This window comes from Sphingobacterium sp. N143 (genome assembly GCF_030325625.1).
In the GTDB taxonomy this organism is placed as follows: domain Bacteria; phylum Bacteroidota; class Bacteroidia; order Sphingobacteriales; family Sphingobacteriaceae; genus Sphingobacterium.
Map to the genome: position 1 here is coordinate 115,343 of NZ_JACAIS010000009.1, position 57,671 is coordinate 173,013.

Genomic DNA, 57,671 nt, shown 5'->3' on the forward strand with positions numbered 1-57,671 from the left:
AGCATCAGTCAGCGTCAGGATCCCCTGATCCTGAATGACCTTATTCGAGATGACAGAAATACTCTGGATCTGATCTGAAGGTTTTAGGGGCATGCGGGTAATCATTTCTAAACCCTTAGGCTTTTTGTTTCGCTCGCCGAACACTTCTACTTCATCAATGGCCCGCTCATTGCTCACCAAGACGATTGGTTTTATAATCACCTCGCGGCTGGCTGAACTAAATTCATAATCGATCGATGTGCTTTGATAACCTAAATAGGAAAACCGGATAACCGCATTCTGATCAACACCATGTAATCTAAAATGACCTTTATGATCGGTCCGTACAGTTCTGTCACCAATAGAGACTGTTACTGAACTTAAAGGGTTATTGTTTGAATCTACAACCTTTCCTTTGACGATGCCTGAAGTCTGACCATATACAGCACTTCCAAGTAAACAGGTAGACGCAAGAGCAAATAAGTGTTTATTCATGTTAATAATATTGGACAATTATTTTTAATTAATCTAAATAGATGCGACAAAGGTATAAAAAATTAGTTATTTAGAATAATTAAAAATAGAAAAGCTCTGAACCAACTAAGATTCAGAGCTTTTCTATTGGACTACCCAGATCGTTCTAATCAAATTTCCATCTTACGAACGCTTCAATTGCTTCATAGTTCGCCAGACCTAATTGATCATATAACCCTGCGGTTTCGCTCGTACGGTCCTCTGCACGTACCCAAAACTCACGTGGGTCATCGCCTGGGAATACAGGCAAATCTTTTTGAGATTGGTGTTTGAAAATAGCCAGACGTTTGCGATATACCTCCTGTGGAGATAAAGGTACCGCCATCTCGATTTCATGGATCGGATATTCGTGCCATGCTCCTCTATATAACCATAACCAACAGTCTTTGGTCCATTCATCTGTTTTGCTCAATCGCTTAAGTGCTTCAAACAAGACATCAAAACATACCTTATGTGTACCATGTGGATCTGCAAAATCACCGGCAGCAAATACTTGATGTGGTTTTACCTGACGTAACAGTTCCATTGTTTGCTGGATATCGTCTTCAAAAGATACGTCCTTCGAAAATTTTTGTCTATCGTAGAACGGTAAGTCCTGAAAATGGATATTTTCATCTGGCAAACCGACCAAACGGGCTCCAGCAATGGCTTCTCCTTTACGGATCAGTGCTTTTATCTTCCGTACAAGTTCTGTATCGATCTGATTTGGTTTTTTGGTCGCAAAGATGGCCCTCTCTTCATCGTAAATCTTGTTGATCTGCGCCACTTCTGTATTGGCACCGATCTGTTTCGCCAAATCTCCTGCAAATTCAAGATAGCGCACCACGTCGTCATCCCATACGGCCGTATTGCCACTCGTTTGATAAGCAACATGGACATTATGCCCCTGGTCGGCCAAACGAATAAAGGTACCCCCCATAGAGATCACATCATCATCCGGGTGCGGAGAGAATACGATCACATTTTTCTTCGCTGGATTGGCACGCTCCGGACGTTGTGAATCATCCACATTGGGCTTTCCTCCGGGCCATCCTGTAATGGTATGTTGAAGTTCGTTAAAAATACGGATATTGATGTTATAGGCAGGCCCTGTTTCTGTTACCAGTTTTGCCATACCATGATTGTTATAGTCTTCGTCCGTCAGTTTTAAAATTGGTTTTTTAATTTCTAAAGCTAACCAAACAACGGCCTTTTTTATCAAGGCTGGCGTCCAGGTAACGTCCTCTGCCAACCAAGGAAGGTTAAAGCGGGTCAACAAAGATGCAGCTCCTTCGTCCAGGATAAATTCAACATTATCTGACAACTGAAGGTAAGTAGCCGGGATCTCGGAGGAAATTTCACCCTCCACAGCTTTCTTGATAATCTCCGCTTTGGTTTCAGTCCACGCCATCAGAATAATTTCTCTGGCCTTGAAGATCGTTCCGACGCCCATCGTAATGGCTTTTGTCGGCACATTTTCTTTTCCTCCAAAAGCTCGGGAAGCATCCCTACGTGTCAAGTCGTCCAGTGTGACAATTCGTGTACCGGAATTTGGCGCAGAACCCGGCTCATTAAAACCGATGTGACCAGTACGACCGATACCCAACAATTGAATATCTAAACCTCCAGCCGCTGAGATCTTTTGCTCATAAGCTTCACAAAATGCATTCACTTGGTCTGGAGCCAACGTTCCATCAGGAATATTTACATTAGCCGGCTCAATATCTACATGATCAAACAAGTTTTTGTTCATAAAGGTCACATAGCTCTGATCGGCATCAGGTTGCATGGGGTAATATTCGTCAAGATTGAAGGTAATCACGTTCTTAAAGCTTAAACCTTCTTCTTTATGCAAGCGAATCAATTCTTGATAGACTTTCACCGGTGTAGCACCAGTTGCAAGACCTAACACAGCATGCTCACCTTTCTCTTGCTTTGCACGAATAATTTCAGCAATACGATTTGCAACGTTTTTCGAAGCTGAATTTTGATCTGGATAGACGCTTACAGGGACTTTTTCGAAGCGTGTTTCTTCCAATAAATTTAATCTAGCCATTTTATGGATATATTGATAAACGTGAATTACAAATTTATAAAATTAGTAAGTTAAGTTGAAGTAAAATTTTAATAAAGTCCCCCATTCTTAACAATAATTTAAATAAAACCTTTTAGCGAGAATCGTGTACCGCAAATACCCTATATATTATTCAAAATCCGGATTGCTTTTAATAGCGTATCGTCCTGTTTTGCAAAACACACCCGTAAAACCTGTTGATCTGTAGGTTCTTTATAGAATGCGGAAAGTGGAATTGTTGCTATTTTGTGCTGTATGGTCAACAGGCAGGCAAACTCAAATTCTTTCTCTTGAGTAATCGCGCTATAATCGAGGTTAAGGAAATAGGTTCCCTCAGAGGGCAGCACCTTGAAGCGTGATTGCTGGAGTCCATCTTTCAGCAGGTTTCTCTTACGCTCGAAAAATGCGGCAAGACCTTTGACATAAGTAATGTCATTCAGATATGCAGCGATGGCAAACTGCATCGGTGTATTGACACTAAACACATTAAACTGATGTACTTTCCTAAATTCCCGCATAAATGCCGCCGGAGCAATACAATAACCGATCTTCCAGCCGGTTGTATGCAGCAGTTTTCCAAATGAAGCGACGACAAAACTCCTTTCCCGAAGCTGGGGTATACGCAATACGGATTGGGGGGATGCCCCGTCAAACACAATATGCTCATATACTTCATCGCTCAGTAATAGTATGTCAGTACCCTCCAACAAGTCTGCAAGGCGGCCCAATTCCTCCTTTCCCAGCACTTTACCAGTTGGATTATTTGGATTATTGATGATCATGAACCGTGTGTTTTCATTGATTAAAGTCGCAACATAGTCCCAATCAATCTGAAAATCAGGGGCCAATAACCGAACAGGGACCACCTTTCCACCAAACAACTCAACCGTCGGACCATAGCAATCATAAGCAGGCTCGAAGATGATCACCTCATCCTGCGGCCTCACGATGGTAGCTATGGCCGTAAAGATGGCTTGTGTACCGCCGGATGTCACGGTAAGTTCCTCCGTAGCATCGATTTCAACAGCATATATTTCCTTATATTGGCGGGCTATCGTTTCCCTTAGAAGCTGTGCGCCGATCATGGGAGCATATTGGTTATGCCCCTTCTCCATAGCTGCACTTACCTGTTGGACCAGTTTGGGATCTGTCTCAAAATCCGGGAAGCCCTGCGATAAATTCAGCGCCTGCTGTTCGTTGGCAAGCATGGTCATCTTGGTAAATATCGTTGTACCGACATGAGGGAGTTTGGATCTTAGGTTGAAGTTCATTTTTTGACATTTTATTAATCTACCAAATTAGTGGATTTTCTTATATTTGTAAATATATATAAGAATAGCAATATGATAAAATACATCACACTACTTTTTTTGGTTCTTCCCTTCCTGGGCCTTGCACAGAAAAAAGAACTTACCAAACAAGATTATATCGCCCGCGTAAAAGCGGCCCCCGATTCAATTTCAACTTTAATTGATTTACGACGGGTAGGCGGCTATGATCCTGTGTATACCGAATTGCAGGCTCTATATAACACATTAAGCGACAATGTCAAAAATGCGAATGAGGGAAAGGAATTCCAGGCTTATTTAAATACATTGGAAACCGTTCAAATCGGCAAAATGGCTCCCGCATTTAGCCAGAACGATACCTCGGGCAACCCCGTGCAGCTTGCGGATTTCAAGGGTAAGTATGTATTGCTCGATTTTTGGGCCTCATGGTGTCCAGACTGTCGTGTAGAAAGTCCGGATCTGGTCAAAACCTATGCTCAATTTAAAGGGGAAAACTTCGAAATTTTGGGAATTTCTTTTGATAAGGACCGTAATTCATGGATTAAAGCCATTCATGCAGACAAGCTTCATTGGAGACATGTCTCGGATCTAAAACGCTGGCAAAACGATGTAGGTACGTTATATGCTGTTAAATCCATTCCTCAAAATGTACTGATTGATCCAAGTGGAAAAATCATTGCCAAAAACTTACATGGTGACGCATTGCGGGCAAAACTGAAAGAAGTGCTGAAGTAGTCTATTGAAAAAGACCATATGTACGATGCATATGGTCTTTTTTTATGAAGGCGAGTCTTGCCAGCTAGGGCTTCTGTGCATCACCACCTGAACCGTGCTAAAGGAAACATTCTTTCAGGGCTTTAAGGACGAGTTTTTAACCAAACAATGCCCTAAAAATATCTTCCAATTTGGCAACTGGCCGAATGGCAATATGATACTTTTTAGCATCCAAGCCCTTGGTATTGAACTTAGAAATAAAAATACCATCAAAGCCCAGCTTTTCGGCCTCTTGAATACGTTGTTCAATACGGTTGACGGCTCGGATCTCTCCCGACAGCCCTACTTCACCGGCGAATGTCAGATTGGTTTTAACCGGAATATCCTGCTGTGAGGAAATAATGGCGACAATAACGGCCAAATCAATGGCTGGATCTTCTACCCGTAGCCCACCAGCGATATTCAAAAAGACATCCTGAGCGCTCAATCTAAAGCCAAAACGCTTCTCCAGTACTGCTAGTAGCATATTTAATCTTTTGGTGTCATAACCTGTCGAGGAACGTTGTGCTGTACCAAAAGCTGAATTGCTGACCAGGGCCTGCACTTCAATCATCATGGGTCGCATCCCTTCAAGCATCGCTGCAATTGAAACACCACTTACCGGTTCCTCCCGTTGAGAAATCATGATCTCTGAAGGGTTGGATACCTCCCGCAAGCCAGAGCCCTGCATTTCATATATGCCCAATTCAGATGCCGATCCAAACCTGTTTTTGACAGCACGTAGAATACGGTATACATGATGCCGATCGCCCTCAAACTGAAGCACCGTATCGACCATATGCTCCAGAACCTTGGGTCCTGCAATGGAACCATCCTTGGTAATATGCCCCACAATAAAGACGGGTGTGCTGGTCTCCTTGGCAAACCGCAACAGTTCGGCAGTACATTCACGAACTTGGGAAACCGATCCTGGTGCAGACTCAATCTGCGCGGAATGCAGGGTCTGTATGGAGTCGATGACAATAACATTGGGCTGCACGGTCTCTATCTGCTTGAAGATATTTTGCGTCGATGTCTCGGTCAGAATATAGCAGTTGGCCCTGGACGATTGAGATAGCCGCTCTGCACGCATCTTAATCTGCTGTTCGCTCTCTTCACCGGAGATATAAAGTGTCTTGACCTGGGGAATGGACAGCGCCAGCTGCAACATCAATGTAGATTTGCCGATGCCCGGCTCGCCACCGATCAGCACCAATGATCCAGGGACAATACCCCCGCCCAGCACGCGGTTGAACTCCTGGTCCGGTGTTAAGATCCGGGACTCGTCCTGGTAGACAATCTCGTGAATAATAGCCGCTTTATTTGCTCTTTTTGCGTTTCCTGATGCTGTTGTGCTTCGCCATTCCGGGACTTTTGAACTTGACTTTTCAACCACCTCTTCAACAAATGTATTCCATTGTTTACAGGAAGGGCATTGCCCCATCCATTTCGGTGATTCATAGCCGCAGCTCTGACAGAAATATGCTGATTTTGATTTTGCCATAGGACGAAATTACAAATTTATCCCTGTTAAAATAAGGAAGAATACCCCGCGCTCTAACTCCTGCTCTTACAAACACTATAATCGTAAGGTATATATACTTTAACAGCGTATCTTCAGTATGCTCAAATAGTACTTCATCAATAATGCATCAATACTATATCAATACTGCAAATATACTGGGCTGTTAAGAAGAAGCTGGGAATTTATTGTTCATTTTCACTCAAGATTCGCAAGAAGTTTAGTCCCATAATCTTTGCAATATCTTCTTTTGCATAGCCTCTTTCCAAAAGTCCCTTGGTCAATAAGGGTAATTTGGAAACATCTTCCAGTCCTTGTGGTGCAGATTCAATACCATCAAAATCAGATCCTACCGCAACATGGTCCATGCCAACTTTTTTGACCAGGTAATCGATGTGGTCAAGTAGTTTGGACAATGGGGCATCCACTTGGTATCTTGATTCTTTTGGCAACTGATCGTACATGTCCCAAGTGCTTAATGTCGGCTCTGCTTTTTTCCCAAACTGCTGTTTATAGACCTTTCGGAGCCTGCTTTCATATTTGGGATCCAGGAATCCGGAATAGAAGTTGACACCTACTACCCCACCATTCTTTTTCAATGCTTCCAATTGTGCATCTTTCAGGTTGCGGAAATGTGGGCACAGGCGATAGGCATTGCTGTGCGAAACCAAGATAGGTTTGCTCGTTGTGGCCATAACATCATAAAAGGTCTTCTCGCCACCATGCGATAGATCCACCAGCATACCGAGCTCGTTCATCTTTCTGATGATTGCCTTTCCATGATCGGTCAACCCTTTGTTTTCCGCACCCATCTTTCCTGATTCCATCGCAGCACAGCTTACCCAAGGTAAATTGTAGTTCCAGGTCAACGTTAAATATTTTGCTCCCCGGTCATGAAGCTTGACGAGGTTATCCATACTGCTTTCGATCATATTGCCACCTTCCACTCCGATCACAGCAACAATTTTTCCGGTCTTTAAGATCGAATCAATTTCAGCTTTCGATTTCGCCAATGCGATATCCTTTGGATTGGATGCAATCATTTTTTCCAGTGCATCGATCTGTTCGTTGGCATGTTTGAATGCTCCTGTCTTCCATTTGGCATCATCAGACCAGACAGCAAATACCTGCACATCTACACCTCCCTCTTTCAGCCTGGGGATATCGGTCGCACCGCTGTTCAGCCGTTGTCCAATGTCTTTTCCTGGCAAAATAGACGCATAAATCACATCATTATGCCCGTCAACAACCAGGAGATCACGATGAATCTGCTTATAATCCTGGCCCAAGGCCGACTGACCTAAAGCGATCAGCCCCATCCCTAGCAATAATAGATTCTTTATCATTTTTTATCGTCATCAATGGATTCATAAATAGCATCTTGAATTCTGCTCCGGATGTTGAGGTCATACAGCTTGGTACTGACCTGCGGATGCACCCGGTTGGACAAAAAGATATAGATCAGCTGATGCTGCGGGTCAATCCAGATACATGTACCGGTGTAACCGGTATGTCCAAAGACCGAGCTACTGGCCAATTTAGAAGGATATTCTTTTTTCAGGTCGGGATCCCAGCGGTCGAACCCCAGTCCCCGACGGCTAGTCGCCGACTGCTTAGATGTAAATAAATCGACGGTTTCGGATTTAAAGTAACGCTCTCCACCGTACTCTCCCCTATTCAATAAAAGCTGCCCATATATGGCCAGGTCATTGGCAGTGGCAAATAGCCCTGCATGTCCGGCAACACCACCTGCCATGGCAGCTCCTTGATCATGCACATAGCCCTCCAGCAAGGTTTTACGGAAGGAGGTATCTTGTTCTGTAGGGACGATCTCATCCTTCACAAATCGTTCTCGCGGCAGGTACCCAGCACGTGTCATCCCTAAGGGTCTATAAAAATTTTCCTGTACATAATCCTGAAGGGGTATTGCTGTTTGATGTTCGGCCACCTCCTTCATCACATACATGCTGATATCACTATAAACATAGTTGCCAACAGGCTTAACCGCAGATTTCAGCATCTCAGGCCACATCACATCCCGGTAATAATGATTGCGGATATAACTATTGTCAGCCAGCTTCACCTGATGTGTATTATCTGGTGAAAAGACAACATCCCCTGGATTCAGATGTCTATAAAAAGGGATAAAAGGGGTGAAACCAGCTTCATGGAGCATGACCGAACGCAACTTGATATCCTTTTTATTGGTATACTTTGCCTGCCAAAGATAATAGCCCATCGTGCTGTCCAGATTAATAATATTGCGTTCTGTAAGCCGCATAATAACGGGTGTGGTACCCGCAATTTTACTGACTGAAGCCAAATCGAAAATATCACTTGTGCGTGTCGGTACATTTTTTGAATAGGTATGATAACCATATGATTTTTCAACAAGCACCTGTCCATCTTTTACGACCATCACCACCAGGCCAGGAGCAGCCTGTTTATCCACGGCCTCCTGCGCGATAGCGTCAATCTTTTTGGTCAGTTTACCCACATGGAGCGTTGAACTTGTCTCTGCATGGTATTGCAATCTGACCTGTGATGTCTTGTTATCGCCTTCCGTAATGGACATACCACCAAAGATAGACATTGCCGCATTTTGCTGCCCGCTCTCAGTGAATGGCGCCAGCAACTCTATTAAATCGGACTGTGGCTGTTCAGACAGCAATTTTTTATTCCGCTCATGCTCATAAAAGTGACAGAGAATGACTTTCTTATTATTTCGCACAGCCTGCTTCAATTGCATGAGGCAATCTGCATCCAGATCATCTTCTTTCCCGGCGACAATGATCGTATTATAGTATTTGATATCTTCATCAAATTTACTAAAGTCAAATACGGCCGTATTTCCATAACGTGCTAATTGATCTGTAAAAGCACTGTATTTTCCAGTATTTGGAACGACAACGGCTATGTGTAGCTGATCCAAGTGGGTCAATGGCAATAGCTGATCGACATTATTGAAGAGGATTGTTTCATTTTTTAATGTGGACTTATACTGAGCGTACGAAGTCCCAATACAGAACAAACCTGCAAGTAATGCGCCAAAAAATCCTTTTTTCATTCTGATTTTATCGTTTTTTAGGTTCTATCAAATAAAAATACGAATAAAATAAAGAAGCCAGCACATCCTTTCAAAAAAAATCAATTTTGTTACCCAGCCCCATCCTACCGGATCGCTTCGATTAGATTAGCGAATATACTGTCATAAATCTTATTTTTTCTGTAAGTTTGATTAATGCCAGAATTGATTCAAGATAAAACAATATTTTCCTTACTGGAGGTCAGCCGCAGCATTCAAAAGACGCTGGCGGAACGGTATAAGAGCTTATACTGGATCAAGGCAGAAATGAATAAGCTCAATCATTACACACATTCAGGCCACTGTTACCCTGAGCTGGTCGAAAAGCAAGATGGCCGGATTGTCGCTGAAATCCGTTCTACGCTATGGAAGGCAGACTTTAATCGCATTAACAATAATTTTCTAAAAATTGCGCAGGAGCCGCTCCGAGAAGGCATTACCATGCTATTTCAGGCGAGCATTTCTTATGACCCCATGTATGGCCTCAGCTTACGCATTGTGGACATAGACCCTACTTTTACGTTAGGAGAACTCGAAAAGGAAAAATTAGAAAGCATTCAAAAGCTAAAAGCAGCCGGCATCTATGCGTCCAATAAATCCGTTCCTTTCCCAATCGTGCCCAAAAGGCTGGCGATTATTTCGGTAGAAACAAGTAAAGGACTGTCTGACTTTTATAAGATCATCAACCAAAACCCCTGGGGATACCGCCTCGAATGCACACTTTTCCCAGCGTTGCTGCAAGGAGACAAATCGATTCCCTCGATCATCAACCAGCTGGCTAATATTGCGGAGAAAATAGAAGAATATGACGTTGTAGCCATTATCCGCGGTGGTGGTGGAGAAGTAGGGCTTTCAAGCTACAACAATTACCTGTTGGCACGCGCAATCGCTACTTTTCCCATCCCCGTATTGACCGGCATTGGGCATTCCACCAATTATACGGTAAGTGAGATGGTGGCGTACAAAAATGCCATTACCCCCAGCGAACTCGCCGACTTCCTGATACAGAAGTTCCATAATTTTGCGATTCCAATAGACAAAGCCATAACGGACATCCAACAGCTTTGCCTGAGCAGGTACAAGGAAGAGCAGCATACCCTATCTCAACTTGCAACACATATCCAATGGATTGGCAAAAGGGAAATTCAAACGGCCAGAACCAGTATACAGCATATTCAAAATGAATTGAATGCCTTAGCCCGGCTACGTTTGTATGAACACAAAACAGCACTGACACATACCGAGCGAATTGTGCAGCTGTCGGACCCTATAAGATTGCTAAAACAGGGTTTTTCAATCACCAGAGTCAATGGCCAGCTATTACGCTCTGTTGAACAGATCGCTCCGGGCGACAGCATTGAAACAAGGCTGGAACATGGTGAAATCAAAAGTACCGTCATCGACAAAAAAAACAATCCTTTGGGAAATAACGACAACAGCTGATGACATAAATACGTAAAGGCTGATATTTTTAAAAACTTAGCAATGGAAAACAATTACACCTATACAGATGCCTTCAATGAATTACAGCTTATTGTAAAAGAGATTGAAAATGGGACAACCAATATCGACGAGCTCGCGGAGAAAATCAGCCGGGCCTCGGACCTCATTGAAGTATGCAAGGCAAAATTGACAGCAACGGAAGAAGAGGTAAACCTGCTATTGCAAAAGATTTCTCCGACACAGGATGCCGATGGCAGCGACTGAGCGAATTAGCCGGATCGTTCCCATCGGCTTTTTATACCGAGATTGATATTGACCGGATACTACGGCATCAAATCGTTTAAAACATTGGAACTTCGATGAGCAATAATTTTGTTGGATACAAGGCCTCGATGGTTATGTTGTCCGTTCCATAGATTCCAATCGCATCTCTCCTGCCCAGAATCTCTTGATCCACACTGATCTTTCCTTCCAGCACAAAGAGATACATCCCGTTATTTTCGGAATGTACAGTATACTTGATGGTTTTTCCTTCATCCAGATCGGTCAGGTTGAAATAGGCATCCTGATGGATATGAACAGCATCACGGTCAGCTGTATCCGGCGACACGATCGTTGCAAACTTATTGTGCCGGTCCAGGTGGAGATATGATTTTTGGTCGTAGCGCGGTTTTAGCCCAGTCTCATTGGGAATGACCCAGATCTGCAGAAACTTCACTGGATCTTTCTGATCGCCATTAAATTCAGCATGTTCTACCCCAGTGCCTGCCGACATGATCTGAACGTCTCCTGTTTCGATCGCCCGGCCATTTCCCATGCTATCCTCATGCGACAATACGCCCGACAAGGGGATACTGACAATTTCCATATTAGCATGACCATGCCTTCCAAAGCCTTGTCCACCTTCCACCTCATCATCATTCAACACCCGTAAGGCGCCAAAATTTACCTTCTCCGGATCAAAATATTGCCCAAAGCTAAATGAATGTGCACTCTTTAACCAACCAAAATCAACATGACCCCGATCGTTTTCCCGATGAATAATTTTTTGCATCTTTTCCTCCTTACTGCATAAATTACTATTAATCAGCGGACAAAACTCATACCAATGGATATTTTAGGCTAAAATCTGACAAATTGTCAAGTTATAAAGCTTTCAGTTTTTCTGGGGCCACCACACGTATAAGTGCCCGGGCGAGAATCCTGTTGGGGTCTACGACAACCATTCCATTATGGTCCCTTTCCGGTATGGCCAACGGTAATTCTGCACATCCCAAGATGATGACCTGGGCCCCTTGTTTTTTCAGGTCATCCATGGCCAATAATAAATCTTCCCGCGCCTTGTTTGCAATGGGCGCCGGCTGGGCTTTAATCCCATAATCCTGATCGAAGATCGCATTGTTTACTTTTTCCTTTTGTGCTCCCTCGGGCTCCACCACCGGAAATCCTTTTCGGATAAAGGGTTCCCGATATAAATTATAAGCCTGCTCTCCTGCGGTCGAAAGGATTCCTACCGTACTTTCAGGGAGCTGCTCATGCACAAAACGTACGGTTTCATGGACAATATGAAGCAATTTCAGGCTGCAGCCCAGCCGGGCCATTTCATCCTGAACAACCGTGAATATAGGTTCAGCATGCGCCGTATTGGATGGAATGGCCGCAATAGTCGCTCCCGCCTGTTCCAGCTGATATAGAATCCCAGCAATCGCTCTTCCAGGGTTGTCATGCGATCTGTCCAACAAATAGGCCGCACGATCAGGAATCAAATTGGGACAAGAAAACAACAGCTGTGGCAAGTGCTCCTGATCAGATCTCGCCACTGTCTCATCAATAATTTTCTTTGCTATATCCAAACCTGCATAAGGACCAAGTCCTCCGACTATACCAATCATAACTTCTATTTTTTTATTCCTTAAATTATAACCAATAGAACTGCGAATGGTTTGTACAAAATTGAATATGGTGCATCATCATATAGCCACAAATAAAACTGGATTGTAATAAATAATTCAAGTATAAAGATGGAATCTGCAAAACTTCCAAAAGAAACATCCCGAACTTTGTTAACATCAAATGCTGGGGACCTCACCTGAACCAGAAATATGCCTGTTCAGGTGCACATTTTCTCCCAGCAGAAAAAGTAAACATATCATCAAAATGGAAAATAAAACGTATATCTTAAAAAATGTATTACTGGAAACGGGATTTGAATATGATGGCAATGATGTCATCAAAACAAAGACAGCATGAAATGGGTGAAAGTGGTCTGCAAACCATCGAATTTTTGATTGACCGAACGCTGGAAAACCCACAACTTCGAGGCAAATCTTTCGTTAGCCATGCTTTTGCATTGAGCCGCCTGACAAAGCCTGAAGTAGAGAAAATTGCTGAACGGCTTGCTCATGCTGGTGTCGGCATCGTATCGTCTGTACCATTCGGGGACATCATCATGCCTATTCCTACCTTACGAAAACATGGCGTCGAAGTTTTGGTGGGGAATGATAATATTCAAGATCATTGGAATACTTTTGGATCTGGCAACATGCTTCAAAAAGCAAATCTGATTGCTGAACTATATGGTTATGCAACGGAGTGGCAGCTTTCAAGAACGCTTGCTTTCGCAACCCGCTACAAGCTTCCACTAGATGACAAAGGCAATCAGCAATGGCCAAAAATTGGTGATGAAGCCAGTATGGTATTTGTTGATGCGAGCTGTTCAGCGGAGGCCGTTTCCAGGATCTCACCTGTTACTTCGCTGACGCATAATGGAAAAATCGTATTTTAATTGGGATAAATACAGGCAATCCAAAGAAAAAAGGGTTTATCAAAATTGATAAACCCTTTTTTTGTAGCCCGTAGGGGAATCGAACCCCTGTTTCAAGAATGAAAATCTTGCGTCCTAACCCCTAGACGAACGGGCCTCATTTTGCAGCTCCAAAAGCTTTCTTGTTTTTGGAGTTGCAAATATAGACCTTAAAATTATTATTACAAATAATAATTTAAAATATTTTTTAGATCAGGTCAAAGCCAATATCCCGTCTGAAGTATTTGCCTTCAAAATATATTCTTCCTGCATCCGCAGTGGCTTGCTGAAGCGCTTCAAAAAGAGAATCCTGTAAGGTAGTGACCGCAATCACCCTTCCTCCAGCAGTAAGGACTTTATCGTCCTGCTGCTTTGTTCCTGCCTGAAAGACAATAGACTCTTTCACATTCTCGATATTGGAAATTTCTTTCCCCGACTCGTAAGGCCCTGGATAACCGCCTGCAACCAGCATCACCGTTACAGCTGTCTTTGCAGAAACCGTATACGAACGTTGATCTAAGTTTCCTTGGGCGACTCCTTCCAAAAGATCCAGCAGATCAGACTCGATACGTGGTAAAACAGATTCGGTTTCGGGATCTCCCATGCGAACATTGTATTCAATAACATAAGGTTCTCCATCGACATTCATCAGGCCAATAAAAATAAATCCTTTATAAGGAATACCATCTTTCTTAAGCCCCTCTACTGTCGGCTTGATGATACGTTCTTCCACCTTGTTGAGGAAAGTCTCATCCGCAAAAGGAACCGGAGAAATGGAGCCCATTCCACCCGTGTTCAATCCTGTATCCCCTTCTCCTATGCGTTTGTAATCTTTGGCCGATGGCAGTACTTTGTAGGAATTTCCATCTGTCAATACAAATACTGAAAGCTCTATTCCTTTTAAAAACTCCTCTACCACCACAACACGGCTTGCATCCCCAAACTTGGAGTCAGCGATCATGGCCTTTAATTCTGTTTTGGCATCTTCAAGTGTTTCACAGATCAATACTCCTTTCCCTGCGGCAAGACCATCTGCCTTAAGGACGATTGGCAGTTTTTGCGTCTCGAGGTATACCAAACCTTCTTCCAATGATGCTGCATCAAAAGATCGCGAGGCAGCAGTAGGCACACCATGACGATCCATAAACTGCTTGGAGAAATCCTTTGATCCTTCCAGTTGCGCTCCCTCTTGCTGTGGTCCGATCACCGGAATATCTTTGAGATCTTCCCGGTTCAAAAAGTAATCATGAATACCTTTTACCAAAGGTTCCTCTGGGCCTACGACGACCATCTGTATGGCATTTTCCAATACAAACGAAGCTATGGCATCAAAATCTGTAACTTTAATATTTACATTTTGACCGTATGCTCCCGTACCAGCGTTTCCTGGTGCAATAAACAATTGGTCTAAACGTGGACTTTTCGACAATTTATAGGCGAAGGCAGATTCACGGCCTCCAGAACCGATTATTAGGATATTCATAACACAAAGATATTTTTTTTATGCTAATTTTCAGACATAACCTGATGCAAAAAGGGATTTTAAATTTATTTTATCCTATAGGAAGAAGCTAACCCCTTCTATTTTAATCCGCCATAACCTAGTAGGCATAATATTTTGATTTATAAGTTGATTAAAGGGAAAAAAATTTCTAATTTTCAAGAAACATTAGTCATATGTACGCTAGAATATTGTTGCTGATCAATTGCCTTGTAATACCATTTTTGGCTCCCGCGCAAATCGAGCAAACCCTACAAAAATTGGAACGCTATCGGCAGCAGCACAGCAATGAGAAGATCTACCTCCATCTAGATAAAAATGACTATTCCGCAGGTGAAAATATTTGGTTCAAGCTGTACTGTACAAATGCTCCTTTCAATTATTTAAGCAACATGAGTAAGATTGCCAACATAGAATTGATTTCTCCTACGAATAAGATCATCAAAAGTATCAAAATACCCCTGACGATCGGGCTGGGTATTGGGGACTTAACTTTATCAGACACCTTGATCGAAGGCTCCTACAGGATTCGCGCATATACCCGTTGGATGCAAAATGATTCCATTACGAACTTTTATGAACGTGTCATCCCAATCACAAACGGAAGGTCCGACCATGTGATAACACAGAGTACCTTCATAAACAAGGGCACTGAAAATCTATTTCAGATCAACCTAAAAACCATTCAAGGCACTCCACTGATCAATAATAATGTCCATTATACCCTGCAACAAGAAGGCCGCAAAGGTAAGTCAGGACGATTAAAGTCCGACGAAAATGGAACCCTATCGCTTGAGCTGAAGGATGATTTCCGTGGGGGACAATTGTCCCTTCAATTTCTTTCACCCGATAAACGCCGGATATTAAAAAGCTTCACCATTCCAGAGCCCGAACGTAAAAATAGCCTACAGATTTTTCCAGAAAGTGGCTCATTCGTCAACAATATATTAAGTAAAACAGGCTTCAAGGTACTCAGTCCTGCTGGGCTGGGCGTAAAATCAAAAATTTCCATCGCCGAGGAAGATAAAAGTCCTATAGTTGAATTTGAGACCAATATGCTGGGTATGGGAAGTATACCCCTCATCTTAAATACCGGAAAAAAATATCGGGCAACGGCAACCTTTGAAAATGGAAGTACCGTCAGTGTTCCGTTGCCGCCGGTAGCTGCTTCCGGATATGTCCTTACAGTCAATTCGGGCTTAAAAGATAAGATCGCCGCTCAGCTTGCCGCAACCAGCGACCTGATCAATGGCAAAGAAGTCTATTTGGTGGCACAATATAACGGACTGGTACTACACGCCACAAAGCAGAAATTAAAGGAGCAGGAACTTTTCTTCAGCATACCCAAGCAGAACCTTCCTTCGGGTGTAATACAATTGTCAATACTCACAGATCAGATGGTTCCACTTGTTGAAAGGCTCGTATTTAATTATAATCCATCCAATACGCTGTTTCCGCTAGCGGTTCAACTGAACAAAAAGGCCTTTACAACACGGGATCGGGTTGTCGCCAACCTTTCTGTCAAAAAGGGGGATCGCGATACGTCGAAAATAGCGGCTCTTTCAGCATCCGTCGTCAACCTTAATAAAACGGATACCACTACAGATCGCTATTATTCCTCCATTATCTCCGAACTCCTCCTGAAATCTGATCTTCGCGGTTTTATCGAGCAACCCCACTACTATTTTAAAAATCTGGATACCGTCAAATTTGCTGAACTGGATAACCTCATGCTGACCCAAGGCTGGCGCAAATTGGATTGGGAAACTTATACGCAGATGCCAACTCATGCATATCTCCCAGAAAAGGGTCTTTCTGTTTCAGGAACGGTCAATAAAACTGGACGCAAGGCCGTTGTCCCAAATGCCAAAGTGGCCCTTGTCCCAACAAGCGACATGATGTCAAGCATCGATACACTGACGGATAGTGAAGGTAGGTTTGTCTTTGATGAGCTATTGTTTGCTGACAGTACTAAATTTATCGTCACTGGAAATGGCCCGAAGGAAAAAAATCGGGTGGACCTACACATTGACCCGCCCACCGTACCTAAGATTGGAAAAAGCAAAGATCAGCCGTTGATCTTCAACGATGTGAACAGGCACATGCTCCTCCAGCTTAAACAAAGTCAGCAGTTTTTATCCTCCCTTGAAGCTGCCGGTATCATTCAAAAAAGCATGCTATTGGAAGAAGTTCAGGTAAACAGGGTAAGAGAAAATAAAGCCGACAAAAATTCAAGAAATTTAAACGGTCCCGGGAAAGCAGACCAGGTGATTACTTCGGAAGACTTATCAGCCTGTGTGACCCTGGAACAATGTCTCGCAGGAAAGCTTGTCGGTGTGATTTTCCAAAATGGGGTTCCTTATAGTACCCGATCTGGTGGACTTAGTGGCAGAAAACCGATGCTGGTCGTTCTGGATGGGACTTACATGGAGTCTGCTCAGATCGATATGATCAATATTCAGGACATCTCCAGTGTTGAGGTACTCAGAAGTGGCGGAAATACCGCAATATATGGTACGTATGGCGGCAATGGAGTTTTGGTGATCACCAGCAAATCCGGAGAAGCACGCTCATCCTCTTATACGCCTACGGGGATTGTGACCATTAGCCCGCAGGGGCTACATGTAAACCGGACCTTCTTCAAACCTCAATATAACAGGACACAAACGCAGGAACTTCAGCAGGATCTGCGCACAACCATAGCCTGGGAACCGAACCTGATTACCTCAAAAAATGGAGAAACCCAATTTGAATTTTTCACTTCCGATGAACCCGGCACCTACAAAATAACCGTGGAAGGAACGGATATGGAGGGCAAAATTGCCCATCAGGAATATTTAATAGAAGTAAAATCACAATAGCAATACAAAGCTTAACGTTATCATTTAAATTAATCTGTTATGGAGCATATAAAAACTAAAATAGAGGATCATGTTTTAACTATTTTTCTGGACAGGGGAAAATCAAATGCTATAGATACACAATTACTCAAAGAGCTCATCGATACACTGGAAGCTGCTCAAGTGAATGATCTTGTACATGCTGCGATTCTGATCGGGAAAGAGAACTTTTTTAGCGCCGGGCTTGATCTCATTACCTTATTTGAGTATGATGAAGTACAGATTCATGAATTTTGGGATCTTTTTTTGGAGACCACTGCGCTGCTGGCTTCCTTTCCCAAACCCATCGTCGCGGCAATATCGGGACATAGCCCCGCAGGAGGATGTGTTTTTGCATTATGCTGCGATTATAGAATTATGGCCGAGGGTAATTTTGTCATTGGATTAAACGAAATTCCGGTTGGACTCATTGTGCCAGAAAGCATATTTGAGCTGTATGCTTTTTGGATAGGTAAACGGAATGCTTATCAAAATCTGCTTGAGGGTAGGCTTCTTTCTCCTACCGACGCAAAATCACAAGGGCTTGTGGATGAGGTAGTACCTGCAAATATGCTTTTTAGTACCGCAACTAAAAAGTTAAAACAGATGGCGTTATTTAATCAAAAGACTTGGCAGACGTCCAAATTGAACTTCCGAAAAGAAATTATCCTTAAATTGCGTGAAAATAGAGCGGAGACCATTCAACGGATTCTTGCGCAGTGGTGGCTGCCCTCCACCCGTTCTATTTTAAAGTCAATCATTGAAAATTTGACATCGAAAAAATAATATCAAATAAATAAATGCATCATGAGAAATCTATCTTTCTTTATTTTGATCTGTTTCATCCTAAGTGCAGTCTCCTGCCGAAACAACCAAAAGGAGAATAAGGCTATAAAAATTGCGCAAGATTCTGTTGCTGTAGATACGGTAGCGAAGCTTGACACGATCGAAAATGAGGTAAAGACGGCAGATACTGAAACACTGGAGGAGGTACTGGAAAAGCTAGCAAAAGCATATTCCGAACAAGATAGTAGGACCATTACCAATTATATACATCCCAAACTTGGGCTATATATCATCTATCGTCCGGGAGCGCTGGATTCTTATGTACATCAGTATAATTTTAATTTTTCAAAACCTGTACCCGAATACCATTCGTATGAAAAATTAATTTATAAAGGGCCTTTAAAATCGGGAAAACTACCAATTTTTGACTGTGGCACCATGAAATGGAATAAATTGGGTTTTTATTACGATAAAAAATCCCGTCCGAATGAACTTTCGCAGACGGCCAAGTTTATGAATGAAATTCTCGACGCAAAAATCAGCAGCACTGAATTGCAGCAACTGCGAAGTATAGAAGCCAAAAGCTACCGTGCTATCATGACTTCCAATGAAACCGAAGAACCATTGGTATTTCATGTCACAAAAGAAGGCTCGAAATGGTATATTACCGTAATAGACCGTGCATATGGTGGCTGTGACGCATAAAGAATTATTTTTTACCTTTAGCCTTATTTAATGATAATGGAAAATTTAGATAAAGACATACAAAAGAAAATCGAAGATTGGTTGACCCCCAGTTATGATGAAGAGACCAGAGCGACCGTCCAAAAATTAATCGATAACAAGGAGGTGACTGAGCTGACTGATTCGTTTTATAAGGACCTCGAGTTTGGCACTGGTGGGTTAAGGGGTATCATGGGTGTAGGTTCGAACCGGATGAATAAATATACCATCGGGAAAGCCACCCAAGGGCTGGCAAACTACTTAAAGAAACAATTCTCAAATCAAGAAATAAAAGTTGCTGTCTCCTATGACAGCCGCAATAATTCGCAGGCTTTCGGACAGCTGGTGGCTCAAGTATTCGCCGCAAACGGGATCAGGGTATACCTCTTCAATGAGATGCGTCCTACGCCGATGCTTTCTTTTGCCATCCGCCATTTTGGATGTCAAAGCGGGGTCATGCTCACCGCCTCCCATAACCCAAAAGAATACAACGGCTACAAAGCCTATTGGAACGATGGCAGTCAATTGACGGCCCCGCATGATAAAAATGTCATTGAGGAGGTCAATGCCATTACCGCAGTCGCGGATATCCAATTTGAAGGCAACCGGCAGAACATCCTTCCTCTTGGGGAGGAAATTGATCAGATCTATATCGAGGCCAACAAAGCACTGAGCATTCACCCGGAGGCTGTAGCGGCTCAGAAAGATTTAAAGATCGTTTTTTCACCTATACATGGTACAGGGATCACCATCGTCCCCAAACTGCTTACCGCCTGGGGATTTGAACAAGTTACAGTGGTAGCAGAACAAGCTACACCAGATGGTAACTTTCCGACGGTGATCTATCCAAACCCTGAAGAGGAAGATGCGATGGCCCTTGCCAAGAAAAAAGGTGAAGAAATTGATGCTGACCTTGTTTTGGCCACAGATCCGGATGCCGACCGAGTGGGCATTGCAGTCAAAAACAGCCAGGGACAGTTTCAGCTGCTCAATGGTAATCAGATCGGAAGTCTCCTGATTTATTATGTATTAAGGTCAAAAAGCGAACTGAATCAGTTGAAAAACAATCCATATATTGTCAAAACTATTGTCACCAGTAACCTACAGTCAGCCATTGCCGACCATTATGGGGTTGCGCACTATGAGACACTCACAGGGTTTAAATATATCGGTGAACTGATCACCCGGCTCGGTGACTCTGCTCAATATCTGGTCGGCGGAGAAGAGAGTTACGGTTACCTGGTCGGTGACTTGGTGCGCGATAAGGATGCACCTAATTCATGTGCTTTCTTGGCTGAAATGACCGCTTATTTTAAATCAAAAGGTAAAACCGTTTATGAAGTTCTTTTAGATATCTATCAAGAATTTGGTTGCTATCAAGAAAAATTGATTTCCTTAACCAAGAAAGGAAAAGCTGGAGCAGAAGAAATCCAGGCTATGATGGCGGGTTTACGTCAAAATCTACCCTCCAGCCTGGGGGGAGTCCAAGTTAAGGAAATCCGAGACTACCAACAGTCAAAAATCACCGACATGCAAACCAGCCGCACCAGTGAAATCGCTCTTCCTAAATCTGATGTACTTCAGTTCATTACCGTTGACGGAGATGTGATTTCGGCAAGACCTTCGGGCACAGAGCCTAAGATCAAATTTTACTGTTCAGTAAAAGAGGAGCTTCCAGACACGGCGGATTACCTGCAGTTACAGCAGGTCCTGGCCGAAAAAGTAGATCGTATGATGAATGATATTGTCAGTTAATGGAAAAGTGGAAATTACTATCTTCAGCATATATAAGTAAAGAGCCCTGGGCAACCTTGCGGAAAGATACCTGCGAGCTCCCTGATGGCCGGATCAACGATCATTACTATGTGTTGGAATATCCGGACTGGGTGAACATGGTCGGGATTACAGAACAGAACGAACTCCTGGTCATCAAGCAGTATCGTCACGGTGCCAATATCATTTCATTGGAAATTCCTGCCGGGACGACAGAACCCGGAGAAGACCCCAAAGATGCAGCCGTCCGTGAGATGCTGGAAGAAACAGGTTATCAGTTTGAGCAGATTGAAGAAATTGCGACCCTCTATGCCAATCCTGCCACAAGCGGAAACGTTACCTATACCTATCTCCTGACCGGAGGGCGGAAAGTACAGGAGCAGGACCTCGATGAACATGAGGAGATTGACGTCTTCCTCATCCCGCTTGAAGAGGCTAAAAAGATGTTATTGGACAACAAATTTAGCCAAGCGCTTCACAGCAGTGCTTTGTTCTATGCTTTTAATAAATTAGGCTTGTTATAAAACAAGCCTAATTTTATTCTGTTTTTTTCATTCATACTTTTAATTTTCACTAGCCTTTTGATTTTTGTACCTTTGTACCATGGCAAGAGAAATTTTTGAAACCAAGCGAAAGGCACTAAAAATAAATCTAAATCCTGAGATTTACGGGACTTTCGCAGAAATCGGTGCAGGACAAGAGGTCGCACGTAACTTTTTCAATGCTGGGGCCGCCTCAGGCACCATAGCGAAGACCATGTCGGCCTATGACATGGCTTTCAGTGATGCGATTTATGGAGAAGAAGCTGACGGCAGGTATGTCAGCAGAACACGGCTTCAGAAAATGCTTTCACATGAATTTGACCTGCTTACCCAGCGCTTACATGGCGATAAATACTGTAACAAAAAATTCTTTGCCTTTGCGGATACAGTAACCACCTTAAACTTTACCAAAACCAATGAACCGCACGGTTGGATTGGCCTTCGTTTTCAGCATGATGCCGGAGCTCCTACAAATGATATCATTGTCCATGTCAGGCTTTTGGACAGTGACAATCAATTGCAACAAAAAGTACTTGGCATTATCGGTGTAAACCTGCTATTTGCAGCTTATTACTATGCGGACAATGTACAGACCATGATTGAATCATTGGTCGATAACCTTTCCATGGGATCGGTTGAGATTGATCTGGTTAAACTCAATGGCCCACTGTTTGAAAATGTCAACCAACGTCTGATCAACTTGTATTTAATCGCCAAAGGATTTGCCAAAGCGGCTATTTTCCAACCAGATGGCAAAGCTGTTCAGATCAAAGATTATTTATATAAAAAGAACATTATCCTGCTGCGCACCAAATATCGTCAGAAATCACTGCCAAACTTTGATCTCTTCAATCTTGCCGTAGAGCAATTTAAGAAAAACACAGGAGCAACAGACAGTGATACCATCGTACTCATCGAAGTATTGATGGGTAATGTATTAGAAGATACACATGAGATCACGGATCAGGATCTTCAGGAGTTTGCTTCAAGAGCAGACGAACTATGTGCCACTGGAAATAATATTATCGTCAGCAATTTCCGTAGAAATAATCATCTTGCTGAGTTTATTAGTAACTTCAAACCCAAAAATATCGGAATTGCGACCAATGTGTACAACTTAAAAAACATTTTCAATTCAGACAATTATAATAAGGATCTTTACACCAATGAGCTTTTATCCTATATCTCTGGTATGTTCAATAAAAATGTGAAGCTCTATGCCTATCCATATTTATTGAAAAAGGAGAATAAAATCATCACTACGCATAATATGCCTGTTTCAGAAGAGGCTAAACCCTTGTTTGAGTTTTTAATCAAAAACGGTTATATCATTGATATTGAAAATTACGACGAGAAATTTGTAAAAACCGTATAAAAAAGATCTTCATTATAATTTAGTTTACTATATAGCCCAATTTAGTTAAATTGGGCTATATTTATTATACGCTATGAAGCAAGACAATGTAATACTGGTAGATCCCAATGATGTGATGATCGGAAGCATGGAAAAATATGAGGCCCATGTGAAGGGATTGCTTCATCGGGCCTTCAGTGTTTTTTTATTCAATGACCAAGATGAGCTGTTGCTGCAACAACGAGCGCTAGACAAATACCATTGTGCTGGACTTTGGACCAATAGCTGCTGTTCGCATCAACGACTCGGGGAGACTAATCTGGACGCGGCTACAAGGCGCTTAATGGAAGAACTTAGGCTTACCGCAACGGATATACATGAGGTTTTTGCTTTTGTTTATCGTGCGCAGTTTGAAAATGGGCTGACCGAACATGAATTTGACCACGTTCTGATCGGAAAATTCAATGGGGAGATCGATTTTAACAAAACGGAAGTCGCCGCGGTCCAATATATGGATTTGGAACAGATTGAAGAGGCCGTTAAACTTTCTCCTGAAAGATTTACACCCTGGTTTAAATTAATCTATCAGCGTGTATTTGACCTTTATCTGGCATCGAAAAAATAGCTTTTACAACGACCGCTTATAAAGACCTATTAAGGAAGATCTAGCATGAATCAACAACCATAACGGCAAAAAAGAGCAATCAATAAATAGATTGCTCTTTTTTATGGATAAAATACCTCTATAAGTACTTTTTATAGATGGAATATAAGATTTTAAGATCGTTTTCACTTAAGAATGCGGTATTGACATCTTGTTGAATATAATGGATCTTAAAGGCTTTGATTGCCGCGTCTGGATTGCTCACATCATATCCAATAATGCGCAGCGCCATCTTCGGGTTAAAATCTACTGGTGGTACTTCTAGAAATTCTTCATACCAAAACCCAAACCCCTGATCAGCCAATTTCTTCCAAGGAAAACGGGATGGATCATTTTTACGTGTGGGGGCCAGATCCATGTGGCCTATGAAATTTGCCTGCGGGATTTTATAGGTATCTTTCAGATAACGCAATAACTGAATCAGGGCATCGACCTGTACATCTGTCCAGGGATCAGTCGTACCATTATTATCAAGCTCAATACCAATTGATGATGAGTTCAAGTCGGTATCATTTCCCCATTTCCCCAGACCTGCATGATGGGCTCTATATAGATCATTGACCATCTGTACAACTTTACCATCTCTACCTACCACATAATGTGAACTCACGCCGGCCTTAGTCGAATGGAACGTTCGGATTGTCTGTCCCAAAGAATCTTGGGCAGTATGATGGATCACCACAAAATTAGGTTTGCGAATACCAAAATTGATCGAAGCAATCCATTGTTGATCCTTGACGTTCACCTTGACCAATTGTCCGGTCACAGGCGACTGTTTATATAACTTTGAGAACTCTTTTGCTTGCTTTTTATAGACCTTTTCTGTTTTGGCATACTTCGCTCCTGCACAGGAGGCTAAAAATGCGACTGAAATAAAAAGACTTCGTGTTAACCTCATGCTCATATCTGAATGTTTCAACACAAACTTAATTATATTGCTTTTTATATGCAATATAATTAAGTTTCATATGAAAATCTACAATTTTCAGAATTATTCTAAGCTAAAAAGCCCCCGTAATATGGGGGCTTTTTAGCTTAGAATATAAACAGACTTATGCTTCTGCGTATTCTTCAATTGAAGGACATGAACAGATCAACGTACGGTCGCCCTGAGAGTCATTTACACGCCCCACTGAAGGCCAAAACTTACGGTCTCTGACATAATCCAATGGATAAGCAGCAACCTGACGGCTATAAGGTCTATCCCACTCATCAGCTGTAACAACTGTTGCTGTGTGTGGTGCATTTTTCAATACATTGTTTATATGGTCAACTTGCCCCGCTTCTACTGCTGCAATTTCTTGACGGATGGCTATCAAAGCATCGCAGAAACGATCCAATTCAGCTTTAGATTCCGACTCAGTCGGCTCTACCATCAATGTTCCAGCAACAGGGAATGAAACTGTCGGCGCATGGAAACCATAATCCATTAAACGTTTTGCAATATCGGCAACCTCAATACCCGCATTTTTGAATCCACGGCAATCTAAGATCATCTCATGGGCACAACGGCCATTGCTACCTGAATACAGTACCGGATATGCATTCTCCAAGCGTGACTTAATATAATTTGCATTCAATATGGCAGTTCTTGTTGCATTGGTCAGTCCTTCTCCACCCATCATTGAGATATAGGCATGAGAGATAACCAAGATTGAGGCTGAACCAAATGGTGCCGCAGAGACTGCTGTAATTCCCTCTTCACCAGAAGTTGAAACCACTTCGTGATTGGGCAAGAAAGGGACGAGATGTTTTGCAACACCAATCGGTCCCATACCAGGGCCACCACCACCGTGAGGGATACAGAATGTTTTGTGTAAGTTTAAGTGACAAACATCTGCTCCGATATGGCCAGGACTTGTCAGACCTACCTGTGCATTCATATTGGCACCATCCATATAAACCTGACCTCCATTAGCATGGATAATTTCACAGACTTCAATAATAGACTCTTCAAATACACCGTGCGTAGAAGGATAGGTAACCATTAAAGAATTCAGATTTGCAGCGTGCTCCTCGGCTTTTGCTTTTAAATCTGGAATATCAATATTTCCTTGCTCATCACATTTCACCACTACGACTTTTAATCCGGCCATCGATGCGGAAGCAGGGTTGGTACCGTGTGCTGAAGCAGGAATCAGACAGATGTTACGACCATGGTCGCCACGGCTTTCATGATAAGCACGGATAACCATTAGTCCTGTATATTCTCCTTGTGCTCCTGAATTTGGCTGGAAACTCATTTTGGCAAAACCTGTGATCTCAGCTAACCAATCATTTAATTCGCCAATCATTTGCATATAACCCGAAGTTTGATCCGCTGGAGCAAATGGGTGCAAACCGCCAAATCTGGACCAAGTAACCGGAACCATTTCTGCTGTTGCATTCAACTTCATTGTACATGATCCCAAAGGAATCATGGAGTGGCAAAGCGATAAATCTTTTGCTTCCAATGATTTGATATAACGTAGCATTTCATGCTCAGAATGGTAGCTATTAAAGATTGGATGTGTCAAGTATGCTGAAGTACGAGCCAGTTCTGCTGGAATAGAAGTGCTTACATTTTCCTCTAATGCATCAAAATCCACATCATTCAAGGTTTTTCCCTGAATTTTTGCAAATACTTTTACAATGGTTTTGATGTCTTCATACGTTGTTGTCTCATCTATGGCAACAGAAACTTCTGTCCCTTTATAATAGAAATTCAACTCATTATTCAAGGCTTCAGATTTCAATGCACCTGCATGTGCCCCCAAATCTACACGTAGTGTATCAAAGTAGGCCTTATTCAATTGTGTATATCCCAACGATTGTAATGCTTGATCCAGTAGGTTGGCCAGGGCATGAATACGAGAGGCAATGTTTTTAATTCCTTCAGGGCCGTGGTAAACAGCATAGAAAGAAGCCATAATAGCCAATAAGGCTTGTGCAGTACAGATATTCGACGATGCTTTATCCCGACGGATATGTTGCTCACGTGTCTGTAAGGCCATCCGTAGTGCATATTTACCGTTTGAATCAGATGTCACACCGATGATCCGGCCCGGGATATTACGTTTAAAGCTATCACGGGTTGCAAAAAATGCGGCATGAGGGCCTCCAAAGCCCATTGGTACTCCAAAACGCTGTGAATTACCCACAACAACATCTGCACCCCATTCTCCTGGAGGCGTTAACAGTGCCAAGCTCATTAAGTCTGCAGCTGCACATACCGTAATGTTTTTACGATGCGCAGCATCAGTAAATGCTTTATAGTCGAAGATAGCACCATCCGCAGCCGGATATTGTACAAATGCAGCAAAGACGTTATCCGTCAATTCAGATTCAGCGATGGTCGCTATTTTCAATTCTATGCCGAAAGACAGCGCACGGGTCTTTAATACATCTATTGTTTGTGCATAGGCGTTATCTGAAACCAGAAATACATTCGCCTCTTTATTCTTTCTAGCAGAATATAACATAAACATCGCTTCAGCAGCGGCTGTAGCCTCATCCAATAGTGATGCATTGGCAATTTCCAACCCTGTAAAATCAGCGATAACTGTTTGAAAGTTTAATAAAGCCTGTAAACGTCCTTGCGCAATTTCAGCTTGGTAAGGGGTATATTGCGTATACCATCCTGGATTTTCAAACACATTCCGTTGAATTACACCTGGAAGGATGACATCATAATAACCTTGACCGATAAAAGATTTAAACACTTTGTTTTTCTCGGCGATCTCCGCAATTCTCTTTAAATAAGCAACCTCAGACAGGGCTTTTGGAAGATTTAAAGGTTTTGGAGCGCGAATTTGAGATGGGACCGTTTGGTCAATAAGTTGGTCAATTGACGAAACGCCTAATTTGGCCAACATTTCACTCGCTTCAACTGGACTTGGGCCATTGTGGCGATTTTCGAATTTTTCTTGGAAGTGTATATTGCTCATGTGTGCAAAAAGTTAACGCTTATAGACAGTTAGCGACATAATAATTAGGCGATTAACTCTCTTATAAACAGTCGTTTTTTGGATGAGCAAAGATAGCAAAATAAATGGCTGAAAAAGAAGCAAAAAAGTGGATAAAAAGTCAGTTTTACCAATAAATGAATGTGCAATCGATTGTCCTCCCGACCTTAAAATTCAAATTAAAACAATCTACTTCGTATAGTTTTATGAAACTAACAAACAATACACCGATCATTTGACACAATGATAAAAAAAACAGGAATTGAACCATTCTTTTTTAACGCTTTTTTTTCCTTTAAAAGAGATTCTTTTTGCAATGGCGATGATTTTTCAATAAATTAGTGGGAGTACCAATTGTAAAGTGGTTTTCAATAGAAGGAGTAGCCTTTATCGAAAATCAATTCTTTAACAAATTTAAAATAGCGAAGTAACGATTATAAATCATGAGAAAACAGGTAACAGACAGCGTGCTTTTAGTGAGACCCGCTGTCTTCCGTAAAAATGAACAGACTGCGGTCAACAATTTTTTTCAAAAAGACATCGACAACCTTAGTGGAGAAGAGGTCAATAGAGAAGCTCAAGGTGAATTTGATGCACTAGTAAATGAATTAAAATCACATGGTATTTTAGTCACCATCATTCAGGATGACGAAAAATCAGAAAGCCCAGACAGTATATTCCCAAATAATATTGTCTCCTTCCATCAGGATGGGAAAATCATTTTTTACCCCATGTTTGCCCCAAACCGCCGAAAGGAACATTTATTGGATTTTGAAGGTCCTCTGAAACAAAATGGATATTATGTCAAATTGATTAAGGATTTAAGCGAATCTGAAAACAACCGTCAATACCTGGAAGGAACGGGAGCCTTAGTACTGGACCGTACACATCGAATTGCCTATTGTGCACTGTCGGAAAGAGCAGATCGAGCCATGTTAGATGAATACTGTAAAACGGAGAACTATACTCCAGTTGTTTTCCATGCTTTCCAGACTGTCAATGGTGAGCGCAGGCCTATTTATCACACGAATGTGGTATTGGCCGTGGGAGAAGATTTTGCTATTTTGTGCCCTGCCGCAATTGATGACAAATCCGAACGGGAGTCCTTACTGAAAAAGTTGAAGGAAACGGGGAAGGAAATCATTGAAATCAATGAAAATCAATTGGAAAACTTTGCCGCAAATTGTTTGCAGGTAAGAAATAAATATGGGAACCGGTTTATTGTCTTAAGCAATAAAGCGCTCTCCTCATTGACCCTTTACCAAACTGCACAGCTCGAAAAACATGGTAAAATTATTCACCAGGATCTCCATGTTATCGAAACTTGTGGTGGAGGCAGTGTACGTCATATGATGGCCGAAGTATTTCTTCCTAAAGAAAAAATAATGGATGCTTAGTTAGTAGGCATCCATTATTTTTAATACGCTGGTCCAAACAACTGTCTATGCCCACCAGGGCAAGCATGTAGCCAACATTAATATAAAATTGTAAACTTAAAATCCAATGGATCGAAATACTTATAGAGATCTCTGAAAAGGTTGTCACCGTATTTAACATAGAGCAAAGCAAAATTTTCGGACCGTTCCTGTAATCCTCCCCCCGGGAAAAGCTTTTCTTTTACATTATCAATATCTGTCAGGGCATGCTGATGGTTTCTTTTTTCGGCCTTCATTAACTTTTTTTCCAAATTGTTGATGGCTTTTTTTAAGCGTGCTTTTACGGCTTCTGTACTTGGGCCCAAGCTAGGATCGATCTTGTGAGTGCGCAATCTTATCTTTCCAAAGATAGAATTGAGCTCCATCCACTCATCATTGAGATTCAATCTTTCCTTCGTATGACGGCGTACATATTCTTTCTTTAAGACTTCAGTAGACCTAAATATACTTTTGAAAGTCAAATCTAATCTGAATAGCTTCGCTGCTACGTTATCATCTGTAATCATGGCGGAGTTACGCGGGATGAGAATCGGAAAGTCTATTTGATATTGGTCAAAGTTGGATTTCAACTGCATCCAATAAACCATTTCGGCTCCCCCCCCAATATAGGCAAGATTGGGAAGAATTATTTCCTGATACATCGGTCGCATCACCACGTTCGGGCTGAAACGTTCGGGATAAGCATCAATCTCTTTTTCAAGCTCTTCTCTGGTAAAATATATATGCTGATGGAGTACTTCATATCGGCCATCTGGATGGAGAACCAAACGCTCCCGAAATTCATCTGTCAAATAAAAGAAATTAATCTCTCTGGCATGTACCTGTGTAGCAAAGCCCTTTGCTTCCAATTCTGCTGAACGGGCCGTAATAGCCTTAAAGCTTTTTTCGGACAGGATATCTTCCTTAATGATGGGTTTGAATAATTCTTTTAGGCTCTTGTCATCTGCATCAACAATGAGCAGACCATAGGCTTTGAAGAGTTCGTTTACCATATACCTTGTTGCATCCGCTAATTTACCGTGCTTGAGATAGGCTGTTTCTACAATATGGGTCAGTTTTGCGGAATTTTCTGAAAGCCCCAGAATATTGGTATATTGTTTTACCGCTTCGGCTATGGTATCTGTATCCATCCGGCCAGTCGCTGAAACTGCCGGTGTATCCCATGTTATTTTCTTACCATATACTTTCGTATGATTAATCTCCTCAAAATCATGGTCCTCAGTCGCCATCCAATATACGGGAATAAAATGCTGATCTGGATGTTTGGCTTTTAAGTCGTCCGAGAGCCGTATGGCTGTCATAATCTTAAAAATAAAATACAATGGCCCCGTAAATACATTTAGTTGATGTCCTGTGGTAATCGTGTATGTATTGTCCTGCAGCAGTAATTCGATGTGAGCAACAACGGCCGGTGATGTATGCAAAAGATCGCCATATTGTGCTTTCAGACGATTCACAAGAACAGCGCGATGATTAAAGTTTTTTTTCGCCTTGAGCTGCTTTTCAAAACCCGCTAATGTTGGCCAATTGCCAACAAATGGCGCTATGGATTCATCATGGGCCAGGTAAGCCAGCAAAGTCTTGGAGAAACTATTTGTCTCACTATATTCAATATAGGTTGCTTTCATATCCGTTTATTGTACGCTAAACACATGTAGCTTATTTGAGGCAGCAAAATAGTGAATTTTAACAAAAAGCTTGTTTCGCTTTTAAATTATATCATTCTGCTGACAATTGTCCTATAGTAAAAAGGCCTCCCTAAACATGGAGGCCTTTTTACTTCTATTATCATTGATCTTTACCAATCAATTATTTCTTTACAATTTCGCCATAAAGATCAAAATCTTCGGCCCGGTCAATTTTTACGTTGACAAAGTCCCCGATCCGCGCATAAGCATCTGCTGCGGAAATCAAGACTTCATTGTCCACTTCTGGTGAATCGTATTCAGTCCGGCCAATAAAATAATCACCATCCACACGATCGACCAGCACCTTATATGCATGACCAACTTTCGTTTGATTGATCTCATAAGAAATTCCTTGCTGTACCTCCATAATAGCCTCTACACGCTCTTCCTTTACCTCTGGTGTGACGTCATCTTCTAAAGAATGTGCGTGTGTTTTTTCCTCATGAGAATAGGTGAAACAACCTAAGCGATCGAAACGGGTTTCCTCAACCCATTCCAGCATTTCCTGAAAATCTTGTTCCGTTTCGCCTGGGTAGCCACAGATCAAGGTGGTTCGCAATGCAATATCAGGAACCTTATCACGAATTGCATGGACAAGATCGATCTGTTTTTGTTTGGTCGTTCCTCGACGCATGGATTTTAACATCGGATCTGAAATATGCTGCAATGGCATATCCAAGTAATTACAAATATTTGAACGTTCGTTCATTGCATCCAAAATATCCATTGGAAAGCCGGAAGGATAAGCATATTGGAGACGAATCCACTCAATACCATCCACATCGGAAAGATGTCTCATCAAATCGGAGAGATTTCGTTTTCCATAAATATCCAGCCCATAATAAGTCAGATCCTGAGCAATCAGGATCAATTCCTTCGTTCCATTGGATGCTAAAAATTTGGCCTCTTTCACCAAATCGTCAATCGACTTGGAAACATGTTTACCTCGCATCAAAGGGATTGCACAAAATGAACAGGGGCGGTTACAGCCCTCGGCAATCTTAAAATAAGAAAAATGTGAAGGTGTAGTCAACAGGCGTTCACCCAGCAACTCATGCCGATAATCAGCCCCAATAGAGGACAATAAATCCGGTAAATCGTTGGTTCCAAAATAGGCATCCACACTTGGAATCTCTGATTGTAATTCGGGCTTATAGCGCTCCGAAAGACAGCCAGTCACAATCACCTTATTGATCTTGCCTTGATCCTTTAGCTCGGAATACTGCAATATGGTATCAATAGACTCTTGTTTTGCATTGTCAATAAAGCCACAGGTATTGATGACCACAATATCGTTCTGCTGTATATTGGAGGCTTCATGAACAACTTCCATCTGGTTACCTTTCAACTGGCCCATCAACACTTCGCTGTCGTGAATATTTTTCGAACAGCCCAAGGTCACCACGTTTACGCGGGGTTTATTGACGGCAGGAGCAGATTTCGTGTATTTTGTCTTCATATGATTAGAAGGGTTTGTCAAGAAAGGCATTCATGACGCGGAAATTCTGCCTTTTGGAGGTCCAGAATAATCTTGGTCTGATTAAAAAAAACGTGTTTTATCAACAATGAAAAACCTCGCCTCTGACAGTGATTTTAATTTTCTATTTGAAAAGGGAATCTACAAATTCCTTTTTATTAAATAATTGGAGGTCACCAATCTTTTCACCTACACCAATATATTTCACCGGTATTTTGAATTGATCAGATATGCCAATGACCACTCCGCCTTTGGCCGTTCCATCTAATTTTGTCAAAGCCAAGGCATTGACATCTGTAGCCTGTGTGAATTGAGTGCATTGTTCGATCGCATTTTGACCTGTAGAAGCGTCCAATACCAATAGGATTTCATGTGGTGCTCCAGGAACAACCTTTTGCATCACATTCTTAATTTTAGTTAATTCGTTCATCAAGCCAACCTTGTTGTGTAGCCGACCAGCAGTATCAATGATACAAACATCTTCACCATTGGCCACTGCGGATTTCACTGTATCATAGGCCACCGAAGCTGGGTCAGATCCCATTGCTTGGGCAACAACACGCACGCCAACGCGCTCCCCCCATAGTTTAAGCTGGTCAACAGCTGCGGCCCGAAAAGTATCCGCGGCACCCAAGACAACTTTACTTCCAGCTTGTTTAAGTTGATGCGCTAGTTTGCCAATCGTCGTTGTCTTGCCAACACCATTAACTCCAACAACCATAATGACATAAGGTTTATGGTCACCGTAATTAAAGTTCTCAAAGTCTGAACTGTTATTTTCAGCAAGTAAAGTTTGAATCTCCTCTTTCAGTAAGTTGTTTAATTCTGAAGTGGAAACGTATTTATCTCTGGCAACACGGGCTTGTATGCGGTCAATGATTTTTAAAGTGGTCGTAACCCCAACATCAGAAGTAACCAAAACTTCTTCCAAATTATCCAACACATCATCATCTACGGTGGACTTCCCGACTACCGCTTTTGTTATTTTGGAAAGAAAGCCTTCTTTTGTTTTTTCCAACCCCTTATCTAGGGCCTGTTCTTCTTCTTGTGTTTGTGGTTTTTTCTTAAAAAAATCAAATAATCCCATGGAGTGCTGTAGTGAAAATTGATGTTCAAATATAAACAAATGTCTTCAACAAAAAAAGCCCTTTCGGTAGGACACCAAAACGGCTATTTTTATCGAATTCTTTTTAAAGAAAAACTTTAAAAAAAGGAAATACTACTAGTTATTTTTTTGAGCTTCTGCAACTACTTCTTTCACTTTATCGTTGTGAACCATACCTTCTTTGAAAGTATAAGCGCCAGTTTTTGCAGATTTTGTAGTAACAATAACCTTTGTAAATTCTTTACCGCCACCTTTTTGTAACGATGCAACTGCTTTCTTTGCCATGGTATATTAATATTTTTACTCAGCCCTCTATTGCAAGCGCTAAGATGGGTGAATTACTTAATTTCTTTGTGAACAGTAACTTTTCTCAATACTGGGTTGAATTTTTTCAACTCTAAACGCTCAGTTGTGTTCTTTTTGTTTTTAGTAGTGATGTAACGAGACATTCCCGGAAGACCACTTTCTTTGTGTTCAGTACATTCTAAGATAACTTGTACTCTATTTCCTTTTTTAGCCATTGTTTTACTTTATTTTGAATCCTATGCAATATGTCTAGGATTGAAATTCATGAATAATCTTAATGTAACAGGCGCGATAATCAATTAGATTGATCCTTTAACGATAAATTTATTGATCGCTGCTGTAATACCGTTTTTGTTGATAGTTTTGATCGCAGAAGTTGATACTTTCAACGTAATCCAACGATCTTCTTCTGGAATGTAAAAACGTTTTGTTTGTAAATTTGGATAGAATTTACGTTTAGTTTTAACGTTTGAGTGAGAAACGTTATTTCCTGTTAACGCCGCTTTGCCTGTTAAATCACAAATTCTTGACATGATATTATCTTTTTTGTTGTCTTTATTACACTATTTTAATCCTTTGCACTCTCTGCAAAGAGTTTGCAAATATCTATATTTTTTTTTAGATAAACAACAAGAATCTGGGAATTATTTTTAAAAATAGTTCTGCACAGGAATGGTATAGGCAAAAATAAAGCATTTTATTGTATTATATTTGCTCTGTAAACAAAATAGTTTTCAACAATTCACATTTATGAATAAATACCTACGCAAAGGCTTACGTGAAATAATCATTGGCGTCCTACTAGTTGTCCTTGGGTATTACTTAATGGAACAGCGATCTAATTGGTATAAGTTGGCCATGCTTGTCGGTGTCATCGTATTCAGCATCGGCTTCCTTACATTAATTTACCGTCTGATCCGAAAAGTTGACCGTGAAGCAGTCATCGAAATGCGGGAAGAGTCCCATAAAAAAGAGCAAGAAGAAGATGCTGAATAAGACGAGAGGTATTGTTCTAAAAACCACAAACTATTCTGAAAGCAGTCTTGTGGCACAAGTATATACAGAGGCCTTTGGCATGCAATCTTACCTGATTGCCGGAGCCCGAAAACCAAAGGCTAAAATAAAAGCTAATATCTTCCAACCGCTACATTTGCTGGAAGTTGTTGCAACGCACAAGGACAATGGTTCGTTACAGCGTATGTCCGAAGCCCGTCAGGCCCCGCTGCTTCACGAAATACCCTACGATATTATAAAAAGCTCTCTTGCTCTTTTCTTAAATGAGATATTGTATAAAATTTTGAAAGAACAAGAAAGTGACCCTTATTTATTTGAGTTTATCCACCAATCCATCCGATGGCTAGATGAAACCCATTTAAACCTGGCTAATTTTCATCTTATTTTTTTGATCAAATTAACCCGCTTTCTTGGTTTTTTTCCCATTTTATCCAAACAAGCTCTCCCCTATTTTAATCTTCATGAAGCTACCTTTTCAAAGAATCTTCCTGAACACCCCCTTGTGCTTCAAGAGCCGCATACGTCCATCTTTAGAAATTTAATCCGCGCTGAATATTCAAACTGTGACCAAATAAAAATGTCTCCCGATGATCGGCAATTTTTATTGGAAAAATTGCTTGATTTTTATCGGCTACATCGCACTAATTTCAAAGAAGTAAAATCATTATATATTTTAGAAGAGATCTTTCATTAGCATAATTTGTTTTTCAAAAAATGCTAATTATTTGGTACATTTATTGTAACAAAATCCTTATCAGTTTGATTTACTAACACATATTTTTCACCTAAAACTTAAATTATATGGAATTAAAAGAAGTTTTTCTGAAAGTTGTTCGAGACAACTATGCTAATTTTGAGGGTAGGGCCCGCAGAAAAGAATATTGGATGTTTGTCCTTGCCCAGATCGTTCTGTATATAGGATTAGCGATTATCGGTGGGATTTTTTCAGTGATCAGTGATACCCTCGGAAATCTGGTATTTGGGCTTATTAGTCTCCTTAGCTTAGCTCTTCTTATTCCGGGACTCGCCGTTACAGTAAGACGGCTTCATGACACCAATAAATCTGGTTGGTTTATTTTGGTCGCACTGATCCCATTTGTTGGAGGTTTATATTTGCTTTATCTGGAAATTTTGGAAGGCGATAAGGGACCTAATCAATATGGTCCGGATCCAAAAGCATTGGAAAATGGAACAAACCATCCGTTTACTCAACAGGCACAAGATCCATTTGGAAGCTCACAGACTCCAAATCCGCCTACGCCACCAACACCTCCAAAAACAGAAAATGATCCCTTTGCTTAGACAAAATAAAAAGAGCTTTCAGTTGATGAAAGCTCTTTTTATTTTGTCTCCTGCCGCCAGGAGCGACGGCAGCAATTAATGTCTGTGCTTTTTCTGTTGTCCCGGGGCAAAATCCCTGGCAGATTGCTTTCCATAATATTTCTTTGCCTGTCCAGGAGGCATCCCTTTACCATGCTTATGATGATGCCTGTGCCCATATCCACGATGAGTTGAGTAACAGGACGACATGGAGATGATCATAAACACAGAAAAAAACAATAATAATGTACGTTTCATCTTTAAACTTAATATTTTATTACCTAATACAATTATTGATCCAAAAAAATCATCACTGCCCTAAGGACAAAATCTGCTCAATCTTGATCATGAAAATAAATCGATAGAGACAAGATGAATAAAGTATTCCAACTTCAGCAGCTTTATGAAAAATTGTAGTCATAAACCAGTAGGTGACATGCGGCCACTTTATTGGAAAATCGACCGGACAAACGAGCATACGATCACAAAACTTTTCTTAGTCACAACAAATAAAAACTATTACTCACTGTATTTAATAAAAAAGCCTATGCTTATCGCACAGGCCTTTTCACAATAAATATATCTTCAATCTAATTAGATAACTCTTACATTTACCGCATTAAGACCTTTACGGCCTTGTTCAACTTCGTAAGAAACATTATCATTCTCACGAACTTTGTCTACTAATCCTGAAACGTGAACAAAAATTTCGCTCTCGCCTGAGTTAGGGATGATGAAACCGAAACCTTTGGTCTCATTAAAGAATTTTACTTTACCTTCTTGCATGGCACTATAATATTAATTTCCCTAAAGGTATATAAATAAAATCAAAAAACTTAACCTTTTTATTTTTTTTATCCGTTAAACTTTTTCATAAACTTTGGCTCCAATCTTGTAGCAATGCGATAATAGCAATCGTATTATTATAAAACTTTAAGATAAAACATGAAACAGCCATTGTTTTCCAAGTTGTACGGGTATATGGACAAACGACTCCGAATTAGTCCCTCCATTAAACCCGACCATTCACAGAAAGAAATGGCTGTTTGACTAGTATTAATGACATCTGAAAAAGCGCTGTAGCCTTCAGGTGTAAAACAAACGAACAAACAATTTTATAACAATGAAAAAATTATTATTAGGTCTAGCTTTTTTAGGTTTGATGACTCAAGTAAACGCACAACAGATGGTCAACAAAGAATTTGTATCCACAATAGGCCGAGCAGAAGAAGAAGTAACTCCGGACATCATCTATATTGATGTAACCCTCAAAGAATTTTATGAAAATGGAAATACCAAGAAAAAAGTCGGCATTGACAAATTGGAAAAGGATCTTTTTGACTCTGCGATAAAATCTGGTGTCAAAAAAGAAGATTTTACCATCCAGAATATCTGGAGTTACAATACCCCAGACAAAAAGAAAAAGGACACCGACATCTTGCTTTCACGGCAGTACCGCATCAAGGTTATAAACCTGAACAACTTAGATCAACTATTGGATGGGGTTGACAAGGCCGGAATCCAAAGTACTTCCATTGGTGAATATGATTACTCCAAGAAAAAAGAATTGGAAAAAACACTGAAAACCAAAGCCGTATTGGATGCAAAAGCCAATGCTCAAATTCTAGCGGAGGCTGCTGGTCAGAAAATAGGCAAAGCTATTGTTCTTTCTGAAACTCCACAACAAATTATCTTTGGTGTTCAGCCCATGATGCGCAGCGCCATGTATAAAGGTGCTATGGCTGAAGCAGCGGATCAAGGAGCCGGAAGTGGTCTTGATCTGAATATTAAACCCATGAAGGTAACGAGCGAAGTCAGCGCTTCCTTTGAACTTTTATAACATGCATAGAGAACTATCTCCTGAAGATAAGCGAAAAAAAATAGACCAAGATTTCGGTTGGATCAACCGAATATCTTGGTTAATGGACAATCAATTTAAAATTGGTAATTTCCGATTCGGACTGGATCCTATCTTGAATCTAATTCCTTTTGGAGGAGCCATAGCTGGGTTTGGAACATCTCTGGTACTGGTGATTGCCATGTGGAGAAATGGAGCTAGCCCCAAACTCGTCATCCGCATGCTCCTAAACATATCCTTGGACGCTATCCTTGGCAGCATTCCTTTTCTTGGAAATATCTTTGACTTTTTTAGCAAAGCCAATGAAAAAAATATCAAACTACTGCGCGAGCATTATTATGAAGGAAGACATACAGGCTCAGGCATAGGAATAATTGTCAGCATTCTAATTGTATTTTTTGTACTTACCGGCTTAACTTGTTACCTGATCTGGCTTTTCTTCTCTTGGGCATTTGCCTTTCTAAACGGCATTTCTTTCTAAAAAACAGTCTATTTTGTGCACATCCCCACAACAACAATGCTGTATATCTAACATCTATTTGATAATTTTGGAACAAATCGTGATGCTTCAAAAATGTCCATCTTAAATATTGCTAGACAATGAGTAAAAAAAGAATATTTGCCTTAATTCTAATCGTCATCATGCTCGCGGCGATCCTCACTAATCCGAGCAAAGAAGAGCATGAAAAAATTGTGCGAGCAAAAGCCGAGCAATTGCTCAAAAATCAGCTCCATGCAAAAGATCAAGCTTTTTTCGGCTTGGGTATGCAGCTTTTTGGAAATAATTTGGTAGACGATTTTGTCCAAAATTCGATTGTTGTGGACAATTACTACTTATTTTCATTAACCAAGATCAAATGGCAAGGAACGGAACAGATTATCGGCGGTGGTGCATTTAAGCAAATATGGTTGAGCCCTAAGATTGACGAAAAAGCCGACGAGATCATTGCCACGTTGAAAAAAATCTAATATGCCCTTAGAAATTCTTTATGAGGATGAATCAATAGTGGCCATCAATAAACCTCACGGCTTGTTGGTACACCGCTCATCTATTGCACGAGATGCATCCGAATTTGCGCTGCAATTGCTCCGGGATCAATTAGGCAAAACGGTTTATCCTGCCCACCGCTTGGATAGAAAGACCAGTGGCATTTTGTTGTTTTCATTAAACAAGGAAACGGACCAGTACCTGCAAAAAAGTTTTCAGGAACGCCTTATAAACAAAAAATACCTTGCTGTGTTACGAGGTTTTGCTCCAGAAGAAGGGATCATTGACTATCCCCTCAAAAAAGAAGACGGCACAGTACAAGAAGCCCAGACCTTTTTTCGACTGCTTGCAAGAGCCGAACTACATGTTCCTTTCGGAAAATTTCCAACTTCGCGTTACAGCCTTGTCGAAGCCAATCCGGTCACGGGTCGAATGCATCAGCTGCGGCGGCATTTTGCACATATTTTTTATCCGATCATCGGAGACCGACCTCACGGTTGCAATAAACAGAACAAGTTTTGGAAAGAAACTTATCAAATGGATACCATGCTTTTGCATGCCTCCGAGTTGATATTTAAGCATCCTTTATCAGGCGAAAATATGCACATAAAAGCAGGACTACAACCTGATTTTAAGAAAGTACTTGAAATCTTAGACTTAAACACACTATGTTAAAATTGATTCTCGAAGCATTTATAAGTATATCAGGCATCACCGCAGCTTCTGGTCTGGTTTATAACGGAGACGAACTCCATATCGTGTCTGATAATAGCAATTACCTATATAGCTATGACTTGACACGACAACGATTATCCAAAACGCCCTTATTACAATCAGCTCCAATGGAGAATATTCCCAAAGCAAATAAAATGGATCTGGAAGCGATTGCTTTCGATGGTAATCGATATTATCTGTATGGTTCGGGATCAACAGAAAAAAGAAATCATCGTTTTATATGGGACGGCAATACAATCATTCAGGAAGATTATAGCAAGATTTATGCTTTCCTGATGGACAAATTCAACATTGCCAAAGATGATTTTAATATTGAAGGGGTTCTCCATGCTGCAGACAGGATACTATTTTTTAATAGGGGAAATGGGCCTAGAGGCATAAATGCCATTTTGGAGTATAACACGAAGTCAAATCATTTATCCCGTTTCGTTCCACTCGAACTACCTCAGCTTGCTGGTATTGCCACTGGCTTTTCCGATGCTACATTGGTAGGAAATGACATTTATTTTATTGCAACAGCTGAAGATGTTAAATCAACCTATCTCGATGGTGAAGTTGCGGGTTCTCTCTTAGGGAAAATAGACTTGGACCTTAATTCCAAGCCTGCTATTGTGGAAATCCCTGAAAGGCATAAATTTGAAGGGATAACCTTAAAAGAGAAAACAGAAAAAGGCTTAGTTTTCCTTCTTTGTGAGGACACCGATACAGAATCAGATGAACTAACGATCTATTCATTGAACGTAAGCAATTAAATCGATTGTTCTAAAATAGATTCAGCGTTAGGAATCACGTATATTTTATTAAATTTGTAGCTGATTAAAACTTAATTTGTATGTTAAAAAATACTGCCCTTTCGGAGACACACATTGCTTTAGGAGCAAAGATGGTCCCCTTCGCAGGCTTCAACATGCCAGTACAATATACTGGTATCAACGATGAGCACGAAACAGTTCGCACAGGTGTAGGAGTTTTTGATGTAAGTCACATGGGAGAATTCATACTCAAAGGTGAAAAAGCCCTAGACCTTCTTCAAAAGATCTCTTCCAATGATGTATCAAAATTATACGATGGAAAGGTTCAATATGCATATATCCCAAATGAAACTGGTGGTGTGGTTGATGATTTCCTAACGTACCGTATTGATGATAAAACATACTTTTTGGTTGTAAATGCCTCTAATATTGATAAAGATTGGAACTGGATCTCTAAATACAATACAGAAGGCGTAGAAATGAAAAATATTTCGGATCAGACTTCTCTATTTGCCGTTCAAGGCCCCAAGGCCGCTGATGCTTTACAAGCTCTGACTGATATCGAGCTGGCTCCAATGGAATATTATACCTTTGCAAAAGGAACTTTTGCTGGTGTAGAGAATGTATTAATCTCCGCAACTGGATATACAGGCGCCGGAGGTTTTGAAATCTATGTGGCCAATGAAGATGCTCAAAAAGTGTGGGATGCTATTTTTGAAGCTGGTAAAGCTTATGGAATCAAACCGATCGGATTGGGTGCTCGTGATACATTACGCTTGGAAATGGGCTTTTGCCTGTATGGCAATGACATTGATGACAATACTTCTCCTCTGGAAGCCGGATTAGGCTGGGTAACAAAATTTACGAAAGATTTTGTGAACTCCGCGGCTCTTAAAGCCGAGAAAGAGGCTGGACTTAAAAAGAAATTAGTCGGTTTTGAAATGATTGACAGAGGTATTCCGCGCCATGATTACGAAATTGTCGACGCTGAAGGAAATGTTATTGGTCGTGTTACATCCGGAACACAGTCTCCTACACTAAAAAAATCAGTTGGTTTAGGTTATGTGGAAAATGCGTTTGCAAAAGATGGTACGGATATCTTCATCCTTATCCGCAATCAGAAAGTGAAAGCAAGGGTTACAAAACCACCATTTGTTAAATAATCGATACGATATATTATAAAAAAAAGCAGACAACTCAGGTTGTCTGCTTTTTTTATTTCTTCTTTTCTTTTATCTGCTTTGCTGCATATTGCTGTTTTTTTTCACGGTCCTTCTCTTGAATAATTACCTTTATTCTTTTGCTCAAAACCACTTTAAGGTAAATCAAAACGACCAAAAATGCGATAGACAGCCCAGTTACCAGCATATTTCCAGCTTTATATCCCTCAAACCCACAATAAGCCAAAAAAACAATGGCCAAATTCAATACGATATTCAGTATAAAATATTTTGTCATATTACTTTTTCATTAATCCCAATACGCGCTGTCTCCACACAAAAAAATAAAAAATTCCACCAATAATGTTGAACAGCACAATTGCCAAAGCCATCAATATTCTTTCTCCGTTAGCAATTGTTCGGGAAAGCATGATTTCACGTAATGCAAGAATAACCCACAAAAGTGACAATAAGATGGAAAGACTACCTAATATTGGAAAAATACCCAGATTAAAAAATCGGGCTAATATAGCGACGATATAAAAAGCAAGACTAAACAAGAAAGCTTGCTTAGTCTGATGCTCCAAATTCTTCATATTAATAAACGTCTAACTCCGGATCGATTTCTTCTTTCCAAGCTAAAATACCGCCTTTCAGATTGGCAAGATTGTCAAAACCCTGCTGCTCCAATAACATGATTGCTTGCGCGGAACGTTTTCCAGAACGGCACTGCACGATAACAGGTTTATCTTTAGCAATTTTATCTGCCTCAATCAAGATTCCTGAAAGCGGGATATTCAGTCCGTCCAGATTTGAAACTTCATATTCAAATGGCTCACGAACATCAATCAACTGAAAATCTTCGTTATTATCGATTTTATTTTTTAACTCTTGTACAGATACTTCTTTCATTGTCAAATAATTTATATTCAAACTTAGATAAATTTGCATTTATATCCAATTATAATTGCATTGGTATATACATGCGAATGTATATATTTTTAATACTTGATTTGCTATTCAATCCTATCGATATGCTTTTTGCTCTGATTTGAACTTAAATTCTGATGAGTGGAAGAAAAGCTGCAATAAAAGGGATTATGACAAGAAACAGCTTATTTCATTAAATTTACCACTTAAATCCTTATCTTCATCCGGTTTTACTAAGCTTTAAGTGAAATACTCCTGTTCAAAAAATACAAAGACGGGTAACACCAAGTAACATGGTCCATTTTAATAAAGCAAAGATAAGTTCAACGAGCTCATTTATATCAGGAGAATCGATATTTTAATAATTATTTGCATATGAAATCACTACCTCAAATATTCTTAACCTCATTCTGCATCTTATTGTCAATTCTCGCTAATGGACAACAGGTCATTTCTACTCTAGAACGCCAACATGCTGAACGGATCCTCAACACCTTGGCTGCTGATGATATGCGGGGCAGGTCGGCCCTGACCAAGGATATCGAATCCGCGGCAGATTTTATTGCTAATGAAATGAAAAGGATAGGCCTAATGCCTTATGCCGAACAAAATTATAGACAAACATTCCAGTTGGATAAGATTTCTCCAAAAAGGCTGTCCGCCTCTATAAATAAAAAAACTATTCCTGATGGGCATATCATTACGCTTGGAAATCATATTCACCTACAATGGGATAATAAAAGCCAGGTTAAGGTTGTCAACATCAAACCAGGGGATGACTTTTCTACGGTATTTAGGCAATATTCCTTATCCAAGGAGAATACACTTGTTCTTGTAGACCCTTCATTTGAAAATTATTTTTCCCGTTTTGGGCAAATGCTCAACGGGGCCAAATTTATTGAAGATTCCAATACACAGAAACCTTCCATTGTTTATATTTTGACCAAGGAAAATCCTAAAACCTTTGAAATCCATATGGAGAGGGAAATTCAACGGTTTCCACTATTCAATGTTGCCGGAATAATTCCTGGTAAAAGTAAACCTGAAGAATATGTTATCTTTTCAGGCCATTATGATCATATCGGTATTTTGCCAAGTGTTGGTCAGGATTCCATTGCGAATGGTGCTGATGACGACGCCTCTGGCGTAACGGCTATGTTGACTTTGGCAGAATACTACAAGAAGCAGAATAATAATGAAAGGACACTTATTTTTGTTGCCTTTACAGCAGAAGAACTTGGCATGTATGGCTCAAAATACTTTTCCAATCATATCAATGCGGACCAGGTGGTCGCAATGATCAATATGGAGATGATCGGGAAAGATTCCAAATTTGGTCCTAACACGGTATATATTACGGGTTATGATCAGTCAAATCTAGGTAAATTAATGCAAGAGAATCTTGAAAACACCAATTTCCGTTTTTATCCAGACCCTTATATTAAACAAAATCTTTTTTATAGAAGTGACAATGCGGTACTTGCTGCAAAGGGGGTTCCAGCACATTCATTTTCTACGTCACAAATGGATAAGGATGAACTTTATCACACGGTGAAGGATGAAGTGTCCACATTGAACATTCAAAATATTGTTTCCAGTATTGAAGCCATTGCCATTGGTGCCGCTGGAATTGTGGAAGGCAAACAGACCCCCTCCCGTGTAGAAAAACTGAAAGATTAACTAGATTTTATCAATCTCCTTCTGCATGACATAGTCATTCAGGACATAGTCATAATAAGGAGTATCAAGCGTATCAGTGACAAAAAATCCCTGCTTCAAATAAAAATGGTAAGCAGGGTTGTATCTATTGACATTAAGCTCTAAAATACCTTTTCCTTTTGCATGCGCTTTCTCGGCTGCAAAATCAATCATTGCCTTTCCAAAGCCTTTCCCTTGTACATGGGGCATCAAATAGAGCTTTTCTATACGAAGTTTATTCTCAAATGTTTTCAGTGCGACAAAACCTTGGGCAACACCTTCTTCTTTCAAAATATAGAAAAACTGACCATTAACCATGCTTTCTGCAAGTCCCTCGATGCTATAGCTTTTTTCAAGCATAAAATCGATCTGGTCCTTTGACAAGATATCCCCATAGGCATCTGGCCAAATGATATAGGCCATATTGGAAATGCTCCGGATATCAGTCTGTTCTGCTAATGCTATTGTTATCATGAAGTCTTCTCTCCTATTAAAATATATTTCGAATGGGAAAATTCAAGTACAAATAAGCCATCCTTTTCTGTTTGGTAACTTTTGTCAGTGACTCTCTTTAGTCCGCTATGTGCTATTGCCTGTCCTTGACCATCCACTTGAATCTCCTCGCCCTTAGGTTTCCATTTGGTAAAACCTGTTTTGACAAAAAAATACCGCATCCCTTTTGAGAACAGCGCAATATTCATCTGGTCTAAATATGGGATATAAAGTCCTATATCAATCTGATCGGTTACAATATTGACGGCTTTATACTGATGATCAATAAGATATTCTATCGCGGATCGAAGGAAATCTGTTTGGTAGGTAATCACTTTGAGGTTTTCCTGCGCCTGATTAATGGATCCCTGCGTAAAAACAATATCGAATTTATACCCACGTGCCTCCAATATATCTATGCTCTTTTCTTCAATGACAATTGTTGGGCTCCATTCCAACAATTGCCCAAAATCTTCCTCACCGACAAGAAATAGGTCCTCAATAAGTAAAGCGGGCTCCTGATTTTCCCTGACGATGTGATGTGATGACATGTGCTATGATTTAGTATCCGAGTCTACGTAGAGTGACATAAGCCATTAATCCGGTACTAATTTCAAGAGAGGCTTCATCTACATCAAAAGTAGGTGTGTGCACCGCTGAGGAAATGCCTTTGGCGATATTGCCGGTACCTAAACGATAAAAACAAGCATTTATCTCTTGTGAATAGTAAGAAAAATCTTCTGCTGCTGGCCAAAGATCCAAATCGACCACGTTATCTTTTCCAAGATATTCTTCAGCAAAAGTACGTGCATTTTTGGTAAGTTCCGGATCATTGATCAGAAATGGATAACCTTTGCACACCTCAAATTCACAGGTTGCTCCCATACTTTCAGCAATACCTACAGCCATTTTCACCATTTTATCATGTGCTTCGGCACGCCATTGCTCATTAAACGTACGGAATGTTCCTTCTAAATACACTTGATCTGGGACAATATTAGTTGCTCCATTGGCAATAATCTTACCGAAGGACAGTACCGTTGGGATCCGTGGATCTGCAAATCGACTGGCAATCTGCTGCAAGGCCGTGATGATATGAGCTGTAATAACAATAGGATCAATATTTTGGTGGGGATGAGCACCATGCCCTCCTCTTCCTTTGACAGTCATAAACAGTTCATCACAGGAAGCCATGTATTTTCCTTCTCGAAAGCCAACTTTTCCTACCTCAATAAAAGGCATAACATGTTGGCCGATTATTGCTGAAGGGGCCGGATTTTGTAAAACGCCCTCTTTTATCATCAAAGAAGCTCCGCCCGGCAAGCGTTCTTCACCAGGTTGAAAAATCAGCTTCACAGTCCCCCCATACTCCGCTCTTAAGCTATTTAATATCTTAGCCGTTCCCAAAAGCGAGGCGGTATGCACATCATGTCCACAGGCATGCATAACTCCGGGGTTATTTGAACCATATGAGCGCCCTTCGACCTCTTGGATTGGCAGAGCATCCATATCTGCACGCAAAGCAACGACTTCATCCGAAGGTAGATCGCCTTTGATTAATGCTACAATACCTGTATCTGCTTTAGTCTCATAGGGTATCCCCAATTCTTCCAGCTGAGATTTTACAAACGCGGAAGTATTATATTCTTTAAAGGACAGTTCTGGATTCTGATGAAGATGTCTACGGTTGGTGACCGTATCTTCAAAATATTGATGAGCTAAGGCCAGGACTTTTTCTTTCGTACTTGCCATAAGGTTGATAATTTATTGATAGACAAAAACGTTCTCGGAAAATACAAAAACGTTGCTAAAATATTGGCGCAGTTCGCGCATAAATGCATTTGCTTCAGAGCGGCTCCTAAAGTCCCCTACTTTTACCCGATAATTGGGCTCATCATAGGTAATATAAGTATCAATATCTTTATACATGCTGCGGAAGCGCGTCTGTTCTGCAAAGGCTTGATTTCTACTGGATCCAGCAAAAATCTGTACACGGAAGCCCCTTACCTTCACTCGGGTCGCCGCTGAACGGACGACCGGTTTAGTAGGCACCACTATGGGTTTGCTTTCGACAGGATTGATTCCCATAGCTGCTCTAAAATTCTGAAGTTGTGTAATCAAAGAATCTTTGGTCACGAGCACTCCGCCCTTTTCTTGTGCATTTACCTGAACAATCATCAATAACACAAGTACATGTATGAAAATCAATCCTCTCTTCAGCATAGTTTAACCTTTCTCAACGATTAGTTATTTGCGCCGTGGCAATTTTTATATTTTTTTCCTGAACCACAAGGACACTCATCATTGCGTCCAACAGTATTCTCATTACGAACCGGCTCCTTCGGTCCTTCGTTTACATCTTCATCACTCACACCTGTAGGAGAAACCAATTCAGCCTTGGTTTCAACAGTTTTCACTGGTGCTTGCTGTACTTGTCTTGACTGTAACGAAGTTGTTTCTTGACCCGGGATTTCTCCTTTGAAAATAAAGCTAATCACATCTTTATTCATTGAAGCCAACATGGATTTGAACAGATTGAAAGCTTCCATTTTGTAAATAATGATAGGATCCTTTTGTTCATAAACAGCATTTTGAACAGATTGTTTTAGATCATCCATTTCACGTAAATGTTCTTTCCAAGCTTCATCGATTAACGCTAATACAATACCTTTCTCAAATGCTTTGAACACTTCTTTACCATTGCTGTCGATCGCTTTCTTTAAGTTAGCTGAAACTTGGATACCACGAATACCATCTGTAAATGGAATAACGACATTTTCAACCACTTGACCTCTTTCAGCATATACATTATTCAATACCGGAACTGTCAATGCACCAATAGCATCTATTTTGTGGTGATAGGCGTTGATGGCTTGATCAAAAAGGCGATCAGTCAATCCTTCAATCTTACCTTGGGCAAACTCTTCAGCTGTAATTTCTGGGGTAATTGCAAAAATACGGATGACTTCAATCTGGAAATCCTCATAATTACCTTGTTCTTTAGCTTCTGCAACGATTTCCTCCGCAACATCAAAGATCATATTATTCAAATCCACATCTAAACGCTCACCAAATAAAGCATTTTTACGTTTTGAATAGATTACCGTACGCTGTGAGTTCATCACATCATCATATTCTAATAGGCGCTTACGGATACCAAAGTTATTTTCTTCAACTTTACGTTGTGCACGTTCGATAGACTTGGTCAACATGCTATGCTGCATGACCTCCCCTTCTTCAACCCCCATCTTGACCATGATGTTAGAGATTCTTTCTGAAGCAAATAAGCGCATTAAGTTGTCTTCTAAGGAAACAAAGAACTGAGAAGAACCTGGATCTCCCTGACGACCCGCACGACCACGCAACTGACGGTCGACACGACGCGACTCATGTCTCTCGGTACCAATAATTGCTAGACCACCGGCATTTTTAACGGCTTCAGTCAATTTAATATCTGTACCACGACCAGCCATATTTGTAGCAATGGTTACCTGACCCGGACGACCTGCTTCAGCAACAATATCTGCTTCCTTTTGATGTAACTTAGCATTCAATACATTGTGCTTAATTTTACGCAATTGAAGCATACGGCTCAATAATTCCGAGATCTCCACAGAAGTGGTACCAACCAATACGGGACGGCCCTGTTCTGTCAATCGCTGGATTTCTTCTGCTACAGCATTGTATTTTTCACGTGCGGTACGATAAATTAAATCTTGACGGTCCTCACGTTGAATACCTCGGTTTGTAGGAATTTCAACCACGTCCAGTTTATAAATTTCCCAGAGCTCTCCTGCCTCGGTTGAAGCTGTACCCGTCATTCCAGAAAGTTTATGGTACATCCGGAAATAGTTCTGTAAAGTAATCGTAGCATAAGTCTGCGTGGCATCTTCTACTTTCACATTCTCTTTAGCTTCAATCGCCTGATGTAGGCCATCTGAGTAACGACGGCCATCCATGATACGGCCTGTTTGCTCATCTACAATTTTTACCTTTCCTTCATCAACAATATACTCTACATCATTTTCAAATAAGGTATAGGCCTTCAACAGCTGATTGATGGAATGGATACGATCTGCTTTGATGGAATAATCCCGTAATAAGTCCTCTTTTTGAGCAGCTTTTTCTTCCAATGTTAATGAAGACTTTTCAATTTCTGCAATTTCAGTACCTACATCAGGTAAAATGAAGAATGAAGGATCTTCACCTGTTGCAGTAATTAGCTCAATACCTTTTTCTGTAAGCTCTACTTGATTATTCTTTTCATCGATGACAAAATAAAGTTCTGCATCTACTTTAGGCATGTTTTTATTTTGTTCTTGCATGTAGTAGTTTTCTACTTTTTGCAAGATAGAACGATTGGCTCCTTCACTCAGGAATTTAATCAGTGCTTTGTTTTTAGGTAATCCTCTATAGGCTCTCAATAAGGCCAGACCTCCACCTTCAACATCGGAGTCTCCAGCAGCTAATGCTTTTTTTGCCTCATTTAAGACAGTATTGATATAAGCTTTTTGTACATGTACCAAACGTTCGATACGTGGTTTCAACTGGTAGAACTCATGTTGATCTCCTCGTGGAATTGGTCCTGAAATAATCAATGGTGTACGCGCATCATCAATCAACACAGAGTCAACCTCATCGACCATCGCAAAGTGCAACTTACCCTGCACCAATGCATCCGGAGTCTGAACCATATTATCCCGTAGATAATCAAAACCAAACTCATTGTTCGTACCATAAACAATATCAGATTGGTAAGCCTTACGACGTTGTGGTGAATTTGGTTGGTGCTTATCGATACAATCTACCGAAAGACCATGAAATTCAAATAAGGGAGCATTCCATTCGGAGTCACGACGGGCCAGATAATCATTCACGGTAACGATATGTACTCCCTGCCCTGAAAGCGCATTTAAATAAGTTGGCAAAGTTCCAACCAATGTCTTACCCTCACCTGTTGCCATCTCGGCAATTTTTCCACTATGAAGTACAATACCACCAATCAACTGGACATCATAATGAACCATATTCCATGTCACTTCGGTGCCTGCAGCCATCCATTTATTCTTCCAGATAGCTTTATCACCATTAATGATGACATTTGGTTTGTAAACAGCCAATTCTCGATCAAAATCGTTGGCCGTAACTTCTAATTCTTCGTTTTCGGTCAAACGTCTTGAAGTTTCTTTAACCACAGCAAATGCTTCAGGTAAAATATCCTTCAATACCTCTTCTAACTTCTTGTCACGATCTTTAGACAATTTGTCTACTTGTTCGTATATAGAAGTTTTCTTCGCCATATCGTCCTCATCTTGATCAGCTTCGGCTTTAAGCGTATCAATTTCTTGGTCAATATCTGCTAGGTAATTCTTAATTCTTTCTTTGAAATCAACGGTCTTGGCACGTAACTCGTCATTGGTTAGATTTGAAAGCTTCTCATATTCAGCTTTGATTTGGTCTACCACAGGCTGAATCCCCTTGATATCTCTCTCGGATTTACTTCCAAATAATTTACTTAAAAACTTTAACATAATTTTTTTTCTATCTCAACTAAAGATGTTGTGCAATAATGACTCCAAAGTAAAATTGCAGACAATTTGACACTAATCGGGCAAATTTAATTATTAGATATGATATCTAACAGCTTACCACTATTTTTTTTACGTTATTTTTTACATTGAGTATGGGCTTATTGAAATTATGAGGCTATATAACCATCTAACAAGGATAACATGTTTACCTCCTACTCCTGCTATGATAGAAACAGCCTTTTATTCGATTGTGGAATAAAACCCAATTCCTGTGCTTTTTCAAACATTTTAGTAATAGCATTCCGTCCTTCAGCCCCCAGTGCAATAGAATATTGATTTACATACAGTTCAATATGTTTATACATCACTTCTTCACTCATTTCCTGTGCATGTTGACGAATGAAATCAAGTCCAGACTTGGGATTGGCAAAAGCAAACGCTACGCTTTCTTTTAAAATCGTATTCAACGTATTTTTTATTTCCGTTGGCAGTGACCGTTTTACGACAATACCGCCAAGAGGAATCGGAAATTTTGTCGTTTTCTCCCAATATTCACCCAAATCAACAACCTTATACAAGCCTTTTTCAGCATAAGTAAAGCGGTTTTCATGAATAATCAATCCTAAATCAATCGAATTATTCAATAGAGCTTCTTCAATTTCTGAAAAAACCAGCTCTACTTTATTGGATAGCTCCGGAAATGCCAGTCCAAGCAAAAAATTGGCCGTGGTATACCTTCCTGGATATCCGACTCTTAATTGGTCAAATTCGCCAAGATTTTCACCATTATTTAATTTCTCCTGAAGTATTTTCGCTAATTCAGGATCCTTTGTTATCAACATGGGCCCCACACCAAAACCTAATGCACTCCCAGCATCCAAAAGTTCATAATCCTCAACGGCGTAGGCAAAGGCATGATAACTCAATTTGGTCATGTCAAGATCACCTTGAAAAGCTTTCAGATTCAATGTTTCCACATCTTGATATTCAACAGCAAACTCCAATCCCTTGGTGTCAATTTTATGATGAATCAGGGCATCAAAAATAAATGTATCATTTGGGCATGGAGAAAACCCCAAAGTTAATTTCATACGTGTTTTTTTTATAGCTCCATATAAGCATCTTATTATGACATATCCATCAACAGAGAACCAATATGTACATAGATTGAAGTCGTTATACAGTAACTTTATGCGTTATTAAATAGAGTACCATTGCAAAAAATGTCATCGTGATAATTCCTTTTCCGATCTTATCATTCCCAGCACGATAAGCAAAACGTAATAAGATCAAATTGACAAATATCGCAATAGTGTAAACTGCCATGGGTTTATCGGGAAGAAAATAGTGTTCAATATCTGTCAAACACACCAAAGTATATGCTAACATAGGAGAAACAATTCCCACTCCCAATCCGACCAGGAGATTATTTTTCATTCGTGTAAAGTGTATTCTTATTTCCTGCTATTTATAGCGTAGTTCCATCAAAATCAAAACTCCAGGAATTCAATTCAGGGATAGCATGATGTGCTGTCATATCGAATTGTGTGGGAACAACAGAAACATAACCATTTGCCAAAGCATAACTATCCGTATCTTCACCACGGTCCTGCAAGACAAATTTGCCCGTTGTCCAATAATAATCTCGATTATGGGGATCAATACGCTCGTCAAATTCTTCAACCCAATGTCCACCTGCTTGTCTACATATTTTAATCCCCTTGAAACCCGATGTTTGCGGAAAATTAACATTTAACAGTGTATTTTTAGGAAGCCCGTTTGCCAAAACCTGTTCAGCAATAGCAGTAACATATGGCCTACAATAACTAAAATCTGCATCATGAGAAAAATTATCAAGGGAAAATCCAATGGAAGGTATCCCCTCGATAGCGCCTTCTACCGCAGCAGACATGGTGCCTGAGTAAAGCACATTGATCGAATTATTCAGACCATGATTAATCCCTGAGACACAGATATCAGGTTTTTGTCCTTTAAAAACTTTATTGACAGCAAGTTTAACACAATCTACAGGTGTTCCCGAACATTGATACATTTCCACTCCTTCATAAAGGTTGATTTTATCCAAACGCAGTGGTCTGCCCAGTGTAATAGCATGCCCCATTCCTGACTGTGCTGAGTCTGGAGCTACAACAACGACATTTCCAATCTTTTGCATTTCTTCCAACAGCACCTTAATTCCAGGGGCTGTAATGCCATCATCATTAACAACTAAAATGTTGGGTTTCTTCTTTACCATATACGAAGTTAGTAAATCTGAAAAATAAAATCCATGAAATTATCCCTTACCAGAAAACCATTACATAATTACGACATCGTTTGCGTAAGATTGTATCGCTATTGACAAATATTAACCCTAAATTAGACTTTTAAACAAAGAAAATCATTCAGTTATGAGCATTAATTTTGAATCCCGCTATGCTATCGGGCCAAAGGAATACAAAACTTTAGATACTCAAGGATTAAGAGAGAATTTTTTAATTGAAAAAGTTTTTGAAACCGATAAAATTAACTTTGTCTATACGCATTACGACCGCTATATGGCCGGTGGTGCAATGCCTGTAAATTCGAAAATCAAATTAGATACTATCCCTGAATTATTAAAGGAGCCTTATTTTCTGTCCAGAAGAGAATTGGGCATCATCAATGTAGGTGGCAATGGCCAAGTTGAGGTAGATGGGACAGTATATGAACTGAATACCAAAGAAGCACTTTATATTGGTCAGGGTGCAAAAGAAATCTATTTCTCAAGTCTAAATAGTAACAATCCTGCTAAGTTTTATTTAAACTCAACTCCTGCGCATTGCAGTTATCCAACTAAAAAGGTCACAAAGGAAGATGCCAATAAGCTCGAACTAGGATCATTGGAAACAGCCAATCACCGTACAATCAATCAGATGCTATTAAACAAAGTCGTGCAAACTTGTCAGCTGCAGATGGGCATGACCGAATTAAAACCAGGATCTGTATGGAATACCATGCCTGCGCACACCCATGATCGTCGTATGGAAGTATACTTCTACTTTGAATTACCCGAAGATCAAGCAGTTTCCCATTTTATGGGTCCAATTGATGAAACACGCCACATCTGGATGCGTAATAATCAAGCCGTGATTTCGCCGCCTTGGTCTATCCACTCAGGCGCAGGAACATCCAACTATACTTTTATCTGGGGAATGGCTGGTGAGAATTTAGACTATGATGATATGGATAAATGTGCTATTACAGCATTGAAATAGTACTTTCGCAAAAAATACAAATAATGAATATGGCGATTTTGTGCAATAATTTTCACCATAAAATCACAGGATATTAAGATAAACTCATCATGAAAAAAATATTCATATTAAGTTTAACGCTAGGACTTTCAACTGTTGTCCTTGCCCAGAACAGCAAAACTATTACCGTAAACAACCCTTCTGCGCTTTCCAGAACAGAATTAATCAGTATTCCTTATACGGTCTTCGAAAAGCATTTTGACCTAAAAAACAATGCGTTTACAATTATTGACAACCATGACAAAAGGGAATTAGCATATCAATTAGAAAAACTAGGAAATGCCACGCCTCAAAACGTATTAGTACAGGTTACAATAGCTCCCAAAAGCTCGCTGACCTTTGGTGTAAACGGCAATACCCCTACAGTAATCCCATCGAAAACATATGCGCGCTATGTCCCGGAACGCAAAGATGATTTTGCCTGGGAAAACGATATTGCAGCGTTTAGAGCTTATGGAAAAGCGCTGGAAGGAAGCTCAGAAGATGCCCAAGGATTTGATTTCTGGGCTAAACGCAGTAATGATCTTGTCATTGATGAATGGTACAAAACAGGTGATTATCATGCTGATCATGGAAAAGGCTTAGATTACTATTCTGTTGGACAAACCTTAGGCGTAGGTGATGCCACCCCTTTTATCAATCAAGAGGTTGTCTATCACAAGCATTACCGTCAGTTTGAAGTATTAGATAACGGCCCACTTCGTTCTACATTCAAGCTGATCTATGCACCTGAAAATGTAAACGGCCAAAATCTACAGATTGAAAAAACCATTTCCTTAGATGCCGGTAGCCAATTGAACAAAATAAGTTATTCGGTCAAAAACACCACCTCTAGCAGCACGCCTATTGTCGTTGGTATCTCAAAAAGGAATGAGGACAAACCTCAATTCCTGAATGATACAAAGAATGGCATATTAGCTTATTGGGAACCTGCAGAAGGAGATAAAATTACAGGAACCGCAGTAATCTTACCGAAGGTGAAATATGCTTTCAAAGACAGTCCAAAACAATTTTTATTAGCTACAACTGTAAAAAATAACAGTCCATTGGTTTACTTTGCAGGGGCTGCATTCAATAAAGCCGGAAAAATAACAAGCTTTGATCAATGGCAAGCCTATATCAAAGACTTTAGCAATAACATCAGTCAACCTTTAACTATTAAATATTCAAAATAATGTCCATACTGCAATCTTTCGATTTAACCGGAAAAGTAGCATTGGTGACAGGCTGCAAGAGAGGAATTGGAAAAGCTATTGCTGAGGCTTTAGCCGAAGCGGGAGCAGATATCATTGGTGTTTCGGCATCATTGGAAATAACAGGTTCTGCAATAGAAAAATCAATCAAAGCCCTTGGTAGAAATTTCTATGCCTATCAATGTGATTTTTCCAAAAGAACTGAACTATACAAATTTATTGAAAAAGTAAAGTCAGAGCATCCAACAATTGATATTCTTTTCAACAATGCCGGAAATATCCTTCGTAAACCCGTTGCTGAGCATCCAGATGAATATTGGGACGAAATTATTGAAATCAATCAAAATGCTCAATTTATCCTCACCAGGGAAATTGGAAAAGACATGATTTCACGTGGAACCGGTAAAATTGTATTTACCGCATCATTATTGACCTTCCAAGGTGGGATCAATGTTCCGGGTTATGCTGCTTCTAAAGGAGCGATAGGTTCATTGGTAAAAGCCTTTGCAAACGAATGGGCAGCTAAAGGGGTTAATGTGAATGGCTTTGCCCCAGGCTATATTGCAACCGATAATACTGAAGCACTGAGAGATGATCCGCAACGCTCCAAATCTATTTTGGAACGTATCCCTGCTGGACGCTGGGGTACTCCTGAGGACTTTAAAGGCCCGGCAGTATTCCTTGCGTCAAATGCATCAGATTACGTCCACGGCACCATTCTTACAGTCGATGGTGGATGGATGGGGAGATAACAGAAATCAACCTTTAAAAGTTAATATGTTTAAAAGGCTTTATCCTTAAGGATAAAGCCTTTTTCTAGATTGAAATACAGAGATTCAGCTTATAAATAAAGTCCCTTTTTATCAATAAATTCAATAACCTTCTGTGGGGTAAAAAATTGAATATTTTTATTTTCTTTGATTGCTTTTCTGATAAAGGTAGAAGATAATTCCATCAAAGGTGTATCTGTCATTGTTATTGACGGATGCGTCCTCAATTTGCCGCCATCATATCCTGGCCGAGGATAAACATAGATTTGATAATCACGGAGAATAATATCCGCATTCTTCCATTTTTCTAAAGATTCAAGAATATCTTCTCCCATAAGCAGTACAAATTCACGATTTGGATGCTTCTCTTTTAAATGGGTTAAAGTATCGATTGTGTAAGATGGAATAGGAAGGTGAAACTCAATATCACTCACACGCAAATGCTCACACCCTTCCAATGCTAAGTGCAGCATTTCAAGACGATCGTAAGGATCGGCTAATGTCATCTTTTTCTTGAATGGATTTTGTGGCGATACGACAAACCAAACTTCATCAAGCCCTGTATAATTGGCCATATAATTGGCTATAATCAGATGTCCAATGTGGACAGGATTAAAGGATCCAAAAAATAAACCAATCTTTCGCATGGACAGTACTATTTATTTATAAATCCCATGACAATTTCTTCGGCCTCAGCACATGCCGTGGCCAAATCGAAATTTTTCAAGATGACATCAAATTTATCTGCATAGGTAAGTTCCAGCTCCGCTTTAGCAAATCTCTCTTTCAACTTTTCTTCAGAGTCTGTACCTCTTCCGGTCAAACGCTCCTTAAGAACTTCCAATGAAGGAGGCTGGACAAATATAGAGATCGCCTGCTCTGGAAATTTAGACTTCAAACGCAAGCCACCAACAACATCGATATCAAAAATGACATTTTTACCTTCTTTCCAGATCCGCTCAATCTCAGAACGTAATGTTCCATAGAAGGTACCTGAATATACTTCTTCAAATTCGATAAATTCTTGCTTTGCTACTTTATGCAAAAACTCTTCTTTGGACATAAAATAATAGTCCTTTCCATCAACTTCTTGCCCTCTTGGATCACGTGTACTTGCTGAAATAGAAAATTCTATTTTATCACCATGTTTACTTAATAGATCTCTTACTATAGTTGTTTTTCCTGCTCCTGATGGTGCTGAAAATATGATTAATTTACCACTCATCCTTATAATACGTTGAGCAATTGCTCTTTTATTTTTTCTAATTCTTCCTTCATTTTGACAACGATCTGTTGAATACCGGCATGGTTAGCTTTAGAGCCCAAAGTATTGATCTCTCTTCCCATCTCTTGGGAAATAAAACCCAATTTTTTTCCGTTTGAATCTGCAGAATCAAAAGCTTTTAAAAAGTAATTGCAATGTGAACGCAATCGAACTTTCTCTTCTGTAACATCCAATTTATCTATATAATAAACAAGTTCCTGTTCGAAACGATTTTGGTCAACATTTTCTTTTCCTACGGTTTCATTTAAAAATTGCTCGATCCGCTGCCTTATTAGGGGAATACGTTCGACTTCTAACCTTTCAACTTCGCCTAAATAGGTAAGGATAAGTGCAGCCCGTTTCTTTAAATCTGCTGACAGGACCTCGCCTTCATCCTCACGAAAGGTGTTAAAATGTTTGACTGCATCATAAAAGGCATCCATCAATACTTTTGCTTCCTCTTCGTCAACTGTGTCATCATTATTGGTGACCACTTCGGGCATGTTTAAAGCCAGTTCGAACAAATTAGCCTGATTATCATGGAGCTCGCCGGCAATCTGCTGTAATTGATAATAGTATTTTTTCAATAGATCAGCATTGATGGATGATGCCTTAGCTGTTTGATCGTTATATTCAACAGTGACATTCAGATTGACCTTTCCACGTTCAATGAGCTTACTACATTCAGTACGCAAGGTCAATTCTTTGTCCGAAACTACTTTGGGCAAACGAAGATTTAATTCAAGGAATTTAGAATTTAAGGACTTTATTTCGACACTATACTTGACTTTACCATTTTCTTTGAAAGCCGTGCCATATCCTGTCATGGATTTTATCATATGCAAAGGTATGACTTTTCAGATAAAAGTTGAAAGCACTGTCGTTATTAATTGCTGATACTCCTTAAATTAACGTTGCTTATGTTGAAGGAACCCTAGTCTATTTACCAATCGTGTTTGGCTATAATAACAACAAGATAACTCTCATAAGGTCTGCGACCCTTACACTTCACATAACCAATCCCGATATCG

General features: G+C 40.4%; 59 protein-coding genes and 1 tRNA gene (2 of these 60 running past the window's edge). 25 read left to right on the forward strand and 35 right to left on the reverse strand.

The features are described 5' to 3' along the window. The 3 genes from HX021_RS17030 to HX021_RS17040 all read right to left on the reverse strand — a co-directional run. Positions 1-474: the beginning of a TonB-dependent receptor gene (locus HX021_RS17030; RefSeq protein WP_286591716.1), read on the reverse strand. It extends 2,016 nt beyond the left edge of the window; only the first 474 of its 2,490 coding nucleotides appear in the window; it begins with the start codon at positions 472-474; its stop codon lies off the left edge, out of view. A 145-nt stretch (positions 475-619) separates the two neighbouring features. Beyond that, positions 620-2,548 carry a glucosamine-6-phosphate deaminase gene (gene nagB / locus HX021_RS17035; RefSeq protein WP_502959011.1) on the reverse strand — a complete coding sequence of 643 codons (1,929 nt, stop codon included), beginning with the start codon at positions 2,546-2,548 and terminating at the stop codon, positions 620-622. Between the two features lie 140 nt (positions 2,549-2,688). Then, on the reverse strand, positions 2,689-3,837 hold the full coding sequence (locus HX021_RS17040) for a methionine aminotransferase (RefSeq protein WP_286591717.1): 1,149 nt from the start codon (positions 3,835-3,837) through the stop codon (positions 2,689-2,691). Positions 3,838-3,909: 72 nt separating this feature from the next. Here HX021_RS17040 and HX021_RS17045 point away from each other — a divergent pair, with 72 nt between their 5' ends. After that, positions 3,910-4,590, forward strand: a complete 681-nt coding sequence (locus tag HX021_RS17045) for a peroxiredoxin family protein (RefSeq protein ID WP_286591719.1) — start codon at positions 3,910-3,912, stop codon at positions 4,588-4,590. A 136-nt stretch (positions 4,591-4,726) separates the two neighbouring features. Here the strand turns inward: HX021_RS17045 and radA are convergent, their stop codons facing one another. The 3 genes from radA to HX021_RS17060 all read right to left on the reverse strand — a co-directional run bounded on the left by radA (position 4,727) and on the right by HX021_RS17060 (position 9,197). Continuing rightward, entirely contained in the window at positions 4,727-6,112 is a 1,386-nt protein-coding gene (radA, locus tag HX021_RS17050; protein ID WP_286591720.1) for a DNA repair protein RadA, read from the reverse strand. A gap of 203 nt (positions 6,113-6,315) precedes the next feature. Next, a complete protein-coding gene (locus HX021_RS17055) occupies positions 6,316-7,476 on the reverse strand; it encodes a dipeptidase (protein WP_286591721.1) in 1,161 nt (386 codons plus the stop codon). Continuing rightward, positions 7,473-9,197, reverse strand: coding sequence for a serine hydrolase domain-containing protein (locus HX021_RS17060; protein WP_286591722.1), 1,725 nt, complete (start codon positions 9,195-9,197; stop codon positions 7,473-7,475). The genes HX021_RS17055 and HX021_RS17060 overlap by 4 nt, the downstream gene beginning before the upstream one ends. 174 nt (positions 9,198-9,371) lie before the next feature. Between HX021_RS17060 and xseA the strand changes: the two genes are divergently transcribed. Both xseA and xseB read left to right on the forward strand, forming a co-directional pair. Then, positions 9,372-10,658, forward strand: a complete 1,287-nt coding sequence (gene xseA / locus HX021_RS17065; protein WP_286591723.1) for an exodeoxyribonuclease VII large subunit — start codon at positions 9,372-9,374, stop codon at positions 10,656-10,658. Between the two features lie 42 nt (positions 10,659-10,700). After that, complete coding sequence (gene xseB / locus HX021_RS17070) at positions 10,701-10,922, forward strand: exodeoxyribonuclease VII small subunit (protein WP_286591724.1); 222 nt, start codon at positions 10,701-10,703, stop codon at positions 10,920-10,922. A gap of 76 nt (positions 10,923-10,998) precedes the next feature. Here xseB and HX021_RS17075 read toward each other — a convergent pair whose 3' ends face one another. Continuing rightward, a complete protein-coding gene (locus HX021_RS17075) occupies positions 10,999-11,712 on the reverse strand; it encodes a pirin family protein (protein WP_286591726.1) in 714 nt (237 codons plus the stop codon). Positions 11,713-11,803: 91 nt separating this feature from the next. Then, the gene (locus HX021_RS17080; RefSeq protein ID WP_286591727.1) at positions 11,804-12,550 is read right to left on the reverse strand and encodes an aspartate/glutamate racemase family protein; all 747 of its coding nucleotides are present in this window, start codon (positions 12,548-12,550) and stop codon (positions 11,804-11,806) included. Positions 12,551-12,879: 329 nt separating this feature from the next. Here HX021_RS17080 and HX021_RS17085 point away from each other — a divergent pair, with 329 nt between their 5' ends. Next, positions 12,880-13,443, forward strand: a complete 564-nt coding sequence (locus HX021_RS17085) for an amidohydrolase family protein (RefSeq protein WP_286591728.1) — start codon at positions 12,880-12,882, stop codon at positions 13,441-13,443. A gap of 64 nt (positions 13,444-13,507) precedes the next feature. Here HX021_RS17085 and HX021_RS17090 read toward each other — a convergent pair. Both HX021_RS17090 and purD read right to left on the reverse strand, forming a co-directional pair. Next, a tRNA-Glu gene (locus HX021_RS17090) sits at positions 13,508-13,579 on the reverse strand. A gap of 90 nt (positions 13,580-13,669) precedes the next feature. Further along, a complete protein-coding gene (gene purD / locus HX021_RS17095) occupies positions 13,670-14,944 on the reverse strand; it encodes a phosphoribosylamine--glycine ligase (RefSeq protein WP_286591729.1) in 1,275 nt (424 codons plus the stop codon). Between the two features lie 194 nt (positions 14,945-15,138). Here purD and HX021_RS17100 point away from each other — a divergent pair, with 194 nt between their 5' ends. The 7 genes from HX021_RS17100 to idi all read left to right on the forward strand — a co-directional run bounded on the left by HX021_RS17100 (position 15,139) and on the right by idi (position 23,644). After that, positions 15,139-17,823: a carboxypeptidase-like regulatory domain-containing protein gene (locus tag HX021_RS17100; RefSeq protein ID WP_286591730.1), complete on the forward strand. Its 2,685-nt coding sequence runs from the start codon at positions 15,139-15,141 to the stop codon at positions 17,821-17,823. Between the two features lie 39 nt (positions 17,824-17,862). Next, entirely contained in the window at positions 17,863-18,627 is a 765-nt protein-coding gene (locus HX021_RS17105) for an enoyl-CoA hydratase/isomerase family protein (protein ID WP_286591731.1), read from the forward strand. A 21-nt stretch (positions 18,628-18,648) separates the two neighbouring features. Beyond that, a complete protein-coding gene (locus tag HX021_RS17110) occupies positions 18,649-19,332 on the forward strand; it encodes a hypothetical protein (RefSeq protein WP_286591732.1) in 684 nt (227 codons plus the stop codon). A gap of 36 nt (positions 19,333-19,368) precedes the next feature. After that, entirely contained in the window at positions 19,369-21,105 is a 1,737-nt protein-coding gene (locus HX021_RS17115; RefSeq protein ID WP_286591733.1) for a phospho-sugar mutase, read from the forward strand. Next, positions 21,105-21,647 carry an NUDIX hydrolase gene (locus HX021_RS17120; RefSeq protein ID WP_286591735.1) on the forward strand — a complete coding sequence of 181 codons (543 nt, stop codon included), beginning with the start codon at positions 21,105-21,107 and terminating at the stop codon, positions 21,645-21,647. Before HX021_RS17115 ends, HX021_RS17120 begins: the two co-directional genes overlap by 1 nt. Positions 21,648-21,726: 79 nt before the next feature. After that, complete coding sequence (locus HX021_RS17125; protein ID WP_286591736.1) at positions 21,727-23,040, forward strand: nicotinamide mononucleotide adenylyltransferase; 1,314 nt, start codon at positions 21,727-21,729, stop codon at positions 23,038-23,040. Positions 23,041-23,113: 73 nt separating this feature from the next. Further along, positions 23,114-23,644 carry an isopentenyl-diphosphate Delta-isomerase gene (gene idi, locus HX021_RS17130; protein ID WP_286591737.1) on the forward strand — a complete coding sequence of 177 codons (531 nt, stop codon included), beginning with the start codon at positions 23,114-23,116 and terminating at the stop codon, positions 23,642-23,644. A gap of 118 nt (positions 23,645-23,762) precedes the next feature. Here idi and HX021_RS17135 read toward each other — a convergent pair whose 3' ends face one another. Together HX021_RS17135 and gcvP are read right to left on the reverse strand one after the other, a co-directional pair. Further along, on the reverse strand, positions 23,763-24,587 hold the full coding sequence (locus HX021_RS17135) for an N-acetylmuramoyl-L-alanine amidase (RefSeq protein WP_286591738.1): 825 nt from the start codon (positions 24,585-24,587) through the stop codon (positions 23,763-23,765). Between the two features lie 148 nt (positions 24,588-24,735). Then, on the reverse strand, positions 24,736-27,609 hold the full coding sequence (gcvP, locus tag HX021_RS17140) for an aminomethyl-transferring glycine dehydrogenase (protein ID WP_286591739.1): 2,874 nt from the start codon (positions 27,607-27,609) through the stop codon (positions 24,736-24,738). Positions 27,610-28,070: 461 nt separating this feature from the next. On the opposite strand from gcvP, the gene ctlX reads away from it, so the two are divergent. Continuing rightward, positions 28,071-29,024, forward strand: a complete 954-nt coding sequence (gene ctlX / locus HX021_RS17145; protein WP_286591740.1) for a citrulline utilization hydrolase CtlX — start codon at positions 28,071-28,073, stop codon at positions 29,022-29,024. Positions 29,025-29,101: 77 nt separating this feature from the next. On the opposite strand, the gene bshC is transcribed toward ctlX, so the two are convergent. The 6 genes from bshC to rpmB form a co-directional block, all read right to left on the reverse strand. Then, positions 29,102-30,691 carry a bacillithiol biosynthesis cysteine-adding enzyme BshC gene (gene bshC, locus HX021_RS17150; RefSeq protein WP_286591741.1) on the reverse strand — a complete coding sequence of 530 codons (1,590 nt, stop codon included), beginning with the start codon at positions 30,689-30,691 and terminating at the stop codon, positions 29,102-29,104. Positions 30,692-30,872: 181 nt separating this feature from the next. After that, entirely contained in the window at positions 30,873-32,210 is a 1,338-nt protein-coding gene (gene rimO / locus HX021_RS17155; RefSeq protein ID WP_286591742.1) for a 30S ribosomal protein S12 methylthiotransferase RimO, read from the reverse strand. Between the two features lie 142 nt (positions 32,211-32,352). Then, positions 32,353-33,315, reverse strand: a complete 963-nt coding sequence (ftsY, locus tag HX021_RS17160) for a signal recognition particle-docking protein FtsY (RefSeq protein ID WP_077436836.1) — start codon at positions 33,313-33,315, stop codon at positions 32,353-32,355. A gap of 135 nt (positions 33,316-33,450) precedes the next feature. After that, the gene (locus tag HX021_RS17165; RefSeq protein WP_081817937.1) at positions 33,451-33,618 is read right to left on the reverse strand and encodes a DUF4295 domain-containing protein; all 168 of its coding nucleotides are present in this window, start codon (positions 33,616-33,618) and stop codon (positions 33,451-33,453) included. Between the two features lie 53 nt (positions 33,619-33,671). Next, complete coding sequence (rpmG, locus tag HX021_RS17170; protein ID WP_002998409.1) at positions 33,672-33,854, reverse strand: 50S ribosomal protein L33; 183 nt, start codon at positions 33,852-33,854, stop codon at positions 33,672-33,674. An 84-nt stretch (positions 33,855-33,938) separates the two neighbouring features. Beyond that, positions 33,939-34,172 (reverse strand): 50S ribosomal protein L28, encoded by a 234-nt coding sequence (gene rpmB / locus HX021_RS17175; RefSeq protein WP_046672597.1) that lies wholly within the window; start codon positions 34,170-34,172, stop codon positions 33,939-33,941. A gap of 217 nt (positions 34,173-34,389) precedes the next feature. Here rpmB and HX021_RS17180 point away from each other — a divergent pair, with 217 nt between their 5' ends. From HX021_RS17180 to HX021_RS17190, 3 genes are all read left to right on the forward strand, one after another. Next, positions 34,390-34,635 carry a signal peptidase gene (locus HX021_RS17180; protein ID WP_286591759.1) on the forward strand — a complete coding sequence of 82 codons (246 nt, stop codon included), beginning with the start codon at positions 34,390-34,392 and terminating at the stop codon, positions 34,633-34,635. Next, on the forward strand, positions 34,625-35,347 hold the full coding sequence (gene recO, locus HX021_RS17185; RefSeq protein WP_286591760.1) for a DNA repair protein RecO: 723 nt from the start codon (positions 34,625-34,627) through the stop codon (positions 35,345-35,347). Before HX021_RS17180 ends, recO begins: the two co-directional genes overlap by 11 nt. A 107-nt stretch (positions 35,348-35,454) precedes the next feature. Next, complete coding sequence (locus HX021_RS17190; RefSeq protein WP_286591762.1) at positions 35,455-35,955, forward strand: DUF805 domain-containing protein; 501 nt, start codon at positions 35,455-35,457, stop codon at positions 35,953-35,955. A 75-nt stretch (positions 35,956-36,030) separates the two neighbouring features. Here the strand turns inward: HX021_RS17190 and HX021_RS17195 are convergent, their stop codons facing one another. Further along, positions 36,031-36,231, reverse strand: a complete 201-nt coding sequence (locus tag HX021_RS17195) for a quinol oxidase subunit 4 (RefSeq protein WP_286591763.1) — start codon at positions 36,229-36,231, stop codon at positions 36,031-36,033. A 336-nt stretch (positions 36,232-36,567) separates the two neighbouring features. Next, complete coding sequence (locus tag HX021_RS17200; protein ID WP_046672593.1) at positions 36,568-36,759, reverse strand: cold-shock protein; 192 nt, start codon at positions 36,757-36,759, stop codon at positions 36,568-36,570. A gap of 337 nt (positions 36,760-37,096) precedes the next feature. Here HX021_RS17200 and HX021_RS17205 point away from each other — a divergent pair, with 337 nt between their 5' ends. From HX021_RS17205 to gcvT, 6 genes are all read left to right on the forward strand, one after another. Continuing rightward, complete coding sequence (locus tag HX021_RS17205) at positions 37,097-37,813, forward strand: SIMPL domain-containing protein (RefSeq protein ID WP_286591765.1); 717 nt, start codon at positions 37,097-37,099, stop codon at positions 37,811-37,813. Between the two features lies 1 nt (position 37,814). Beyond that, positions 37,815-38,312: a DUF4112 domain-containing protein gene (locus tag HX021_RS17210; RefSeq protein WP_286591766.1), complete on the forward strand. Its 498-nt coding sequence runs from the start codon at positions 37,815-37,817 to the stop codon at positions 38,310-38,312. A gap of 119 nt (positions 38,313-38,431) precedes the next feature. Further along, positions 38,432-38,800 (forward strand): hypothetical protein, encoded by a 369-nt coding sequence (locus HX021_RS17215; protein ID WP_286591767.1) that lies wholly within the window; start codon positions 38,432-38,434, stop codon positions 38,798-38,800. 1 nt (position 38,801) lies between these two features. Beyond that, entirely contained in the window at positions 38,802-39,494 is a 693-nt protein-coding gene (locus HX021_RS17220; protein ID WP_286591768.1) for a pseudouridine synthase, read from the forward strand. After that, positions 39,488-40,306, forward strand: a complete 819-nt coding sequence (locus HX021_RS17225; RefSeq protein WP_286591770.1) for a DUF6929 family protein — start codon at positions 39,488-39,490, stop codon at positions 40,304-40,306. Before HX021_RS17220 ends, HX021_RS17225 begins: the two co-directional genes overlap by 7 nt. 80 nt (positions 40,307-40,386) lie before the next feature. Then, positions 40,387-41,469 (forward strand): glycine cleavage system aminomethyltransferase GcvT, encoded by a 1,083-nt coding sequence (gene gcvT, locus HX021_RS17230; protein WP_286591772.1) that lies wholly within the window; start codon positions 40,387-40,389, stop codon positions 41,467-41,469. A 52-nt stretch (positions 41,470-41,521) separates the two neighbouring features. On the opposite strand, the gene HX021_RS17235 is transcribed toward gcvT, so the two are convergent. Genes HX021_RS17235 through HX021_RS17245 form a run of 3 tightly spaced genes read right to left on the reverse strand, consistent with a single transcriptional unit; the run spans position 41,522 to position 42,378 of the window. Next, complete coding sequence (locus HX021_RS17235) at positions 41,522-41,764, reverse strand: DUF6358 family protein (protein WP_286591774.1); 243 nt, start codon at positions 41,762-41,764, stop codon at positions 41,522-41,524. 1 nt (position 41,765) lies between these two features. Beyond that, a complete protein-coding gene (locus tag HX021_RS17240) occupies positions 41,766-42,062 on the reverse strand; it encodes a PLDc N-terminal domain-containing protein (protein ID WP_286591775.1) in 297 nt (98 codons plus the stop codon). A gap of 1 nt (position 42,063) precedes the next feature. Next, complete coding sequence (locus HX021_RS17245; protein ID WP_286591776.1) at positions 42,064-42,378, reverse strand: rhodanese-like domain-containing protein; 315 nt, start codon at positions 42,376-42,378, stop codon at positions 42,064-42,066. A 393-nt stretch (positions 42,379-42,771) separates the two neighbouring features. On the opposite strand from HX021_RS17245, the gene HX021_RS17250 reads away from it, so the two are divergent. Next, positions 42,772-44,076 (forward strand): M20/M25/M40 family metallo-hydrolase, encoded by a 1,305-nt coding sequence (locus HX021_RS17250; protein ID WP_286591777.1) that lies wholly within the window; start codon positions 42,772-42,774, stop codon positions 44,074-44,076. Here HX021_RS17250 and HX021_RS17255 read toward each other — a convergent pair whose 3' ends face one another. From HX021_RS17255 to surE, 8 genes are all read right to left on the reverse strand, one after another. After that, positions 44,077-44,568 (reverse strand): GNAT family N-acetyltransferase, encoded by a 492-nt coding sequence (locus HX021_RS17255; protein WP_286591779.1) that lies wholly within the window; start codon positions 44,566-44,568, stop codon positions 44,077-44,079. Then, entirely contained in the window at positions 44,565-45,137 is a 573-nt protein-coding gene (locus HX021_RS17260) for a thiamine diphosphokinase (protein WP_286591781.1), read from the reverse strand. The genes HX021_RS17255 and HX021_RS17260 overlap by 4 nt, the downstream gene beginning before the upstream one ends. A 10-nt stretch (positions 45,138-45,147) precedes the next feature. After that, positions 45,148-46,338, reverse strand: a complete 1,191-nt coding sequence (locus HX021_RS17265) for a M20 metallopeptidase family protein (RefSeq protein WP_286591782.1) — start codon at positions 46,336-46,338, stop codon at positions 45,148-45,150. Between the two features lie 12 nt (positions 46,339-46,350). Next, positions 46,351-46,809, reverse strand: a complete 459-nt coding sequence (locus tag HX021_RS17270) for an SPOR domain-containing protein (RefSeq protein WP_286591783.1) — start codon at positions 46,807-46,809, stop codon at positions 46,351-46,353. 20 nt (positions 46,810-46,829) lie between these two features. Next, on the reverse strand, positions 46,830-50,117 hold the full coding sequence (gene secA / locus HX021_RS17275; protein ID WP_286591785.1) for a preprotein translocase subunit SecA: 3,288 nt from the start codon (positions 50,115-50,117) through the stop codon (positions 46,830-46,832). 221 nt (positions 50,118-50,338) lie between these two features. Continuing rightward, the gene (locus tag HX021_RS17280; protein ID WP_286591787.1) at positions 50,339-51,208 is read right to left on the reverse strand and encodes a menaquinone biosynthesis family protein; all 870 of its coding nucleotides are present in this window, start codon (positions 51,206-51,208) and stop codon (positions 50,339-50,341) included. Between the two features lie 85 nt (positions 51,209-51,293). Next, positions 51,294-51,554 carry a hypothetical protein gene (locus HX021_RS17285; RefSeq protein WP_286591788.1) on the reverse strand — a complete coding sequence of 87 codons (261 nt, stop codon included), beginning with the start codon at positions 51,552-51,554 and terminating at the stop codon, positions 51,294-51,296. Between the two features lie 31 nt (positions 51,555-51,585). Next, positions 51,586-52,374: a 5'/3'-nucleotidase SurE gene (gene surE, locus HX021_RS17290; protein WP_286591789.1), complete on the reverse strand. Its 789-nt coding sequence runs from the start codon at positions 52,372-52,374 to the stop codon at positions 51,586-51,588. Positions 52,375-52,528: 154 nt separating this feature from the next. Between surE and kduI the strand changes: the two genes are divergently transcribed. The 3 genes from kduI (at position 52,529) to HX021_RS17305 (ending at position 55,358) form a co-directional block, all read left to right on the forward strand. Beyond that, positions 52,529-53,374: a 5-dehydro-4-deoxy-D-glucuronate isomerase gene (gene kduI, locus HX021_RS17295; RefSeq protein ID WP_286591791.1), complete on the forward strand. Its 846-nt coding sequence runs from the start codon at positions 52,529-52,531 to the stop codon at positions 53,372-53,374. An 89-nt stretch (positions 53,375-53,463) separates the two neighbouring features. Beyond that, positions 53,464-54,588, forward strand: a complete 1,125-nt coding sequence (locus tag HX021_RS17300; protein ID WP_286591793.1) for a BT3233 family polysaccharide utilization protein — start codon at positions 53,464-53,466, stop codon at positions 54,586-54,588. Further along, the gene (locus tag HX021_RS17305; RefSeq protein ID WP_286591794.1) at positions 54,588-55,358 is read left to right on the forward strand and encodes an SDR family oxidoreductase; all 771 of its coding nucleotides are present in this window, start codon (positions 54,588-54,590) and stop codon (positions 55,356-55,358) included. Before HX021_RS17300 ends, HX021_RS17305 begins: the two co-directional genes overlap by 1 nt. An 89-nt stretch (positions 55,359-55,447) precedes the next feature. Here the strand turns inward: HX021_RS17305 and nadD are convergent, their stop codons facing one another. From nadD to HX021_RS17325, 4 genes are all read right to left on the reverse strand, one after another. Further along, on the reverse strand, positions 55,448-56,023 hold the full coding sequence (gene nadD / locus HX021_RS17310) for a nicotinate (nicotinamide) nucleotide adenylyltransferase (RefSeq protein ID WP_286591795.1): 576 nt from the start codon (positions 56,021-56,023) through the stop codon (positions 55,448-55,450). Positions 56,024-56,031: 8 nt separating this feature from the next. Next, positions 56,032-56,601 carry a guanylate kinase gene (gene gmk / locus HX021_RS17315; protein WP_286591796.1) on the reverse strand — a complete coding sequence of 190 codons (570 nt, stop codon included), beginning with the start codon at positions 56,599-56,601 and terminating at the stop codon, positions 56,032-56,034. A 2-nt stretch (positions 56,602-56,603) separates the two neighbouring features. Then, entirely contained in the window at positions 56,604-57,479 is an 876-nt protein-coding gene (locus tag HX021_RS17320; protein WP_286591798.1) for a YicC/YloC family endoribonuclease, read from the reverse strand. Between the two features lie 104 nt (positions 57,480-57,583). Continuing rightward, positions 57,584-57,671: the final stretch of a CAP domain-containing protein gene (locus HX021_RS17325; protein WP_286591799.1), read on the reverse strand. The gene runs 485 nt beyond the window's last position; the window shows 88 of its 573 coding nt (coding positions 486-573); its start codon lies off the right edge, out of view; it ends in the stop codon at positions 57,584-57,586.

Coding starts and splice junctions, on each gene's coding strand:
- nagB (WP_502959011.1), bottom strand. CDS start 2,548: ATGGCTAGATTAAATTTATTGGAAGAAACACGCTTCGAAAAAGTCCCT.
- HX021_RS17040 (WP_286591717.1), bottom strand. CDS start 3,837: ATGAACTTCAACCTAAGATCCAAACTCCCTCATGTCGGTACAACGATA.
- HX021_RS17045 (WP_286591719.1), top strand. CDS start 3,910: ATGATAAAATACATCACACTACTTTTTTTGGTTCTTCCCTTCCTGGGC.
- radA (WP_286591720.1), bottom strand. CDS start 6,112: ATGGCAAAATCAAAATCAGCATATTTCTGTCAGAGCTGCGGCTATGAA.
- HX021_RS17055 (WP_286591721.1), bottom strand. CDS start 7,476: ATGATAAAGAATCTATTATTGCTAGGGATGGGGCTGATCGCTTTAGGT.
- HX021_RS17060 (WP_286591722.1), bottom strand. CDS start 9,197: ATGAAAAAAGGATTTTTTGGCGCATTACTTGCAGGTTTGTTCTGTATT.
- xseA (WP_286591723.1), top strand. CDS start 9,372: ATGCCAGAATTGATTCAAGATAAAACAATATTTTCCTTACTGGAGGTC.
- xseB (WP_286591724.1), top strand. CDS start 10,701: ATGGAAAACAATTACACCTATACAGATGCCTTCAATGAATTACAGCTT.
- HX021_RS17075 (WP_286591726.1), bottom strand. CDS start 11,712: ATGCAAAAAATTATTCATCGGGAAAACGATCGGGGTCATGTTGATTTT.
- HX021_RS17080 (WP_286591727.1), bottom strand. CDS start 12,550: ATGATTGGTATAGTCGGAGGACTTGGTCCTTATGCAGGTTTGGATATA.
- HX021_RS17085 (WP_286591728.1), top strand. CDS start 12,880: ATGATGTCATCAAAACAAAGACAGCATGAAATGGGTGAAAGTGGTCTG.
- purD (WP_286591729.1), bottom strand. CDS start 14,944: ATGAATATCCTAATAATCGGTTCTGGAGGCCGTGAATCTGCCTTCGCC.
- HX021_RS17100 (WP_286591730.1), top strand. CDS start 15,139: ATGTACGCTAGAATATTGTTGCTGATCAATTGCCTTGTAATACCATTT.
- HX021_RS17105 (WP_286591731.1), top strand. CDS start 17,863: ATGGAGCATATAAAAACTAAAATAGAGGATCATGTTTTAACTATTTTT.
- HX021_RS17110 (WP_286591732.1), top strand. CDS start 18,649: ATGAGAAATCTATCTTTCTTTATTTTGATCTGTTTCATCCTAAGTGCA.
- HX021_RS17115 (WP_286591733.1), top strand. CDS start 19,369: ATGGAAAATTTAGATAAAGACATACAAAAGAAAATCGAAGATTGGTTG.
- HX021_RS17120 (WP_286591735.1), top strand. CDS start 21,105: ATGGAAAAGTGGAAATTACTATCTTCAGCATATATAAGTAAAGAGCCC.
- HX021_RS17125 (WP_286591736.1), top strand. CDS start 21,727: ATGGCAAGAGAAATTTTTGAAACCAAGCGAAAGGCACTAAAAATAAAT.
- idi (WP_286591737.1), top strand. CDS start 23,114: ATGAAGCAAGACAATGTAATACTGGTAGATCCCAATGATGTGATGATC.
- HX021_RS17135 (WP_286591738.1), bottom strand. CDS start 24,587: ATGAGCATGAGGTTAACACGAAGTCTTTTTATTTCAGTCGCATTTTTA.
- gcvP (WP_286591739.1), bottom strand. CDS start 27,609: ATGAGCAATATACACTTCCAAGAAAAATTCGAAAATCGCCACAATGGC.
- ctlX (WP_286591740.1), top strand. CDS start 28,071: ATGAGAAAACAGGTAACAGACAGCGTGCTTTTAGTGAGACCCGCTGTC.
- bshC (WP_286591741.1), bottom strand. CDS start 30,691: ATGAAAGCAACCTATATTGAATATAGTGAGACAAATAGTTTCTCCAAG.
- rimO (WP_286591742.1), bottom strand. CDS start 32,210: ATGAAGACAAAATACACGAAATCTGCTCCTGCCGTCAATAAACCCCGC.
- ftsY (WP_077436836.1), bottom strand. CDS start 33,315: ATGGGATTATTTGATTTTTTTAAGAAAAAACCACAAACACAAGAAGAA.
- HX021_RS17165 (WP_081817937.1), bottom strand. CDS start 33,618: ATGGCAAAGAAAGCAGTTGCATCGTTACAAAAAGGTGGCGGTAAAGAA.
- rpmG (WP_002998409.1), bottom strand. CDS start 33,854: ATGGCTAAAAAAGGAAATAGAGTACAAGTTATCTTAGAATGTACTGAA.
- rpmB (WP_046672597.1), bottom strand. CDS start 34,172: ATGTCAAGAATTTGTGATTTAACAGGCAAAGCGGCGTTAACAGGAAAT.
- HX021_RS17180 (WP_286591759.1), top strand. CDS start 34,390: ATGAATAAATACCTACGCAAAGGCTTACGTGAAATAATCATTGGCGTC.
- recO (WP_286591760.1), top strand. CDS start 34,625: ATGCTGAATAAGACGAGAGGTATTGTTCTAAAAACCACAAACTATTCT.
- HX021_RS17190 (WP_286591762.1), top strand. CDS start 35,455: ATGGAATTAAAAGAAGTTTTTCTGAAAGTTGTTCGAGACAACTATGCT.
- HX021_RS17195 (WP_286591763.1), bottom strand. CDS start 36,231: ATGAAACGTACATTATTATTGTTTTTTTCTGTGTTTATGATCATCTCC.
- HX021_RS17200 (WP_046672593.1), bottom strand. CDS start 36,759: ATGCAAGAAGGTAAAGTAAAATTCTTTAATGAGACCAAAGGTTTCGGT.
- HX021_RS17205 (WP_286591765.1), top strand. CDS start 37,097: ATGAAAAAATTATTATTAGGTCTAGCTTTTTTAGGTTTGATGACTCAA.
- HX021_RS17210 (WP_286591766.1), top strand. CDS start 37,815: ATGCATAGAGAACTATCTCCTGAAGATAAGCGAAAAAAAATAGACCAA.
- HX021_RS17215 (WP_286591767.1), top strand. CDS start 38,432: ATGAGTAAAAAAAGAATATTTGCCTTAATTCTAATCGTCATCATGCTC.
- HX021_RS17220 (WP_286591768.1), top strand. CDS start 38,802: ATGCCCTTAGAAATTCTTTATGAGGATGAATCAATAGTGGCCATCAAT.
- HX021_RS17225 (WP_286591770.1), top strand. CDS start 39,488: ATGTTAAAATTGATTCTCGAAGCATTTATAAGTATATCAGGCATCACC.
- gcvT (WP_286591772.1), top strand. CDS start 40,387: ATGTTAAAAAATACTGCCCTTTCGGAGACACACATTGCTTTAGGAGCA.
- HX021_RS17235 (WP_286591774.1), bottom strand. CDS start 41,764: ATGACAAAATATTTTATACTGAATATCGTATTGAATTTGGCCATTGTT.
- HX021_RS17240 (WP_286591775.1), bottom strand. CDS start 42,062: ATGAAGAATTTGGAGCATCAGACTAAGCAAGCTTTCTTGTTTAGTCTT.
- HX021_RS17245 (WP_286591776.1), bottom strand. CDS start 42,378: ATGAAAGAAGTATCTGTACAAGAGTTAAAAAATAAAATCGATAATAAC.
- HX021_RS17250 (WP_286591777.1), top strand. CDS start 42,772: ATGAAATCACTACCTCAAATATTCTTAACCTCATTCTGCATCTTATTG.
- HX021_RS17255 (WP_286591779.1), bottom strand. CDS start 44,568: ATGATAACAATAGCATTAGCAGAACAGACTGATATCCGGAGCATTTCC.
- HX021_RS17260 (WP_286591781.1), bottom strand. CDS start 45,137: ATGTCATCACATCACATCGTCAGGGAAAATCAGGAGCCCGCTTTACTT.
- HX021_RS17265 (WP_286591782.1), bottom strand. CDS start 46,338: ATGGCAAGTACGAAAGAAAAAGTCCTGGCCTTAGCTCATCAATATTTT.
- HX021_RS17270 (WP_286591783.1), bottom strand. CDS start 46,809: ATGCTGAAGAGAGGATTGATTTTCATACATGTACTTGTGTTATTGATG.
- secA (WP_286591785.1), bottom strand. CDS start 50,117: ATGTTAAAGTTTTTAAGTAAATTATTTGGAAGTAAATCCGAGAGAGAT.
- HX021_RS17280 (WP_286591787.1), bottom strand. CDS start 51,208: ATGAAATTAACTTTGGGGTTTTCTCCATGCCCAAATGATACATTTATT.
- HX021_RS17285 (WP_286591788.1), bottom strand. CDS start 51,554: ATGAAAAATAATCTCCTGGTCGGATTGGGAGTGGGAATTGTTTCTCCT.
- surE (WP_286591789.1), bottom strand. CDS start 52,374: ATGGTAAAGAAGAAACCCAACATTTTAGTTGTTAATGATGATGGCATT.
- kduI (WP_286591791.1), top strand. CDS start 52,529: ATGAGCATTAATTTTGAATCCCGCTATGCTATCGGGCCAAAGGAATAC.
- HX021_RS17300 (WP_286591793.1), top strand. CDS start 53,464: ATGAAAAAAATATTCATATTAAGTTTAACGCTAGGACTTTCAACTGTT.
- HX021_RS17305 (WP_286591794.1), top strand. CDS start 54,588: ATGTCCATACTGCAATCTTTCGATTTAACCGGAAAAGTAGCATTGGTG.
- nadD (WP_286591795.1), bottom strand. CDS start 56,023: ATGCGAAAGATTGGTTTATTTTTTGGATCCTTTAATCCTGTCCACATT.
- gmk (WP_286591796.1), bottom strand. CDS start 56,601: ATGAGTGGTAAATTAATCATATTTTCAGCACCATCAGGAGCAGGAAAA.
- HX021_RS17320 (WP_286591798.1), bottom strand. CDS start 57,479: ATGATAAAATCCATGACAGGATATGGCACGGCTTTCAAAGAAAATGGT.